This is a genomic window from Mesorhizobium sp. WSM4807 (genome assembly GCF_055811615.1).
This window is the reverse complement of record NZ_JBVVQY010000004.1, coordinates 274944-330069: the sequence shown is the minus strand read 5'-3', so window position 1 is coordinate 330069 and position 55126 is coordinate 274944. Positions and strand designations below refer to the sequence as shown.

The following is a 55126-nucleotide window of genomic DNA, read 5'->3' as shown; positions in this document are numbered from 1 at the left end:
GCGCGGCGCCTGCTGCGCCACCTCGTAGATGGCGTCGTCCTTGAGCACCCGGCCGCGCGGCACGTCGCGTTCGCGCGCCTCGCGCTCGCGCCATGCGGCCACCGCTTGCACGATCGCCAGCTCCTGCGGCTTGCGCAGCCGCATCTTCAGCCGCTTCCAGGCGTCCTCCGGATGCGGATCGTAGGTTTCACGCGCGGTCAGCACCTCCATCTCCTCGTTCAGCCAGTGAGCGCGGTTTTCCCGCACCAGCTCGGCGCTGAGGTGCTGGTAGACCTCGACCAGATGGGTGACGTCGGCAAGCGCGTAGTCGAGCTGTTTTTCGGAAAGCGGCCGGTGGCGCCAGTCGGTGAAACGTGAGGACTTGTCGAGCCGAGCGCCGGTGATCTTCTGGACGAGCTGGTCATAGGAGACGCTGTCGCCGAAGCCGCAGACCATCGCCGCCACCTGGGTGTCGAACACCGGATGCGGGACCAGGTCGCCGAGATGAACGATGATTTCGATATCCTGGCGCGCCGCATGGAAGACTTTGACGATGGCTTCGTTGGCCATCAGCCTGAAGAACGGCTTCAGGTCGATGTCGGGTGACAGCGGATCGATCAGCGCCGTCACCCCGGGCGCCGCCATCTGGATCAGGCACAGGATCGGCCAAAAGGTCGTCTCGCGAATGAATTCGGTGTCGACGGTGACGAAATCCGACTTTTCGAACGCGGCGAGAGCGGTCTCAAGTTCTTCTTGGGTGGTGATGACGTGCATCAAATCGCTTTTGGCAAAGGGTAAGGTCTCCTTCAATTTCAGCCGCGCGGGCTTTCGTCAAGCCGCAGCCCCGGGTCAAGACATTATCGGGCCGTCATCATTACTTCGCAGGCCCGTCGGTATCATCGTTGCGCTTGGCCAGCCGGGCGAACACCGTCGATGTGCGCAAAAGGCCGATGACACGACTGCGGTGGCCGGCCGGCACGCCGGATCGCACCTGCATCCGGTACAGGATGACCACGACGAAGACGGCGTAAACGGTGGCGGTGAACACGAACAGCGCGCTTGGCCCGAAATACTGCATCGCCGTCGAGGCGGCGAACGGCCCGCCAATGGCGCCGAAGGAATAGAACAGCATCAGCGCCGCGTTGATCAGCACAAACTCGCCCTTGTCGGCGCGGTCGTTGGAATGCGCCGCCGACAGCGAGTAGAGCGGCATGGCGAAGCAGCCGAAGATGAAGACGATCACGAAGTTGAGGGACGGGTCGCTGCGCGCCCAGAATACCAGCGCCAGCGATGCAAGCAGCGCGCAGCACGTCGTTATCAGCAGCACGGAACGCCGGTCCCAGCGGTCGGACAGGTAGCCGAGCGGATACTGGATGATGGCGCCGCCGAAGATGCCGACGCTGACGAAGGTGACGACGTCGGTAACCGACATGCCGATCTGTTCGGCATAGACCGGCGACAATGTGCGGAAGGCGCTGTTGGTGACACCGACGGCAATGCAGCCGAAGCAGCCGAGCGGCGAAATCCGCCAGACGCGGGCCAGGTCGAGCTTGACGTCTTCCGGCGGGGTCGGGTTGGAGCGGTCGCCGAGCGACACCGGCACCAGCGAGAGCGTGATCATGATCGACATGACGGCGAAGATGGCGAAACCGCCAGCGCCGACGATCGGGATCAGGAACTGTGCGCCTGTGACCGAACCGATGTCGACCATCCTGTAGATGGCCAGCACCCGCGCGCGGTCCTTGTTGGCGGCCCCGGAATTGAGCCAGGCTTCCATGATGGTGAACAGGCCGGCGAAGCAGAACCCGCCGGCGAGCCGCAACGCGCACCACATGACCGGGTCGACGATCAGCACCAAAAGCAATGTTCCCGCCGAAGCGATCGCCGCCAGCGCGGAAAAGGCGCGCACATGGCCGACGGCCTTCATGATGCGGGGGACGGCGAGGCAGCCGAGCAGGAAGCCGGCGAAATAGAACGTGCCCATCAGTCCAATGGTCGAGGCCGAAAACCCCTCCTGCGCGCCGCGCAGCGCGATCAGGGTGCTCTGCAGGCCGTTGCCGCCGAGCAGGATGCCGGCGGCGATAAGGAGCGGGATCAGCGGGCGCATGGAGGACATGAAGGAAGGCCTGTCGTTGACCCTTCTTGAACCATCGCCCGCGCCAATGCCAGCGGCAATTCCCGGCGGTTAGCAGGCCAGCACCGACAATCAGTTTCTCATTTTGATTTTTAGCTGAGGGGCGATCTTTCGCGCTGCCGATGGCGCGCTTGGATGGTGGGCGTCCTACCGCAGAATTCTGTTTGTCATCAGCCATTTCACGGAGCGGGGCCACGCGTAATTCGCACCCATGCGAAGATCGGTAAAGCCTTGGGAAACAGGTTTCCCGGTTTCAGCGTCGAGGATGCGAATGAACATGGTATGCTCTGTTCGGTCGACGCGCGTCACGACGCCCAGCAAGGCAAGAGAGGCGCCGTGTTCTTTGGCGATTTTGCCTTCACAGCCGCCGCAGTTGCGCAATCCGTGCGGCGCAACCGCCTGCTCATCCCCCGCCGGCACATCAACAACTGTGAAACGTCAGGACTGGGAGAGCATGTCCTTCGCCATTTGTGCCGACTCGGACAGATAGCGCCTATCGTGTTCATCCGGCGGAATTATTCCTGCGCCAGCGCTCTTGTCTTCCAATTCGAAAGGAAACACCTCGATTGACATCGGCTTTGTCTGAGCGTGTGCAAATGTGCAGGTGCCAACAAGCAGCGTCATCAGGACAGTCAATGTGCGAATGCGCATGGTAGTCCTCCCGTCAGTATGGCGGCCATTGTACACGGCTTGACCACCCTGACCACGATCAAGGCAGAAGGTAGCAGTCGGCTTCCGTCAGTCGAAGCGCCTTCCCTCGGTCAGGCCTTGAGCTCCGACACCCCGACTCGCGCGTCTCGTGAGGAGGATCGACCGAAGGCAAAAGCGGTCAGCGGCCCGACGAGCAACCACTGCACGACCGTGAATGCTGTCTCGATCGTGAGGTAGTCGGGAACCGATGCCATCACGTTTTTTGCAGCGACGGCCAGCGTGGTGAAGCTCCACGACAGAACGGCGCCGAAGGCTGCGTAGACCAGTCCGCGCGACAGAAATGTACCGCTCCGCCGCGCAAACGCCTGTTGGTAGACCCAGGCGAAAAGGACTGCCTGGATCAGCATCGACAGGAAACCAAACGGGATGATGATGTTGCTGCGATAGATCGCAAGCTCCGCGTAGGTGCGCTCGAAAAGGATCAGATGCCAGACGAATCCAAGCGCGAATGTCGGCACGACATAGGCAAGAACACCAAGGAAGAAGCGTGTCATCTCCTTTTTCCTTTCGTCCGAGCCGGCTTCTGGCCGGGCAGCTTTGGCGGCAGGGTCTGCACGAAGGCGATCGCCGGTTGGAGCCACTTGCCGACTGCTTCACCGGTCAGCGCCGGGGGATCGACGTAAATGTAGCCTTCCATTACCCGACCTCTCATCTCCATCGGACGCGCTCCGGGCTCGGCAAGCGCTTCGTGCTGGCGGTCCTTGCCGACGCGAACCAGCAGACCGCGCCGGGATGCAGCCGCGATCATGTTGCCGTTCAGCATGAAGCCTAGCCCGCCGAACATCTTGACTTCGCGGATATCACCGATGCCCGCGAGAGCGGCACGCACGCTTGCGGCAAGCTCGTCAGCGGTCATGCTGCAAATCCTGTGCTTCGAGCAACTCGGTCAACTGGTCCACAGCACCACGCCAGCCCCCGGCGTGACGGACGATCGCGTCGCTGCGCGTGAGCTTTTCATGGCGGATGACGAGTTCGCAGCCGGCGCCGTTCGGCGTGATCATCACCGTCACCTCTGACTCGATGCCTGCATGCTCGTCCGGCGGCTCGATAACCCACGAAAAGACGATCCTCGCAGGCGGCTCGATCGATAGAAAAGCGCCACCGACGATGACGATTTCTCCTTGCGGCGGCTGGTAGGCGAAGCGATAGGCACCATCGACGTGAAACTCGAACTGCAGGATGGTGAGCGTGATTTCCGGTGCCGGCTTCAGCCACCTTCCGACCAGGTCGGCCTCGGCAAAGGCGGCAAACACTTTCTCGGGCGCGGCGCTGAAACGTCTGCGCACTTCGGCGACGGTCTTATCGGCGGTCATCGTTTGCGCCCTCCGACAAAAGGCGATCGAGCTGCTCGACCGCACCCGTCCAGAATGCCTGATGGCGCGCGATCCACGCCTGCGCATCCTGCAGAGGCTCTCGGCGCAACCGGAACTGATGAACACGCCCCTCAATGGCGCGTTCAATAAGCCCGGCCTGCTCCAGCACCTTCAGGTGCTTGGAGATCGTCGGCTGGGTAGAGCGAAATTGGCGGCCGAGTTCGCCGGCGCTTCTGGCCTCGCCTCGAGCGAGCGCATGAATCATTGAGCGACGGGTCCCGTCCGCCAAAGCGTGAAACGTTCGATCGAGACTGGCCACCCTTTGCATAGCCATATGGCTATACGTCATTCGAGCGGCAAATGCAAGGACGTGCAAGGCCGAAAATCCCCTCTGCGCGCTGCGTCATACCCTGAAGGGGGCCCGGCTGGTTCCAGCAGGAAGCAGCCTGGCTGTATATTCCACCGTGCTTGCTATACTCCATCGGGCACGTCACGCGGGGGGCTTCCCATGTCAGGCTATTTCGGCACAGAGGTTCAGCAGCGTCTGCAAGCTCAAGCTGAGGCGAGTTTCGACTTCATCAACGCGACCCCCGGCGCGTGCCAGACCGGGCGCACTATGGGGTGCGACGATCCCGACCGGTTCGGGTGGGATCTGATCGACAAGATCCTTAAACGCGACGGCATCTGCGGCTTTCGTATGATACCTGCAAGCAAGGCGGATGAGCTCAAGTCGCGATTGGCCAAGGGGGCTTCCGTTTCGATTCCTGGGACGTATTCTCCGCCGACCGGGCAAGTGCCTTGGCGGCATCGGAGGCAATTATCGGCCGGGGATTGCCCGACGGACTTATCGATCAAGACATGCCGGCCGAGCCGGATGGTGAGTATACGATCCGCATCCAGGCCTTCATGGCGGCGTCGGGCGTGGTGCCGTTTTCGGGGTCGCTGCTTGCCGGAACCCTGGGGCCGGCGACGACAGTAGTGGTGGGCGACGAGACGGGGACCGTCGTGGCAACCGCGCATGGCTACCTGGCTCACAATTCCCATAGCGCCTATCACCGATATGCATGGGGCGGACTGGTTGCGGTCGCGCAATCGCAGAGGGGCCGAGGGCTTGGCAACTACATCAACGCTCGCATGATCGTCAGTGTGTTTCGCGATCTGCATGCGACGCACATTTATGAGCTCGTATCGGCCGCGAACCTACCGTCCCGACGAATGGTGGAATCATGTGGACTTCGTCGCGATCCGGCGGTTGTGTGCGGGGTTGCCACGACTGGCGATGGTGCGCGCTTCACCCGCTAACCACCATTGGCGGTTGATGTTGGATCACGGCTTATTCCGAGCGATGACCGCTTAGGCTCGAAGCCGAACTTCGAACCGAGATGCTGCCCGTGCGCCGCCTGCCTTGACAAAGCCGGCCTCTCATGTGCTTTTCGCGCAAATTTTCGGGCCGGGCCATCATGCCTTGGCCGCAATCAAACATCCGGACTTACCAATGACAATGCATCGTTACCGCAGCCATACCTGTGCCCAGTTGAGGAAGAGCGACGTCGGCTCTTCCGTTCGCCTGTCGGGCTGGGTGCATCGCGTACGCGACCATGGCGGCCTGCTGTTCATCGATTTGCGCGACCACTATGGCCTGACCCAGATCGTCGCCGATCCGGATTCGCCGGCCTTCAAGATTGCCGAGACCGTGCGCGGCGAATGGGTCATCCGCGTCGACGGCGAGGTCAAGGCGCGCCTGGCCGAGACCGCCAACGCCAACCTGCCGACCGGCGAGATCGAGGTTTTCGCGCGCGAGATCGAAGTGCTGTCGGCGGCCAAGGAATTGCCGCTGCCGGTCTTCGGCGAGCCGGACTATCCCGAGGATATCCGTCTCAAATACCGCTTCCTCGATCTGCGCCGCGACACGCTGCACAAGAACATCGTGGCGCGCACGAAAATCATCGCCGAGATGCGCAAGCGCATGGGCGAGGTCGGCTTCACCGAATTCTCGACACCGATCCTGACCGCTTCGTCGCCAGAAGGGGCGCGCGACTTCCTGGTGCCGTCGCGCATCCATCCCGGCACCTTCTACGCGCTGCCGCAGGCACCGCAGATATACAAGCAATTGATCATGGTTTCGGGCTTCGACCGTTACTTCCAGATCGCGCCCTGCTTCCGCGATGAGGACCCGCGCGCCGACCGATTGCCGGGCGAATTCTACCAGCTTGACGTGGAAATGAGCTTCGTCGAGCAGGACGACGTTCTGGCGACAATGGAGCCGGTGATGCGGGGCGTGTTCGAGACCTTTGCCGCCGGCAAGCCGGTGACGCAGGAGTTTCCGCGCATCCCCTATGACGTCGCCATGCGCAAATATGGCACCGACAAGCCGGACCTGCGCAACCCGATCGAGATGCAGGCGGTCTCCGATCATTTCCGCGATTCCGGCTTCAAGGTGTTCGCCAACATCCTTGCCAGCGACCCGAAGGCCGAAGTCTGGGCGATTCCGGCCAAGACCGGTGGTTCACGCGCCTTCTGCGACCGCATGAATTCGTGGGCGCAGGGCGAGGGCCAGCCGGGCCTCGGCTACATCTTCTGGCGCAAGGAAGGCGAAAAGCTCGAAGGCGCCGGTCCGCTCGCCAAGAACATCGGCGAGGAGCGCACCGAAGCGATTCGCCTCCAGCTTGGCCTTGCGGATGGCGACGCCGCCTTCTTCGTCGCCGGCGACCCGAAGAAATTCGTCTCGTTCGCGGGAGCGGCGCGCACCCGCGCCGGCGAGGAGCTGAACCTCGTCGACCGCGACCGTTTCGAATTGTGCTGGATCGTCGACTTCCCCTTCTACGAATGGAACGAGGACGAAAAGCTCGTTGATTTCGGCCACAACCCGTTCTCGATGCCGCAGGGTGGCATCGAGGCGCTCAACGGCGAGGATTTGCTTGGGATCAAGGCATTCCAGTACGACATGGTCTGCAATGGTTTCGAGATCGCGTCGGGCGGCATCCGCAACCATCTGCCCGAAACGATGGTTAAGGCATTCGAGATCGTCGGCCTGGATCGCGAGACAGTTGAGGCGCGCTACGGTGGCCTCTATCGCGCCTTCCAGTATGGCGCGCCGCCGCATGGCGGCATGGCGGCCGGCATCGACCGCGTCGTCATGCTGCTGGTCGGCGCCAGGAACCTGCGCGAAGTGACCATGTTCCCGATGAACCAGCAGGCCTATGATCTGTTGATGAGCGCGCCGTCGGAAGCAAGCCCGCAGCAGCTTCGCGAATTGTCGCTGCGCGTCGCGGTGACCAAGAAAGAGGGTTAAAAACCTCCCGCAACCGACTCTAAACGCTGTCGGTTTGCGCTGCCCCTCATTGCCCTGCCGGGAATTTCTCCCCGTATAATGACGGGGAGAAAGACACTGTCACGAATGATTTCGCCAGCTGCCAGCGTCGCAAAAATGGGCGCCAAGGTCGCGGCCATCTCCCTGCTCCCCGTCACTATACGGGGAGAAGGTGCCGGCAGGCGGATGAGGGGCGGCGCTGACACTTCCAATGCAAGCGCATTTTGCAAACCGGCCAGAGACGTGCCGATCAGTCTTCGTTCGCCTTGACCGTCACGCCAAGCGTCTTCGTCAGGTCCACCGGGTTGGACATGGCGCCCGCCATGATCAGCGCAAACGGCACCGCTGCCGGCGGCTCGGCCAAGATCTCGATGCTCTGCGGTTCGTCGAGAAATTTGCCGACCGCCGCCGACACCTGCGCCGTCAATTCGGGATTGTTGAGCTGCGCCATGCCGAAAGGCACGATCGCCTTGGCCTGGTTGGCGATGTCCTTGCCGGACATGCCTTGCTGCTTGCCGACATAGTCCAGCACCTTGTTGGTCAAGGAATCGTCGTCGAAGCGGATCGAAGCGCTGTTGAACGAAAGCTGCTGCAACACGCCGAGCATGGCCATGCCTTGCGCCGAATTGTCGGCGCCTTCTGGCTGCGCCGCCATCTTCTTCTGCATCTCCTGCAGCGACTTGATGACGTCCAGCGTGTAGCCGCCGAGACCGAAGGTCATGCCGAGCGTTCCGGCATTGTCGACGGAGATGTCGTATTTCGACAGCTCCATCTTGCCGTCCGCAGGCTGCCAGGTGCCCGCCATTTTAAGGTTCCCGGTGATGTTCTGGTAACCGAGCGCGTTGATCACGTCCTTGGACTTCGGGTCCTCGACCAGCGTCAGGTCGGCATTGAACTTTTCCGTGGTGCCGGAAAATTCCATCGCCTTGCCGTCGGCCGGTGGGGTGATTTCGATGGCGAGCCCGTCCATCGAGAATGCGGTCTTGTCGGCAACCTTGACCGTCATGTTGTCGAGTTCGGCCGATTCATACATCATCATTGAACCCAGCGGGCCTGTGGCGCCGTCGGCCGGAACCGTCATGTCGTGGATGATGAAAGGGCTGAGGTCGAGCGTGACGCCGTCCTCGCTGTGCTGGATTGCCGAAGTCGAGACGGTTTCGATTTCATAACCGCCATTGGCTTCGGTCACGCCTTCGAGTTTGATGTCGCCGATCTTGAACGCTTCCTTTTCGGCCGCCGGTTTGAACGCCACGCCTTGCAACACCATGCTGGAGGCATCGCCCGTCACCCCGGTCCAGGAGATGTCGACGCCCTGGGCGGCGAGAGCCGCCTTCAGCCGGTCGGCGACCGCCGCATCCTGCGCGAAGGCCGCGTTCAGCGGCAGCGTCAGCAAAAACGTCGAAAAAGCAAGTTTGTTGAGTGTCGAGCGTCTGATCGTCATCGCGGGTCCCCTGAGCGTGTCCTGAAGATTGTCTTTTCAATTCGTTGCGCCGTCACCCTTCCGTGACGAACTGGACGGGAAAAAGGCGTTCTCCCGCACAATGGTCGAAAACCACGGCGAAAGGCAAATCCGATCCATTTCCATAGAGCCGGGATGTAACTGATTGATGTTGGTCGGCGTCCAGTTCGTGTTGCGGAAGGGGCGGCGCATTCAGCGCCTCTTGCCGCGAATCACCCGCTCGGCTAGTCCCAGCCCATGGGAAAAAGGCTTTTACCGCCTGGCGATGGCGGTGGCGACAACATCGAGCCGGTCGATCTGAAGAAAGCGCTGGAAGAGCGCTATCTCGCCTATGCGCTGTCGACCATCATGCACCGGGCGCTGCCGGATGTGCGCGACGGGCTGAAGCCGGTCCATCGCCGCATCATGCATGCCATGCGGCTGCTCAGGCTCAACCCCGACCAGGGGTTCGCCAAATGCGCCCGCATCGTCGGCGAGGTGATGGGCAAGTTCCATCCGCATGGCGACCAGTCGATCTACGACGCGCTGGTGCGGCTGGCGCAGGATTTTTCGATGCGCTATCCCCTGGTCGACGGGCAGGGCAATTTCGGCAATATCGACGGCGATAACGCCGCCGCCATGCGCTACACCGAAGCGCGCATGACCGACGTGGCGACCGAGCTGCTGTCCGGTATCACCGAGGATGCGGTCGACTACCGGCCGACCTACAATGAGGAGGACGAGGAGCCGGTCGTGCTGCCTGGCGCCTTCCCAAACCTGCTCGCTAACGGCTCGTCCGGCATTGCCGTCGGCATGGCGACCTCGATCCCGCCGCACAATGCCGCCGAGCTCTGCGACGCCGCCCTGCATCTGATCGAGCATCCGGATGCACCGGTGACGACATTGATGGACTTCGTCCAAGGTCCGGATTTCCCGACCGGCGGCATCATCGTCGATAGCCGTGCCTCGATCCTCGAAGCCTATGAAACCGGTCGCGGTGGTTTCCGCGTCAGGGCGAAATGGAGCCAGGAGGACCAGGGCAGGGGCACCTGGAGCATCGTCGTCACCGAAATCCCCTACGGCGTCCAGAAGGCGCGGCTGATCGAAAAGATCGCCGAGCTTCTGATGGCGCGCAAATTGCCGCTACTCGAAGACATCCGCGACGAGAGCGCCGAAGACGTCCGCGTCGTGCTGGTGCCGAAGAGCCGTTCTGTCGATCCCGGAATCCTGATGGAATCGCTGTTCAAGCTGACCGAGCTCGAAAGCCGCTTTCCGCTCAACATGAACGTCCTGTCGCGCGGCAAGATACCCAACGTGCTGTCGCTGAAAGGCGTGCTCAAGGAATGGCTGGAGCACCGCCGCGAGGTGCTGATCCGCCGCTCCAGGCATCGCCTCGGCGAGATCGAAAGGCGGCTGGAGATCCTCGCCGGCTATCTAATCGCTTATCTCAACATCGACGAGGTGATCAGGATCATCCGCGATGAGGATGAGCCCAAGCAAGTCATGATGGCGCGCTGGTCGCTCACCGACAACCAGGCCGAAGCCATCCTCAACATGCGGCTCAGGGCCCTGCGCAAGCTCGAGGAATTCGAGATCCGCAAGGAATTCGACGGCCTCACTATCGAGAAGAAGCAGATCGAGGCGCTGCTTGCGTCCGACGCCAGGCAGTGGTCGACGATCAAGTGGGAAGTCTCCAGCATCCGCGAGAAATTCGGACCGGAGACCGAGCTCGGCAAGCGCCGGACCCAGTTCGCCGACGCGCCCGAACATGACCTGACCGACATCGCCCATGCCATGATCGAGCGCGAGCCGGTCACCGTGGTCGTTTCGGAAAAGGGCTGGCTCAGGGCGATGAAAGGTCACATGACCGACCATTCGTTGCTGACCTTCAAGGAGGGCGACAGCCTCAAGCTCGCCTTCCACGCCCAGACCACCGACAAGGTTCTGGTCTTCACCACCGGCGGCAAGTTCTACACGATCGGCGCCGACCGGCTGCCGGGTGGGCGCGGCCATGGCGAACCGATCCGCATCATCGTCGACATGGACAACGACCAGGACATCGTCACCGCCTTTGTCCATGATCCCAAGCGCAAGCTGCTGTTGGTGTCGCACGACGGCAATGGTTTTGTCGTGCCGGAAGAAGAGGTTGTCGCCAACACCCGCAAGGGCAAGCAGGTGATGAACGTCAAGGCGCCCGACGAGGCCCAGCGCTGTGTGCCGGTCGCCGGCGACCATCTCGCCATCGTCGGCGAGAACCGCAAGATGCTGGTCTTCCCGCTCGCTGAGATCCCTGAGATGGGTCGCGGCAAGGGCGTTCGCCTGCAGAAATACAAGGATGGCGGCGTCCTCGATCTCAAGACCTTCACGCTCGCCAGCAGTCTGTCCTGGCAGGATTCGGCTGACCGCACCTTCATCAAATCACGCGAAGAGCTGGTCGAATGGATCGGTGCCCGAGCCTCGGCCGGACGCATGGTGCCGAAGGGATTCCCGAGGACGGGGAAATTCGGGTAGTTGCTAATCTCCCCCCTCGAGGGGGAGATGGCCGTAGGCCAGAGGGGGTCGCCGCGCGTAAGACGCCAGCCTCCCCTGTTCGCAATAAGAGGTCGCGTCTGAACGTCCCGACCCCCTTTGTCGCCTTCGGCGACATCTCCCCCTCAAGGGGGGAGATTAGCGCCTCCATGCAAACATTTGGAATGTCGTCACGATTGCTGCACTATGTCGGTGCATAAGCATCGCTACATAAGGCGACGCGTTTGGGAGAAATAGGCATTTGAAAGAAACTAGAGTTCGGAAACCGGAAGGGCAGCAGCGCCTGTTCGGCCTGTCGACGCCGGTCAGATCCGCGGTGATTCCGCCGCTGTCGGCGGCGCGCTGGCTCCTGGTGCTGATCGTTGCCGCCGGGGTCTATTTCTTTCATGGTTTCCTGGTCCCGGTGCTGGCCGCTCTGGTCATCGCCTTTGCCAGCTGGCCGCTCTATCGGCGGCTGCTCGCTGCTGTCGGCGGCAACCGCACGATCGCCGCGACATTGGCGATCCTGTTCATTCTCACCTTCCTGGTGGTGCCGATCGCGCTCGCCGGCGCCTACGCCAGCAACGAAGTCCGCGAATGGGTCGGCTGGGCGATCGAGACCAACCGCGAAGGCGCGGTGACGCCGCACTGGATCGCCACGCTGCCCGTGGTCGGCGACTGGCTGAACGAGCAGTGGACGCGCAATCTCGGCCATCCCGGCGGCATCGGCGAACTGATCCAGCTGATCAGCGGCGCCAACATCGGCAGTATCTATCGCGGCGTGCTGGCCGCCGGCGGCAGCGCCTTCGGCCTTCTGCTGGCGCTGCTGTTCATGATGATCGCCCTGTTCTTTGCCTATCGCGACGGCGAGCATTTCGCCGGGCAGGTCGATCGTCTCGGCGAACGCATCCTGCCGACCAGGTGGGAACGGATTTCACGCGTCGTGCCGGCGACGATTTCCTCGACGGTAACCGGCATGACCATTATCGCCATCGGCGAGGGGGTGGTGCTGGGCGTGGCCTACTGGCTGGCCGGCGTGCCGTCGCCTGTGACGCTCGGCGCCCTGACCGGCATCATGGCGCTGATCCCTGGCGGCGCACCGCTGTCCTTCACGCTTGTTTCGATTTATCTCGCCGCCAGCGGCTCGCCGATGGCCGGGTTGGCGCTGTTCATCTGGGGGGCTGTCGAACTGTTCATCGTCGACAAGACATTGCGCCCGAAACTGGTCGGCGGCCCGATAAAGCTGCCGTTCCTGCCGACCTTTTTCGGCCTGATCGGCGGCGTCAAGACGATGGGCTTTCTCGGCCTGTTCATCGGCCCGGTGCTGATGGCATTGCTGGTCGCGATCTGGCGCGAATGGCTGCGCGAGGTGGAATTGGCCGACGAACTTGTCCCCGCAGCACCGGCGGAGCTGGAAGGGGCGCCGCCACAAATCGAAATCGTTGCCGAGAAGAAGTCTCAGGCCGGGTGACTGACCGCAAGGGTTGCGCGGCGCTTGCGCCCCTCATGCAGCTGCCATAGCGAATGGACGACCAGCGTGACGATCAGGATCGCACCGCCGACCAGGCTGTTGCGCGACGGCATCTCGGCAAAGATCATCCACATCCAGACGGGCGCCAGCACGGTTTCAAGCAGATAGAACATCGCCACTTCCGGTCCCGAGATATATTTCGGCCCGTTGGCGAGGCAGAAGAACGAGATCGGCATGATGACGGCGCCGTTGAAGATAATCCACCACGGCGCGTTCACCTGAACGCCTTCGCCTGAGACCATGAACACCGCGACGGCCAGCGGCAGGATCACGCCGATCAGCGATGTGAACCCCATGTCCTTGCCGCTGGCACGCGAGATGGTGATGGCCAGCGCGATGAAGAAAGCCGAGCACAGCGCCATAAGATCGCCGAACAGGTGCCCGGTGCCGATCGAATCGCCGACGATGATCGCGACGCCGACGATCATGGCCAGCATCGCGACCACGGTGACCAGTCGCGGCCGCTCCTTCAGGAACAGCCAGGACAGCAGCGCCGCGAACACGGTGTTGAAGGCCAGGATGAAGACCAGATTGGCGGTCGTGGTGTAATAGATGCTGGTGATGAAGGTGACCGAGGTCAGCCCGTAGCATACGGCGACAACGAGCCCCGACCAGCCGGGGATGAGCTGCGGCGCGTTCCTGCTCAGCGAGCGCCAGACGGCCCAGATGATCAGCGCCGCGACCAAGGTGGTGCCGGTGCGCAGCAGGAGGATCGTCCACGCGCCGCCGTCGGCGAGCCGGATCAGTGGAATGTCGATGGTCAGCGTCAGCCCGCCGATGGCGGTGATGAGAAGGCCCTTCTGGTGATCGTTGTGGGACGACATGCGGCAATTCTCGCAATGAATTTGAAGGCCGGCCGGCCGCGCTTTTGCACACTCTCCGCTAAGCGGAAAGGCCAGCATGCTCTTCCTGGAAATAGTTTAAGATTGGATTTTGGAAAAACTATTCAGCGCGAAACCGCTTCGTGGTCGTAGCGTTCCCAGCCTTTCGGGCCGAGATGCTCCTGCGGCATGAAGCGCATCTTATAGTTCATCTTGCGCGAGCCGTTGACCCAGTAGCCGAGATAGACATGGGGCAAGCCCATCGCCCTGGCGCGGGCGATGTGGTCGAGGATCATGAAGGTGCCGAGCGAGCGGTCCTCGAAGTCCGGATTGAAGTAGGAATAAACCATCGACAGGCCATCGGCCATCTTGTCGGTGAGGGCGACTGCGATCAGCTCGCCCTGGCCCTTGCCGGTGATGAAGCTGTCGGGGCCGCGGCGCCGGTACTCGATGACCTTGGTGTCGACATGCGTGTCCTCGACCATCATGGCGTAGTCGAGCACCGTCATGTCGGACATGCCGCCGCGGCGGTGGCGGGCATCGAGATAGCTGCGGAACAGCGAATACTGCTCGGTCGAAGGTTGCGCGTCGTGCATCGCGCCGATGAGGTCTGAATTGTGCTGTATCACCCGCCTCATGTTGCGGCTGGCGGTGAATTCCTGGGCCAGGATGCGCACCGAAACGCAGGCGCGGCAGGTCTCGCAGGCCGGCCGGTAGGCGATGTTCTGCGATCGCCGGAAGCCGCCTTGCGTCAACAGGTCGTTCATCTCCGGCGCCTTGTCGCCGACCAGATGCGTGAACACCTTGCGTTCGAACTGGCCCTCAAGATACGGGCACGGCGACGGCGCGGTCAGGAAGAACTGCGGCGACTGGGTAGGATGGTGCGTCATCGAACCTTGGAAACACTCCTGCGAATCATCATACCTTTGGCGCGCACGGCGAAAAATTCAACAGGATTGTGAAAGCGTGGGCATCGGAGCCTTCACTTTGCACACAAATGCTCGCGGGACTCGTGAAAAAGCTGTCTCAGCGGTCACTGCGGCTGACCACCGTGCCCAGCAGCAGGTCGTGCAGCGTGCGCTTGCGGTCGGCAAACAGCGACACCAGAAGCACCAGCGGCGTCAGGATGACGTTGCCCGCCCAAAACAGCACCGAGTGCACCACGGCCGTCAGCCCGTCGATACGGGTGCCGTCCAGACGGTCGAGCCGGATTCCCATCATCTTCATGCCCGTGGTGGCCTGGTCGGCGCTGCCGAGCGTGTTCCAGATGTAGAGGATGGCGACGGCCGGCACGAGAACGGAAAACAGCATCCAGCCGAGGCCGAGCGTCAAAATCCCGAGCAAGAACACCAGGATCGCGAACGGAATGGTAAGCAGCGCGACGATGCAGTAGTCGATGATGAAGGCGAGGACACGCCGCGTGCGCACGCCGTCATAGGCCCGGATATCAACGAGCCTGGAGGTGATGATTTCACCGTCGAGAACGCGCGCGTTCATGTCATTTCCTCGTCAATCAGGCCCGGGCCAAGGTGCGGGCCGCGTGACCTTGAAATGGTGAAGTCCTGCGGCGGAATCAAGATCGAGCCTTTTTTCGGCATGCGACTGGAGGCAGCGCCGAATGTCGCGCCTGGATCGGTTGAATTTGCAGCGCGGATGGCGTTAGCTTGCTGCAATGCAACAAAGCGCGCCTAGAGCGCCGCGCGTCCTTTTGGACGCGCAAAGGACGCTCTAGCACTTTGAATCGGCGCATGATCCTTTTCCGAAAACCGAAATCGGTTTTCGGGGTCATGCGCGAGGGACGGGGCGACATGGACTACGACATGCTGGTCATCGGCAGCGGCCCTTCCGGGCGCCGCGCCGCGGTGCAGTCGGCCAAGCTGGGCAAATCCGTGCTGGTGGTCGACAGGGGCCGGCGTCTTGGCGGCGTGTCCGTGCATACCGGCACCATCCCGTCGAAGACGCTGCGGGAAACTGTGCTCAACCTCTCCGGCTGGCGCGAGCGCGGCTTCTACGGGCGCGGCTACCGGGTCAAGCAGGACATTTCGGTCGGCGATCTGATCGAGCGCCTGCACAAGACGCTCGATCACGAGGTCGAGGTGCTGCAGCACCAGTTCATGCGTAACACGGTCAACCATTGACGGTGATCGGCGCCGGCGTCATCGGCGTCGAGTACGCGACGATCTTTTCGGCGCTCGACGTGCCGGTGACGCTGGTCGAGCCGCGCAATACCATCCTCGATTTCGTCGACCGCGAGATCGTCGACGATTTCATCCATCAGATGCGCGACCGGGGCATGACGATCCGGCTCGGCAGTGCGATCAAGGAGATCGCCTCGAAACCCGACTACGCCGAGGTGACGCTTGCCGACGGCCGCAGCATACGCTCGGAGATGGTGCTCTATGCCGCGGGGCGCACCGGCAATGTCGGCGCGCTCGGCCTCGACGCGGTCGGCATCGAGGCCGATTCCCGGGGCCGCATCAAGGTCGATCCGCAGACCTTCCGGACCCGCGCACCGAACATCTATGCCGCCGGTGACGTCATCGGCTTTCCGAGCCTCGCCTCCACCTCGATGGAACAGGGCAGGGTGGCCGCCTGCCATGCCTTCGGCGTGCCCTTGCCGCCGCCGCCGGAAACCTTTCCCTACGGCATCTACGCCGTGCCGGAAATCTCGACCGTCGGCCAGTCCGAGGAGCAGGTGCGCGAGAGCGGCGGCGCCTATGAGGTCGGCGTGGCGCGCTTCCGCGAAACCTCGCGCGGCCATATCATGGGCGTCAACACCGGTTTCCTGAAGCTTCTGTTCTCGATCGAAACGCGCCGGCTGCTCGGCGCGCATATCGTCGGCGAGGGCGCGACCGAACTGATCCATATCGGCCAGGCGGTGATCAATCTCGGTGGCACCGTCGATTTCTTCGTCAACAACACCTTCAACTATCCGACGCTGGCCGAAGCCTACAAGATCGCCGGGCTGGATGCCTGGAACCGGATGGGGCGGGCATAGGCGATGGGCTCATCAATTTGCCTGCGCGATGGCGGTTGCCGGGCCGGCCAGCCAGTGCCTGACGATTTCAGCATCCCGGTCGCCGATTTCATGGCCGGAGGCGATGGTGTGGGCGTCGACCGCGGCGCCATGTGATTCGAGCAATGTGACCAGCGCCGGTGCGAAGGGCGCGTAGGTCAGGTCGGCGGCGCCGGCGATGATCAGCACGCGTGCTTTGGACAGATCGGCCGGGGGCACATCGTCGAGCACCGGCATCGGGCGCAGCAATGCTGCCCGTTCGATGAGGCCGGAATGCAGCAGCATCACGGTCGAAACCAGATTGGCGCCGTTTGAATAGCCAAGAAAGATCATTCGGGAGAGATCGAAACCGTGGCGCTTCGCGGCCGCGGTGATGAAGCCCGCGAATGCGTCCGCCTCCGTGCAGATGCTCTCCTGTTCGAAGCGCGTCGGCGTGATCCGCGCGAACCAGCGGAAACCGTCCTCCTGGGCGATGCGGCCACGCACCGCCACCAACACCGCGTTCGGTGCGATTTGCTGCCCGAGAGCCACCAGAGTCGTCTCGTCGACACCGGATCCATGCAGCAGAAAAAGGCATTCGCCGCTCGCATCCACGGGGCGATAAAGTCGGTAGAAAAACGGCAGGTCGCACCGCAAAAAGCCGTCTTCCGGAGGTTTTTCGGCCATATCGCATCCTTTTGATTTCGTGTCGTTTTATTCATTTGCCGGCTTCAAAACGGAATATTTTCGGGCTCCTTCAAAGTTGATTGAACCGGGCGCATTTCAGCCCGTTTGTTTGCCGATATGCTCCTGCGGGAAGAATCGAAGCGGTGCGTCCGGCGGTCGCATCGATCGCGGCATGAACAACCAGCTTTGAGGCCTTTTATCGATGACCATGCCAATTTCACCGGATCGCGGCACGCGTGCCGCGGAACGCGATACGCGTATCCCGGAACGCGATACGCGCATCGATGTGTTCCGCGCTCTCGCTCTGCTGATCATATTTGTCGACCATGTCCCGGGCACGGTTTTCGAAACCCTGACCTACAAGAATTTCGGCTTTTCGGATGCCGCCGAGGCCTTCGTGCTGATCTCCGGCATGTCCGTCGCGCTCGCCTACGGCTCAAAATTCCAGTCCGGAAACCGGCTCGTGGCGACACTGAAATTGTGGCGCCGCGCCGGTGTGCTCTATGTCGCGCACATCGTGACGACGATGGCGGTGCTGGCCATCTTCTGCGCGGCGGCGGTGTTCGCGAAGCGGCCGGAGATGCTGACCCTGATCAACATCGAGCCATTGATCAGGAACCCGCAGCAAGCGCTGATCGGCATCGTCACGCTTGGCCATCAGCTCGGCTACAACAACATCCTGCCGGTCTATGCGGTGCTGCTGCTGATGGCGCCAACCTTCCTGCTGTTCATCAGCCACAGGCCTCTCACGGCGCTCGCCCTGTCCGGAGCTCTGTGGCTGGTTGCCGGGATCTACCAGATCGCCCCGCCGAATTATCCTGAGCCCGGCTTCTGGTTCCTCAATCCGCTGTCGTGGCAGTTCCTCTTCAACATCGGCCTGGCGAGCATGCTGCATATCAGGCGCGGCGGCACCATTCCGGTCAATCGCTGGCTGGTCGGCGCGTCGGCGGTCTATGTCGCGGCGGGGTTGGTCTGGGTGCATAGCCCGCTATGGGGGCACGTGTCGTGGCTGAACCTGCCCGTGGTGCTGACCGGCTTCGACAAGACGTTCCTGTCGCTGCCGAGGCTGCTGCACATTCTGGCGGTGAGCTACCTGATCGTGGCGTTTCCTTCTGTCTCGAACCTGTTCCGCACCAGCCGCGACCATCCGCTCGCCATATTGGGCAAACGATCGCTGCCGGTTTTCATCGCCGGCACGGTGATCGCCATGGCGGCGCAGGTGATGAAGCTGATCAACCCGGGCGGGTTTGCCTATGACAGCTTGCTGATCGCCGCCGGCATCGCCATGCAGTTCGCGCTCGCCTATTACCTCGAATGGCTGTCGGGTATTGGGCGGTCCAGCATGAGCAGGCCGGTCCGCAGCGAGCCGCCGCCGGTCCATGCATCCTTCGGCGTGGGCGGCATGGCGACAGGCTGAATCGATAGCGTCTGCCTCACGCTGTTTTGGGCGGCGGTCCGGAAGATGCCCTGACGACGAGTTCGACGCCAAGCGTCTCGCGTCGCACCGTGCCGTCGAAATCGAGGATCGTTCGCGCCGCCCGGCGGCCGATCTCGGCGATCGGCTGCGCGACCGTGGTTAGCGGAGGATCGCAAAGTGCGGCGTCAGGGACGCCGTCGAAGCCGACGACGGAGACGTCGCCGGGAACCGCAATACCACGCGCGGCCAACCATTCGATCGCGACCATGGCAATCCGGTCCGACATCGCCAGGATGGCGGTCGGCGGCTCTGCCGAGGCGAAGATCGTTTCGAGGCCGGCCGTTGTGCTGGCTTCGTCGTTTTCGGTCTCGTATACCGGTATCCCGGCGGTATCGACGCCGTACCGGGAAAACGCCTCGAAATAGCCGACGAGGCGATCGCGCGTGCCGGTGTAGACGGCCGCCCGAACTTGGCTCGGCGAGACAAGGCCGGTGCTGTCGTCGGCGAAAGGCAGCGCCAGAACGGCGAAGCGGCGATGGCCAAGCTCGGCGAGATGCTGCGCCGCCAGGCGGGCGCCGGCGACATTGTCGACGCCGATTGCCGAAACAGTGTCGTCGTCGAAACCGAGCTCAAGAGCGACGAAGGGGAGTTTGCGTTCGCGCGTCAGTTCGACAAGGCGTGAGCCGCCCTCAATGCAGAACAGAATGAAGCCGTCGACCAGCGCGCTCTGGATGTTCCAGGCAAGTTTTTCCTGATTGCCGGCCGACACCAGCGCTATCCCCGCGCCGGTGGCATCGCATGCCTCGGAAATCCCGGCCATCATCGCGCGGGCGAAGGGGTCTTCGAAGAAATAGGACAGCGGCTCGGTGGTGGCGACGCCGATCGCGTTGACCTTGCCGGCACGCAGCAGCCGACCCTTGGGATCCGGCCCCGCATAGCCCATCGCCTCGGCCGCTGCCTTGACCCGTTCGCGGACTTCCTCGCGTACGATCTCGGGACGGCTGAACACGTTGGAGGCAGTGCCGTGCGAAACTCCGGCGGCCTTGGCGATGTCTGCCAGCCGGATGGGTTTCGTATTGCCTTCGGTTGATGACGCCATTTTTTCTGCCTCCGGATTCCTATCTAGCACCTTTGTTGGATCGATTCAAATTTTGCTTGACAACCGTGCGGTCGAGTGTATTTTGAATCGATCCAAGTTTAGCGCCCAACTGTCGATTGGATCGATTCAGGAAGGAGAGAGCCATGCACCCCGTCAATTATCTGTTCGAAGACATCTATCGCAACGACTGGAGCATAACCTCGAACGCGGTGACCCGGACGCGTCGCGGCGGCGTCGGTCCGTGGATCCGCGATCTGGGTTTTCTCGTGGAGCGCAAGCGGAGCTGATCGGCACGGCATTTTCTGGCCTGTCGATTGGATCGATTCAAGTTTGAAAAAGGAGCCAAGCCATGCATCCGATCAATCATTTGTTCGAAGATATCTATCGTAACTATTGGGGCATCTCGCCGGCCATCGATAGGCCGGAGCGGCGCCGGCTGACCAAGCCGGCGGCACGCAATCGCGGCCTGCCGGTCCGGCCCGAACGCCGGCAAGACTGGCCATCGTCTGACTGATCGTCGTTTGGCGGGACCCGGCCGGCTGCCCGCAAGCGCGCCGTACTTGAGCTGGGGAGGGGCCCAGCTCTCCCGCTGAGCTGCGGGAATGCCATTTCAGGAGCGCGGGCGCATCAGTGCCGAGGCTGCAACCGCCAGCCAGCCGGCGATGAGCAAGGTGCCGCCGATCGGCGCCGACATCGGGAAAAACGGCGAGCCGAGGAAGTCACGAGCGAGGAGATCGCCGCAGAACAATACAAGCCCGACGAGAAGAATAAGGCTTGCGGTTCGCAGGATCCGGTTTGCGCCGACGAGGCCGACGGCAAGAAAGACCGGCGCATGCATGAGCAGGAACGACGCGACCGTACCGACGAAAGCGCCGCCCAGATGTGCCGCCGCGGCAGAGAGCGCCACGCCGGCCGCGCCGCACAGGCCGCCGACGAGAACGAGGATGCGGCCGCTGCCGCTTGTTGGTTGCTCGGCCGTGCTCATGTCTCTGGTCTCCGTGAAGCAGTGATAGCCCGCAAACCGTGTCAGGATTTGCCCGCCTGCACCAGCATGTCGCGCGCGCGACGCGACTGGACCAGCCAGTTATACGCCGCACCGCCCGCCATCAGCACGGATGTGCCGAGAAACACCGCGCGCATGCCGAAATGACCGCCGACGAAGCCGCCGAGCAACGGCCCGGCGACCTGTCCGACATATTGCGCCGAGATCGACAAGCCCAGCACATTGCCGCCGACGCCGTCCGGAACATTGTGACGGATGACGCTGGTGATGCAGGGCAAGAGACCGCCAAGTGCCAGCCCCATCAGGAAACGCAGACCGACAAGCTGCCAGCCCTGTGTCACAAAGGCCTGCGGGATCAACAGCAGCGCCGAGACGGCAAGCGCCGCAATGATGACGTTCCAGTGGCCGACGTGGTCGGCAAGCTTGCCGAGGCGCGACGCCGACAGGATGGCGCCAAGTGCTGCCGCCGACATGACGACGCCGGAGGTCAGTGTTAGCACGCTTTGGTCCTCGATGAGCTGCTGGACGTAGACCGTGATGATCGGCTCGATCGACATGGTGGCGAAGCTCAACAGCATGCCGGTCGCCAGCATGGCGACGACCGGGCGTTTGTCCGAGATTTGCGACCAGCCGCCTTTCGGCTTCTCAGTCGGTGCTGATTTGTCGGCTGCCGGGCGAGGATTCTCCTTGATGAGAAAAGTCGTTGCCAGGAACGCCAGGAAAATGACGCCGCCGGCGAGCAGGAAGGTGGCGCGGATGCCGATCAAGGGCGGCAGCGCGCCGCCGAGCAGGGGACCGACGAGGGCGCCTGCGGTGATGCCGGCCGACAGCACGCCGAGCGCCCAGCCCGACCGGTCCTTCGGCGTCTGCATGGCGACGAGAATGGTCGAACCCGAGGAATAGCCGCCGGCGAAACCGATCAGCAGGCGCAGCAGCACCAATTGCCAGACAGTCTCCACCATGCCGGTCAGCGACATGCAGACGGCCATGCCGAAACTAGCGCGCACCAGCATCAGCTTGCGGCCGTAGCGGTCGCCCAGCCGTCCCCACAGCGGCGCCACTAGCGCGGCGGCGAAGAACGTCGCGCCATAGGCGATGCCGGACCACTGCACGATCGCCGCGTGCCCCTCGGCACCCAACTGCTCGACGTAAAGCGGCAGGAAGGGTAACAGCAGCGTCATGGCGACAAGTGTGCTGAACGAGCCGGCAAAGCACACGGCGAGATTGCGGCGCCAGTGGATGTTGTGGGCGCTTTGCATGGCAGGGGTGGCTTCTTGCGGCATGTCCTGTCCTGTCCGGCAAGTCTCTCGACGACTTGTTCCGGATACCATTTTGGGATACCAAGCTGGTATCCGTCATGGACGCAAGCTCGACGGCTGTCAATGCGGCGCTCAAACGTGATCGGCAAACGATGGTAGTCGCCGATCGCCAGCAAAACGGCCGGAAATCGGAAACCACAATGTCGCAGATGCAGAATGTCGAAAAGCAGCTTCGGGAGATGATCCTCGGCCTCGAGATCGGTCCCGGCGAGCGGCTGACGGAACGCTGGATCGAAAGCCGCTTCGGGGCGTCGCGCACACCGGTCAGGGCAGCATTGCTGCGGCTCGAGACGGAAGGTCTGGTCTGCCGCGACGGGCGCGGCTGGACGGTATCGCCGATCAACCTCGCCGAGCTCGAGCAGATCGCCGTCTACCGCGAGGCGGTCGAGGTCGCGGCGGTCAAGCTGACTTGTGCCTTGGAGGACAGGAGCGCCGTCGACGTCGTCGAGGCGATGCTGGACTCCTGCGATGCCGGCACCCCGCGCGAGGAATGGCATCGCGTCGGCATGGACTTTCACATCGAGCTGGCACGCCTGTCCGGCAACGAGTTCCTGTTCAGGGCGGTTCGCGATGCCATGACGCGCCTGTCGCGGGCGCGTTGGCTGGAGGTGCGCGACGAGGCGGCACTCGGCCGTGCCTGGGCCGAACACCGTGCCATTCTGGCGGCGGTGCGCGCCGGCGATGCGGATGAGGCGGCACACCGGCTTTCGGCTCATATCGTCGGCAGCCGCGACCGGCTGGTGACATCATTGCACAATGACCGGCGCGGCCTGCGTGCCAGGGGATTTGCCGTCGTCGCGGCGTGATTGCGGAGGCAACCACTTTCGCCCTCGCTTCGCGAGCGCCGATGGCGTAAGAGCGGCGATGGAAAACAACCGATTTGAAACACCCGTGACCGTCAAGTCGGGCGCTGAGGGAACCACTCAGCTCTTGCGTACGGCCCGCGAGGCTTCCGACTACCTCCTCAACAACTGGCCCGGCAAGCGCAGTCCAAAGCATCGCGAAGCGCTGCAGGCCTGCCATGATGCGCTGGCCGGCGACAAACCGGCGATGACCGCAAGGCGCGCCTTCATCGCCGCCGCGCGCGAGGTGAACGTGTTCGTCAGCGACAAGGCGCCGGCCTGAAGACGCAGCGGGATTCCTAGGCCAAATCCGATCCGCCTCGCGGGCCGGATGCGTTTTACTCTGCCGTTTCCGTTTCGGTCTCGGACGTGGTCTCGTCTTCGGGCTTCGAACGTTCCTTGGCTGCCGCCTTGGCCGCCTGCTTTTCCGCCTTTTTGGCGGCCTTCTGCCGGTCGCGTTCCTTGCGTTCCTGGCCGTAATTCGGTGCTCGCGCCATATCTCTTCCTTTCACAATCCCAAAGGTTCTTAGCCCTGCCTAGGGGCATTGGGCTACAAACACAACACCGCAAAGGGCGATCGGCTCCATACACAGCCGGCAGGCCGGCTGAACACGGTTCCGTGGCTTGCAAGATAGCCGGCACAATGGTGTAGGAGGGGCCGGGAGGGCAAATCACAAGCCGACTTTTTCACCAAGTGACCGATGGCCACCCTTCAAAGAAACGCACAGAAGCTATTCTACTATGCGCGCAATGCCGCGCGCGATATCGCACCGCAGGCGCTGTTCCGCCGCAGGCTCGCCGGGCTGCTCGAGCAGGCCAGGCTTTCGGACGGATCGGTCCGCGCGCGTCTCAACTATTACAACAGATTGCAGAAGGCTTTCGCGCCGAGCGCCGGGGCCGTGCCGGTCAGCCGGCTGCCGACAGACCGGAGCATGTATTACTACGATCTGAAGGAATTTACCCGCTACTTCGATCCCGATTTGCGCATCGACCTCGAATTCGGCGACGTCGTCGAAGTGCCTGCGATGCCGTCGATCGTCAAGGATCGGCCGATCGCCGGCGATAACAGGAACGGGATCCTGTTCAAGCTCAACAAGTTCCGCCACTTCCACATGCCCGCCGACGATGTTGCCTTCGCGGACAAGCTTCCGGTTGCGGTGTGGCGCGGCGAGCTCAACAACCCGATAAGGACCTTGCTTCTGGAGGCCGCGCGCGATCTGCCCTTTTGCGACGTCGGCACGCCCAAACCGACGGCAGCGCCGGAATATCGCAAGCCTTACCTGAGCATCGATCAGCAGCGGCGCTGTCGCTACATCATTTCACTCGAAGGCAACGATGTGGCGACCAACCTAAAATGGATCATGAGTTCGAATTCACTGTGCCTGATGCCGCCGCCGACATATGAGACATGGTTCGCCGAAAGCGAACTCGTGGCTGACGTTCACTATGTCCCGCTCGAACCTGATTTCACGGATCTTGCCGAGCGGGTGCAGTATCTCGAACGTCATCCGACTGAGGCAGAGCGCATCGTTGCCGCCGCCAACGCCTATTGCCGCAAGTTCGCCGACGAACGGGCCGAGCAGGCGATCTGCTTGCTCGTGCTCTACAAATATTTCGTGCTCAGCGGTCAGATCGAGCCTGATCCCGAGGTCTGGCGTTTTATCTCCGGCTAAGCCCGCAGCGACCTTCGACCTGATCCGGATCCGTAGTCAGACACCTTCCCGGTCAAGAACCAGATCGGCCGGACCAAACCGGTCCTTTGCCGTGAACTGCTGGTGCCAGTAGGGGTAGAGAACGGGCGGGCGGCTGACTGCGTCGAGGCGTGCGCGCTCATCGCTGGTCAGCACCAGGCTTGCAGCGGCGATATTGTCCTTGAACTGCACTTCGGTGCGGCCGCCGATGACCAGAGAGCTGACGGCCGGCCGGCCGAGCAGCCAGGCAAGCGCCACCTGCGCTGCCGACACGCCATGGTTGTTGCCGATATAGGCGAGCACGTCGACGATCCGCCATAGCCGCTCCTCATCACGGATCGGCGGTTCGGACCAGCCGCTGAGCTGGCGGGCGGTGGCCTGGTCGCGGTTGTATTTGCCGGACAGCAGTCCACCGGCGAGCGGGCTCCACACCAGCACGCCAAGCCCCTGGTCGACCGAGATCGGCAGCAATTCATATTCGGCTTCGCGTGCTTCCAGCGTGTAGTGGATCTGCTGGGTGACGAAGCGCGGCTGGTGCTGGCGGTCGCTGATCCCCAGCGCCTTCATCACTTGCCAGCCGGAATAGTTGGAACAGCCGACATAGCGGACCTTGCCCTGGCTGACGAGCGTGTCGAGCGCGGCGATGGTCTCCTCCAGCGGCGTCGTGCCGTCCCATTCATGCAGGAAATAGATGTCGATGACGTCGGTCCTGAGGCGCTTCAGGCTCTTCTCGCACTCGCGGATCAGATGGTAGCGCGACAGCCCTTCGTCGTTGGGACCGTCGCCGATCCGCATGCGCGCCTTCGAGGCGATCAGTATATCGCCCTTGCGCTTGCCGCCGAGCGCTTCGCCGATGATCTCTTCCGAAAGCCCATTCGAATAGACATTGGCGGTGTCGATGAGATTGATGCCGGCGTCGATGCAGAGGTCGATCATCCGGCGCGCCTCGTCGAGATCGGTCTTGCCGACCGCCGAAAATGCGCCGGCGCCGCCGAAGGTCATGGTGCCCATGGTCAGCGTCGAAACCTTCAGCCCGGAACGGCCGAGTGTGCGGTATTCCATGTCAGATCCTCACAATTGCGTTGAGAAGGGCTGCTTCGAAGGCTGCCCGAAAGAGCCTGGCATTTGTAGGACAATTCGCGCTGCTTGTCGTGCATGCCATGGAGGCTGATCGATCACATCTCACGGAGTTGGGCGACCGGCGGGCGGGCCGGCTGCAATAAAACCGTCATTGCCGGCCTGTATGCAAGTCGGCTCAAGGTGTTCGATCTTGGCCGGCAGGCCGACGCCGACACGGGCGTGCACGCGGAGCAGCATAAATGACCGAAGCAAAACAGAATTCTCCTGCCAAGGATTGGCTGGAGGCGGAGCTCGCCGACACGCTCGATGAAGACTACGAGCTGGAAATGTCGGAACCGGCGCTGTCGCTGGAAATCGCCAAGATCTACAAGAACGCGCATCCGCCCTCGATGGATCGCCAGCAATATTTTCGCAACCTGATCACGCTGCAATCCGAATTGATCAAGCTGCAGTCCTGGGTGGCTTACACCAGGAAGAAGCTGGTTGTGGTTTTCGAGGGCCGCGACTCGGCCGGTAAGGGCGGCGTCATCAAGCGCATCACCCAGCGGCTCAATCCGCGCATCTGCCGCGTCGTCGCCTTGCCGGCGCCGACCGAGCGCGAGAAGTCGCAATGGTATTTCCAGCGCTACGTGCCGCATCTGCCGGCAGGCGGCGAGATCGTGCTGTTCGACCGCTCCTGGTACAACCGCTCCGGCGTCGAAAGGGTGATGGGATTTGCCGAACCGGATCAGGTCGAAGAGTTTTTTCGCGACGTGCCGGAGTTCGAGCGCATGCTGGTCCGCTCCGGCATCACGCTGGTCAAATACTGGTTCTCCATCACCGACGAGGAGCAGCAGATGCGTTTCCAGATGCGCATCCATGATCCGATGAAGCAGTGGAAGCTGTCGCCGATGGACCTGCAGTCGCGCGTGCGCTGGGAGCAGTACACCAAGGCCAAGGAAGAGACCTTCGCCCGCACCAACATTCCCGAAGCCCCCTGGTTCATCGTCGAGGGCAACGACAAGAAGCGGGCGCGGCTGAACTGCATCGATCATCTCCTCAAGCAGATGCCTTATGAGGAAGTGCCGCACGAGGAGATCACGCTGCCCGACCGCGTCTTCAATCCCGAATACGAGCGCCAGGTATTGCCGCGCGAGCTGTATGTGCCGGAGAAGTATTAAGGCAGAGCTCCCTTCTCCCCGTCACTATACGGGAGAAAGATGCCGGCAGGCGGATGAGGGACGGCGCCAACCTCGACAGTTGAACTTGCCAAAGTCACTGCATGGGACCAAACTTATTTTGATGTCATATTGCCATTGGGGGTATTGTCCGGCAGAGTAATCATTGATCGATTGCGCCGCCCCTCATTGCCCTGCCGGGCATTTCTCCCCGTATAGTGACGGGGAGAAAGGGGCCTGTACCGAGGTTTCGCCAACAGAGCAGACGAAACGTCCTAATCGCGCTTGATGATCACATGCGTGGCATTCGGCGTTGCGACCTGCTCGCTGCAGCGGTAGCCGAGGCGGGGCATGTCGATGCCGGCAAAAAGATTCTCGCCTGAGCCGAGCAGCATCGGCGATATCGCAAGATGCATGTCGTCGACGAGCTTTTCCTGGAGATATTGCCGGATCGTGGCGACGCCGCCGCCGAGCCGTACATCCTTGCCATCAGCCGCTGCCTTCGCCTTTTCCAGCGCTGAGTGGATACCATCGGTTACGAAATAGAAGGTCGTGCCGCCGTCCATGACAAGAGGATCCCGCGGAAAGTGGGTGAGCACGAAGACCGGCACATGGTAGGGCGGATTGTCTCCCCACCAGCCTTTCCAGGTGTCATCGGGCCAAGGTCCACGGATCGGCCCGAACATGTTTCGGCCCATGATCCACGCCCCGATATCTTCGAAGCTGCGCGTCACAAACGTGTCGTCGGTATCCGTGGTCCCGCCATCTTCACCAGACATGTTGCGGAAGGTTCGGGTGCCGAGCATCCATGTGAGCAAGGCTTCCCCGCCGATGCCCAGCGGCTCTTTCAGGTCCTGGTCGGGACCGGCGCCGAAGCCGTCGATAGACAGGGTGAATGCGTTGACACGAAGCTTGGACATGAGTACCTCCCTAAACCGGTTTTGAAATGCAATCAGTTGTTTTTAGCTGGACTGATTGCGTTTTGCAAGCGGTACATCGCCGCCGAGCGGTGGGCGGCTCGTTGGGCCAGCCGCACCAGGACCACCGCCAAAAAAGGCGGTTGCAGCTGCAGTTACTTGCGCCGGGATGCCTCGAGGATGCGCTCGACAGCTAGGCGTAGCGGCGACAGACTATCTGTCACTACGGTCCAGACGATAGCGTCGGAAGTCTTGTGGTATTCGTGACGCAAAACATTGCCAATTCCACGGATCTGTTTCCAGGGAATTTTCTGGAGCAAGAGCGAGCAAATCGTCCGGGATGTGCCGGGTGGCTTCAGAAATGATCTCGATGCCGCGCTCCACGCCATGACGAAGCAGCCAGTCGTCACGAAAGTCATCCAGGGTCTTGCCGGCGGTGGCAGTGCTGATGCCATCCAATGCCGCTATGATCTCGGCTAGGATAGGCTCGATCCGGCGGACTGCCATCAGAATACGCGCACGGCCGATTGTTCGATCTCGGCCTTCAACATAGGATGAAGGCTGTCACGCGTGGTGATGTCGATTTCCGTTGACATCTTCTCTTCCAGAAATTGCTTGATCTCGACCAGGTCGATCAGAGAAAAGCGCCGCGCCGGATCATAGTCGATGAACAGATCAAGATCGCTGTCCGGCTGCGCATCGTCCCGCGCCGTCGACCCGAACAGATACAGCGAAGTCGCGCCCATGCCTTTGATGGCATCTGCGTTTCTCCGCAACCGTTCGATGACCTCATTCCTGCTCATAAATCCATTCTAGCGGATTGCAGCAAAATCCCAAAGCGATGCGGGTGCCTACCCCTTAAGCATCGCCGCCACCTCGGGCGCAAAGTAGGTGAGGATGCCGTCGCAGCCGGCGCGCTTGAAGGCGAGCAGCGATTCCAGCATCGCCTTGTCGCCGTCGATCCAGCCATTGGCGGCGGCCGCCTTGATCATCGAATATTCGCCCGACACCTGATAGGCGAAGGTCGGCATGCGGAATTCGTCCTTCAGCCTGCGGATGATGTCGAGATAGGGCAGGCCGGGCTTGACCATCAGCATGTCGGCGCCCTCGGCGAGGTCCTGCTCGGCCTCTCGCACCGCCTCGTCGAAATTGGCATGGTCGAGATAGTAGGTCTTCTTGTCGCCCTTGAGCAGGCCGGCGGTGCCGACCGCCTCGCGATAGGGTCCGTAGAAGGCGGAGGCGAATTTCGTCGCGTAGGACATGATCGCCACATCCTGAAAACCATTGGCGTCGAGCGCATCGCGGATGGCGCCGATGCGGCCATCCATCATATCGGACGGGGCAATGATGTCGGCGCCGGCCGAAGCCTGGATGACGGCAGCCGCGGCGACCTGCTCCACGGTCTGGTCGTTGACGATGATGCCGTCGCGCAAGATGCCGTCATGGCCGTGCGAGGTGAAGGGATCAAGTGCTGCGTCGGTGATGATGCCGATCTCGGGCACCGCGTGCTTGATGGCGCGCGTGGCGCGGTTGATGACGTTTTCCGGATCGAGGATGTGCGAGCCGGTCTGGTCGCGCAGGCCGAGCTCGACATTGGGGAAGGTGGCGATCGCCGGAATGCCGAGCTTTGCCGCGCGCTCGGCCTCCTTGACGGCAAGGTCAAGCGACAGGCGGAAGACGCCGGGCATGGCGGCGATCGGCTCGCGGATGTTTTTCCCGTCGACGACGAAGATCGGCCAGATCAGGTCGTCGACGGAGAGCCGGTTCTCCTGGACGAGGCGGCGCGACCAATCGGCCTTGCGCATGCGGCGCAAACGGCGGCTGCCGGTGATCTCGTCGACGCTGCGCGCGCCGGCAGGCTTTGCTGGGGTAAATTTGTTCATCGCCAAAACTCCGGATCGGGCGGCTTTTACCACGAGCCTCCGCCGCTGACCAATGCGACACGATTGTGCCAGCGTCGTAAGGGAGGGGTATGCCGAGTTTCAGGTCAGGCCGAGCCGGAGTCGAAGACGGGCGCGAAGCGACCAAACAGGTGTGTTCCGAACCTGAAACTCGGCATACCTATGGCTGACCGTTGCCGGACAGGACCTGCGCCGCGCCCCGCATGGCGACGCGGAACGCCTCGTCGAAGCTGACGCCGCGCACCTGCCAGCTGTAGGTCCTGCCGCCCGTGGCCAGCCGCCAGTCGGCGATCCAGCCCAATTCCTTGTGGCTCCAGACGATCCTGCCGGCAAGTGCCTGGTCGGCGCCGGCCTGTTTGGCGGCCTTGTCCAGAGCCGCGATATCCACCTCGTGCAGCGCCTTGTCGTCCAGCCCGGATTCGGAGAGCAGCGACGCCTTGGGGAATGCGATCCGCATCGCCAGGGGGTCGGCAGCATTCACGAACGATTCGCGCATCGGTTCGCCGCGCTTATCGTCGGCGGCCAGCGCGAAATGCCTGGCGCCTCGCTCCGTTGCCAGAAAGATCGCCAGCCGCGGCCGCTCGGCGAGCCACGGCTTGCTGCCGAGCGAGGCCAGTACCGGGTCGATCACACCAGGCCTGTAGAGACAGGTCAGATCGTGCGGCCGGTCGTGCGTGCCTTGCTCGTCGTGGATCGGAATGCCTTCCATCCGGTCGCGATAGCGGAATTCGGCAACGAAGCTGCCAGCCTTGTCGCGCAGCGCCGCCATTTCAGGCTTTTTCGGCAGCCGCTGATCGCCGGAGACCCTGACCAGAACCGCATCCAGACAGGACTTGAAGCCGATCCGGCGGTTTTCTTCGCCCTGGCCGGTGACGATGGTCTTCGCGCGATAGAGGTCGTCCCCGGCCAATGCGGGACGAGCGGCCGCGCATACAATCAGGCCGATCGCCACCAGGGCAAGCCGCGAAAATCCAAGCATGGCTCGACGTCCGGTTTGAAAGCCCGTCATCAAGATGGTCCGTTTTAGCATCGGCTGCCGGCGGTGGCCAAGGCGGCAGGATTGCGCCCCGCCATTGACGCGCCCATGCGCCACGCTTTAGCACTTCAGTCCCGGCGGCGCGGGGGAGGGATTCTTAGGCGATGGATTTTGGCGGCGGCAACGAGATCCGCTTCGAACGATCGGGCAGGGCCGGCGTTGTCACGCTGACGCGGCCGCAGGCGCTCAATGCCGTCACCCACCGCATGGTCAACGCGCTCGACAAGGCGCTGCGCGCCTGGGAGCGGGACGACGGCATCGATGTTGTCGTCGTCAAGGCCGAGGGCAGGGCGTTTTCGGCCGGCGGCGACATCCTCCACATCTACGAGGCTGGCCGGGCCGGAAAGCCGCCGGTCGATTTCTTCGCCGACGAATACCGGCTGAACGCCCGCATCGCGCGGTTCGGGAAACCCTATGTCGCGCTGATCGACGGTATCGTCATGGGCGGCGGCGTCGGCATCTCGTTCCACGGCTCGCATCGGGTACTGACCGAGAACGCCCAGTTCGCGATGCCGGAAGTCGGCATCGGCTTCTTCCCGGATGTCGGCGCCAGCCATCTCCTGCCGAACCTTGGCGGCAGCTTCGGCATGTATCTGGCCCTGACCGGAAACCGCATCCGCTATGGCGATGCTTTGTGGTCTGGCCTGGCGACGCATACGATCAAGGCGCAGGACCAGGCCGGTTTTCTCGATAGGCTGGTCGCGACCGGCGACCCGGAACCGGCGCTGCGCGGCTTTTCCGTCCCGGCCCGGCGCGAGACGGACAGTCCGACGCTGGAAGCGATCGCCCGCCATTTCGCGCAACTGTCGCTGGGTGACGTCATCGGCAGCCTGGAGCGCGCCGCACCCGCCGATGCGTTCGCGGCAAAGACGCTGGCGACGATCCGCACCCGCTCGCCGACCAGCCTGCACGTCGCCTGGCGCGAGATCAGCGCCGGACTGACGCTGTCGATGGACGAGTGCATGCGGATGGAGTTCCGCATCCTCAACCGCATGCTTGCCGGCCACGATTTCTACGAAGGCATCCGCGCCGCCATCATCGACAAGGGCTCGACGCCGCAATGGCGGCCGGCAGGCATCGACGACGTCAGCGCTGCCGACGTCGATGCCTATTTCGCTCCGCTCGGCGAACGGGAACTCGAACTGTGAGCGACGTCACGTCGAGACGCGTCGTGCTCCAGCCCTCGACGGCCGAGGTCATCTTCGCCTGGTTCCAGCGCGTCATATCGGGCTACTGCCTGTTGTTCGGGATTTTGTACTGGATCCGGCTGATCGGCTTCTATCCCGGTTCGTTGTGGCGCTTCGACCTGATGCCGGTGCATTGGCAGGTGGCGGCGGTGACGCTCGCCGTCTTCTTCCCCTTCGCCGCCGCCGGCCTGTGGATGCTGGCCTCCTGGGGGCCGGTGATCTGGTTCATCTGCGCGGCGACCGAGACCGTCATGTATGCCGGCTTTCCCGAGCTCTTCGGCCACCGGCCGCTTATCCTCGCCTCGCATGCGGCGGTGGCGCTGCTCTACATCGTCTTTCGCGTGGTGATCTGGATGCAGAAGCGCCAGAGCCGACAATAGAGCATCGGACCGATGCTCAACAAGAATGGCGCCCGCGCGTCCTGTCGTACGCGCAAAGGACGCTCTAACTTCTATCGGCTTCCGCCCGGAATCATTGGCTAAATCTTTAGGTTAATCATCCTTGTTCGGGTGACCCTTCGTTAAGCCTCTTTCGAAACCTATTACCGGTAAGCTCTTGTTAGCCCTAGCGTTTAAGTCGAATTTTATGAGTATTCGATAGTGTCGCGATCAAGGTGAAAAACAAAAAATCACCAGGCGACAAACGAGAGGCAAAGACAATGATCAATTCCCGTCCGGCGGCGAAGACCGCCAACGTATCCGATGACCGTCGCGAGGCGATCCGTTCGCTGTACATGGAGTCACTGCAACTGGTGGAGCGCCTGCACCGCCGCCTGCTTGACGTGATCAAGGACGAATTCGACCGCAACGGCCGTTCCGACATCAACGCCATCCAGGCGCTGCTGCTCTTCAACATCGGCAATTCGGAGCTGACCGCCGGCGAGCTGCGCTCGCGCGGCTACTATCTCGGCTCGAACGTCTCCTACAATCTGAAGAAGCTGGTCGATCTCGGCTTCATCAACCACCAGCGCTCGCGCATCGACCGCCGCTCGGTGCGGATCTCGCTGACGCCAAAGGGCAGTGAGGTGGCGGAAGTCGTCGCCGGCCTATACGAGCGCCATGTCGGCTCGATCGAGCAGGTCGGCGGCATCAACACGGAAGAATTCAAGCAGATGAATCGCGCCCTGCAGCGCCTCGACCGCTTCTGGAACGACACCATCGCTTACCGGATGTAACGCATCCGCAGCATGTAGGGGAAACCGCGCCGAAGAAGCGCGGTCGGGAGCGACCTAAAGACCGGTGCCGAAAAGCACCGGTCTTTCCGTTTCGTCACGCCAGACGATCCAAATCGCGGTCAGGGTCACGTTGCCGCCATATTCCCGGTGAAAGCGAGAATGCGGGTGATGTTGCGGCGAGAGCCAACCGTCTCCCTGCCAACCGTCTCTCTGAACGCGCATGGCGCCCGGCGCGTTCTCACACAGCAGCAACAGGGGGCCATGGTTGGCTAATTGTTAACGACGCCAACCCTAGAGTACGGGCGGGATCGCCCGGTGAAAAAACTGTTACAGGAATGTCTGGAGCGTAAATGAGAACCAGTCGCCGTTTCTTCCTTTCTGGAGCCTCCGCGTTGGCCGCGACGATGATTGCCGGCGGCGCCAGCGCGCAGGACGTGATCGCGGATATCCTGAAATCCTCCGGCCGCGGCAACTGGGACGACCAGTTCGACGCCCGGGCCAGCCAGGGCGGCAAGGTGGCCTCGACGCTGCCGATCGTCAGCCTGCAGACCGTTGCGTTCACCGAGCAGGCGATCGCGCAGTATCAGAATATTGTCGCGCAGGGCGGCTGGCAGCCGGTCCCGGACACCAAGAAATTGCAGCTCGGCGTCATCGATCCCGATGTGGTGCCATTGCGCAGGCGCTTGATGATTTCGGGCGACCTGGCGCAGAGCGCCGGCCTGTCAGAGGCCTTCGATTCCTACGTCGATGCGGCGGTCAAGCGCTTCCAGGCGCGCCATGGCCTGCCTTCCGACGGGACACTGGGCCAATATTCGTATGCGGCGATGAATGTTTCGGCGCAGGTCCGGCTTGGCCAGCTGCAGACCAATCTGCAGCGGCTGCACGAGCGCGCCGGCACGCTGGGCAACCGTTATGTATTGGTCGACATTCCGGGTGCCCAGATCGAAGCGGTCGAGAACGACCGCGTCGTGCTGCGCCACACCGCCGTTGTCGGCAAAATCGACCGCCAGACTCCGATCGTCGATTCCAAGATCAACGAGATCATCGTCAATCCCTACTGGAACGCGCCGGTCTCGATCGTGCGCAAGGACATCATTCCGCTGATGCGGAAGGACCCCAACTATCTCAAGGACAGCAACATCCGTCTGTTCGCACCGGACGGCAGCGAGGTCGATCCGCTGACCGTCGACTGGTCGACCGACGACGCGGAGAAATACCGGTTTCGCCAGGATCCGGGCGCCGGCAATGCGATGGCCTCGGTCAAGATCAATTTCCCGAGCCCGGACGGCGTCTACATGCACGACACGCCGCAGCAGAGCCTGTTCGGCAAGATGATGCGCTTCGATTCCTCGGGCTGCGTGCGCGTCCAGAACGTACGCGACCTCGTCACCTGGATCCTGCGCGACACGCCGGGCTGGAGCCGCCAGTATTTCGAGGCAGCGATCAAGAGCGGCGAGAACATCCCGGTGCAGGTCACCAACCCGGTGCCGGTCTTTTTCCTCTACATCTCGGCCTGGTCGACGGGGCCTGGCGTCGTGCAGTTCCGCGACGACATCTACGGGCTCGACGGAGCCAACGAGCTGCAGATCACCTCCGCGCTCTAAGCGACTGATTTTTTTACTGAAAGGGCCGCCGGTGAGGGCGGCCTTTTTGCATCCGGCTGGGGGGCGCGCTTTGCGCCGGGTCCGGAAAGCGCCGTTCGGTACAGGCCCATGCAAGTCGCCATCTTCATCCTGATCGTGCTCGTCTTCGTCGCCGTTTCCGGCGCGCTGGTCCGGCTGGTGCGGGTGCCGTTGCCGGTGCTGCAGATTGCCATAGGTGCCGCACTCGCCTGGCCGATGCGCGGCATCCATGTCGAGATCGACCCCGAGCTTTTCCTGCTGGTGTTCATTCCGCCGCTGCTGTTCAGCGATGCCTATGGCGCGCCGAAGCGCGAACTGGTGGCGCTGCGCGGGCCGATACTGGACCTTGCCATCGGGCTGGTCTTCTTCACCATCGTCGGCTTCGGCTACGCCTTGCACTGGCTGGTGCCGAGCGTTCCGCTCGTCGTCGCTTTCGCGCTCGCCGCGGTGCTGTCGCCGACCGACGCAGTGGCCGTGTCCTCGATCGTCGACAAGAATGTGGTTCCGGCACGGCTGATGCACATTCTGGAAGGCGAGTCGCTGCTCAACGATGCGTCGGGACTGGTCATGTTCCGTTTCGCGGTGGCGGCGGTGTTGACCGGCAGTTTTTCCTTCGCCGCGGTATCTCTGACTTTCCTCTACGCCGTGGCAGTCGGCATCCTGGCCGGCGTGGTGGCATTGTTCGTTGCCGCCAAGGCGCTGCAATTGCTGAACCGCATCGGCGGCGTGCCAGCCGAGGCGCAGGTGCTGATCATGATCCTGCTGCCCTTCGACGCCGAGCATGTCGGGGCTTCGGGTATCCTGGCTGCGGTCACTGCCGGCGTGCTGACCGGCGGTTCCGGAATATTCCGCTTCCTCGGCGTTTCGGCGCGTATCCAGACGATGTCGCTGTGGACGACGCTGTCTTTCGTTTTCAACGGCGCGCTCTTCATCCTGCTCGGCCTGCAGTTCCCCGACATCATTGGCAACGTGCCGCCCGAGCTCAGCGGCCGCTATCCGGTCATCCAGCCGATCCTGACGGTGTTGGCGCTGACGCTGTGCCTGATCGCGCTGCGCTTTGTCTGGATCTGGATTGGCGACACTACGGCCCGCGTCGTGGCGCGATTGCGCAAGCGCAAGGCCGAGCCGTTCGGACTGCGTATTCTCCTCGCCGGCTCGGTGGCCGGCGTGCGTGGCGCGATAACGCTGGCCGGCATCCTGTCGCTGCCGCTCGCCATGCCGGACGGCTCGCCCTTTCCGGCGCGAGACGTGGCGATCTTCCTGGCCGCCGGCGTCATCATCTGCTCACTGGCCATCGCCAGCCTCACGCTGCCCTGGATTGCGCGCGGGCTGGTTGACCCGGGCGAGGATGCCGGCGCTGCCGAGGAACGCCTGGCGCGTGTCGGCGCGGCCAAGGCCGCCATCGACCGCATCGAGAGCATCGCCGGTGCGGAAGACGGGGACGAAGGTGAGGTGCCCGGCGCCCGGCTCGCCGCGGCCGACAGCATTGTCGCCGGTTACCGCCGCCGCATCGCCGCCTCCGACGAGGCTGATTAAGCGCGCACTGAAGCCCGTGAAGCCGGACGGCTGGAGCTCGAAATGAGGCTCGCCGGCATCGAGGCCGAGCGCAAGGCGGTGCGCGCCATGTTTCGCAGCCGTGAGATCAACGATCACACCATGCAGGCGCTGCTTACTGAGATTACGCTTACGGAAGCTTTGCTGAAGGGCCGTCAGGCGAGGAAATAGCCAGCTCTTCGCCTTGCTGCCGCAATCCGGCCAGCAAATTTCGCGCTGCAAACGTGGCGGGGCGAAAGCAACTGTGTTAATGGCGCGGCAGGCCCCCCGGACGACAAGGATCTCAAGCATGGCAACAGCAGCGGCAGTGTCGAACAAATTCGAATCCTTCTTCGAAACCACGCTTGCCGATGCGGATCCGGAGATTTTCGGCGCGATCCGCAACGAACTCGGCCGCCAGCGCCACGAGATCGAGCTTATCGCATCGGAAAACATCGTCTCCCGCGCCGTTCTGGAAGCGCAAGGGTCGATCATGACCAACAAATATGCCGAGGGCTATCCAGGCAAGCGCTACTATGGCGGCTGCCAGTTCGTCGACGTGGCCGAGGACCTGGCCATCGAGCGTGCGAAAAAGCTGTTCAGCTGTAACTTCGCCAACGTTCAGCCGAATTCCGGCAGCCAGATGAACCAGGCGGTGTTCCTGGCGCTGCTGCAGCCCGGCGACACCTTCATGGGTCTCGACCTCAATTCCGGTGGCCACCTGACGCACGGTTCGCCGGTCAATATGAGCGGCAAATGGTTCAAGGTCGTTTCCTACGGCGTGCGCAGGGACGATCATCTGCTCGACATGGATGCGATCGAGAAGACCGCCCAAGAGACCAGGCCGAAGCTGATCCTGGCCGGCGGCACCGCCTATTCGCGCGTCTGGGACTGGAAGCGTTTTCGCGAGATCGCCGACTCGATCGGCGCCTATTTGATGGTCGACATGGCCCATATCGCCGGCCTGGTCGCCGGTGGCGTGCATCCGTCGCCGCTGCCATATGCCCATGTGGTTACCACCACCACGCACAAGTCGCTGCGCGGCCCGCGTGGCGGCATGATCCTGTGCAACGACGAGGAGATCGCCAAGAAGATGAACTCGGCGGTGTTTCCGGGCCTGCAGGGCGGGCCGCTGATGCATGTCATCGCCGCCAAGGCGGTGGCCTTCGGCGAAGCGCTGAAGCCGAGCTTCAAGGTCTATGCCGAGGGCGTTGCCGCCAATGCCAAGGCGCTGGCCTCCAGCCTGCAGGAAACCGGTCTCGACATCGTCTCCGGCGGCACCGACAACCATCTGATGCTGGTCGACCTGCGCCCCAAGAACGCCACCGGCAAGCGCGCCGAGGCAGCGCTTGGCCGCGCCAACATCACCTGCAACAAGAACGGCATTCCTTTCGATCCCGAAAAGCCGTTCGTCACCTCGGGTGTGCGGCTCGGCACGCCGGCCGGCACCACGCGCGGCTTCGGCCAGGCCGAGTTCCGCGAGATCGGCAAGCTGATCGCCGAGGTGCTGGACGGGCTCAAGGCCGCGAATTCCGACGAAGGCAATGCAGCCGTCGAGGCCGCGGTGAAGGCGAAGGTGGCGGCGTTGACGGATCGTTTTCCGCTCTATCCCTATCTCGGTTGAGCTTACGCAAAGTGTCATCCGTTATCGGCCGCACGAGAAGCACTGTTGCAGTGGGGACCGAGTCCGGACAGGAGGCTTGACGATGATGCAGATTTTCCGTGTCGCTGGGTTTTGCGCGCTTGGCGTAGTGGCGACATTGACCGCCTTGCCGTTGTCCGCCGCCTTGGCACAGTCTGCGCCCACCCCAGCCGCACCGAAGACCGAAACCTTCGGCATGTGGTCCACCACTGTGGACGAGATCGATACCGGCGAGGATCTGCGCAAGACCTGCGTCGCCTCGACCGCCTTTCTCGACGCGAGCGGTACCAGCGGCACTCTCACGCTCGCCATCTCGAACGGCGATGCACTGCCGCCCAGTGGCTATCCGACGCTTGTCATCGCCATGAAGAACAAGGACTTGCCGACTGGCGAGAATATTTCGGCGGTGTTCGGCGACAGCAACGGCAAGGTCAAGGCGACGGTCAATGCCATGGCCGGTGCCGGCGGAAAATGGATGTTGAACAACAAGCCCGAGATCAGCCTGGCGCTGCTGCGTGCCATGCGCCGCGCCAGCGCACTCGATGTCACGTTCGCCGACACAGCGGTCGCGACCGTATCGATGGACGGCTTCACCAAGGCCTATCGCAGCCTCGGCGTGTCATGTGGGTTCCCGACTGGTGACGTCGCTCCGTAATCGGCCGGTGTTGCCGTCTCGTATGATGCTGGCAATTTTTCTCGCGCCTCGCTATCTCTGAGGCGCGAGAGACCACCCCGGTGCTTTGCCATCCCGGCAAAAACCTCTAAGCCTTTCGCTCCACGAGAATCGCGAACATAAGGCTGTCCATGCGCTGTCCCTACTGCCAGTCCGAAGATACGCAGGTGAAGGATTCGCGCCCCGCCGAAGATGGCGCGGCGATCCGCAGGCGGCGCGTCTGCCCCGATTGCGGCGGCCGCTTCACCACCTTCGAACGCGTGCAGTTGCGCGACCTCGTGGTGGTGAAGAAGTCCGGGCGCAAGGTGCCGTTCGACCGCGACAAGCTGCTGCGCTCGGTCGAGATCGCCGTGCGCAAGCGCAATGTCGATCCCGAGCGTATCGACCGCGCGGTGACCGGCATCGTGCGCCAGCTCGAAAGCTCGGGCGAGACCGAAGTCGCCTCGGGCGAGGTCGGCCGCCTGGTGATGGAGGCGCTGAAATCGCTCGACGACGTCGCTTATGTCCGCTTCGCCTCGGTCTATCGCAATTTCCGCGAGGCCAAGGATTTCCACGACGTGCTGGGCGAACTGAAGGGTGACGAGCTCAAGGAAGAGGACGCCGGCTGAGCATGGCAAGGCGCAGCCAAGCCGAACAAGAAGTTCTTGATCGCCGCTTCATGGCGGCAGCACTCAGGCTGTCGCGGAAAAATGCCGGGCGGACCTCGACCAACCCGTCCGTCGGCACACTGATCGTGCGCGACGACGGCACCGGGCCGATGATCGTCGGCACCGGTGTCACCGCTGTCGGCGGCCGGCCGCATGCCGAGACCGAGGCGCTGGCCGAGGCCGGCGAGCTCGCACGCGGCGCCACCGCCTATGTCACACTGGAGCCCTGCGCCCACCATGGCCGCACGCCACCTTGCGCCACTGCACTGCTCAATGCCGGCGTCGCGCGGGTAGTTGGGGCTGCGAGCGACCCCGATCCACGCGTGTCCGGCAACGGCTATGCGATCCTGCATGCCGCCGGTGTCGAAGTGGTCGAAAAGGTGCTGCTGGCAGAAGCCGCCGAGCAGATGGCCGGCTATCTCATTCGATCTCTGAAAAAGCGTCCGGAAGTGATCCTGAAACTTGCACTTTCCAGCGATGGCAAGATCGGCATGGAAGGCGAGGGGCAGGTCTCGATCACCGGCGACGTCGCCCGGCGCGAAGTCTATATGATGCGGGCCGAAGCCGACGGCATATTGATCGGCATCGGCACGGCGCTGGAGGACGATCCGGCGCTGACGGTGCGGTTGCCGGGGCTGGAAAACCGTTCGCCGGCGCGCATCGTGCTCGACCGCCAGATCAGGCTGCCGGAAACGTCGAAACTGGTCGCCGGCGTCGAGCGGGTTCCGCTCTATGTCGCCGCCTGCGCCGAAGCCGACCCGTACCGGCGGGCCGCGCTCGAACGCGCCGGCGTGCGCTTCATCGGCACCGAGACGTATGAGGGCGATATTGCGCTGCCGGAACTGCTCGAGGATCTGGCGGCGCTCGGCATGGCCAGCGTGCTGGTCGAGGGTGGCGCCAAGGTGGCCAAAGCCTTCCTCGCCGAAGGGCTGGTCGACCGCATCGTGCTATTCCAGGGGCAGAAGCCGATCGGCAAGAGCGGCATTGCATCGCCCATCGACGCCGACCATATCCCGGCAGGATTTCGCAAATTGCGCGACATGCGTTTCGGCGAAGACAGCTACGCCGAGTGGATAAGGGACATCTGATGTTTACCGGGATTGTCACCGATGTCGGCACCGTCGCTGCCGTGAAGCCGCTGAGAGAGGGCGTCGGCCTGCGCATCGACACCGCCTATGACCCGCAGACCATCGCCATCGGTGCTTCGATTTCTTGTGGCGGCGTCTGCCTGACGGTCACGGCGCTGCCGGAAAGCGGCGCCAATGCGCGCTGGTTCGAAGTCGAGGCCTGGGAAGAAGCGCTTAGGCTGACCACAGCGATGGGCTGGAAATCCGGCACGAGGATCAATCTGGAGCGGGCGCTGAAGATCGGCGACGAACTCGGTGGGCACATCGTTTCAGGCCATGTCGACGGCATGGCCGAGATCGTGTGGCGCAAGGAGGAAGGCGACGCTGTGCGCTTCACGCTGGATGCGCCGCGTGATCTGGCCAAATTCATCGCACCCAAGGGCTCGGTCGCGCTCGACGGCACTTCGCTCACCGTCAACAAGGTCGAAGGCACCCGCTTCGACGTGCTGCTGATCCATCACTCGCTGACGGTGACCACCTGGGGCGAACGCCAGGTCGGCGACCGGGTCAATCTCGAGATCGACACCATGGCTCGCTATGCGGCGCGCTTGGCCGAGGCCGCGAAAGAGGGGCTTTGAGGCAACAGCCTTGAAGTTTCCGGCCATTGGCCGTACATTGTCGGCTGGAGAATGACGATGACAGCACATGCACACCCACCTCGCGGCCGTGTCCGTGGCGAGCGTTTGGAGACGCGCGTTACGGCCGACCAGAAAAGCCTAATTGAACATGCTGCGGCCCTGCAGGGCCGGACGGTGACGGATTTCGTGCTGACCAGTGTGCAAGAAGCCGCCCGCAGGACCATCGAGGAGCATCAGCGTCTCGATTTGTCTGTCCGCGACAGCCGGGCCTTCGTCGATGCCCTAATCAATCCGCAGCCGGTAAACGATCGTTTGCGCGATACCGTGCGTCGGTATCGTCAGGCCACCGGCACCTGACGAGTGAGCGCCTCCAACGAGGATTCTCTTCGGGTTGAGGTGCTTGGCCCACATCACGAAAGGACTTCGTTCGAGAGCGACGTAGAGCCGCTCGATCGATATTTCCGAATGCAGGCTGGACAGGACGCGCGCAAGAACATCGCGGCACCGTTTGTTCTTGTCCTGCCGGACGGAGCCATCGCCGGCTACTACACGTTGTCGGCGACTGCCGTGGATATTGGCGAGTGGCCCGCCCAGACCATCCGCAAGCTTCCTCGCTACCCCCTCATTCCAGCGACGCTGCTTGGTCGTCTCGCCGTTGATCGGCGATATCGGGGGCAAGGCCATGGTCGCTATCTCTTGGCCGATGCACTGTCCCGGTGCGTCAGAAGCGAGATTGCCTCGTTCGCTGTTATAGTCGACGCCAAAGGCGAAGACGCACGCCGCTTCTATCAACGCGAGAGCTTTCTGCCGTTCCCAGATCAGCCAATGAAGCTGTTCCGGCCGATGGCTGATATCGCTGAGCTGTTCAAATGAGGAAGGGACTTTGATGGAAAGCAGGGATTCCAAAGAGGAAGAGCGGCTGACGCGCGAAGCCTTGGCCGACGTGGATGACGGCCGTGTGGTGGATCACGAGGCCGTTCTTGTGTGGGCTGAAAGCATCGGTGCTGGCTGCCCCCACTCCGCACCTCGCCCAAAGATGCGATAAGCCTGGCTCGTCTCCACCAATCTTCTGCTTGCGATCAAACCGGCTTCGGCCTAAGTCACCGGCGATCCCGGAGACATCTATGGCTGGCACATCCCAACACGGCAAAGCGTTCATTCGCCCGAAGAAGAAGGCCCACCTTCTTGTCATCGAGGCACGCTTCCATGACGACCTTGCCGACGCGCTGCTCGAAGGTGCGACAAGCGCGCTCGACGAAGCGGGCGCGACATACGATGTCGTCACCGTTCCGGGCTCACTCGAAATTCCCGCGGTGATTTCCTTCGCGCTCGACGGCGCCGCCGAAGGCGGGCCGAGCTATGATGGTTTTGTCGCCCTCGGCACCGTCGTGCGCGGTGACACCTATCATTTCGACATCGTCGCCAATGAATCCAGCCGTGCCCTGATGGACCTGTCCGTGCAGGAAGCGGTTTGCATCGGCAACGGCATCCTGACCACCGAAAATGACGAGCAGGCCTGGACGCGGGCCAGGCGTTCGGAAGGCGACAAGGGCGGCTTTGCCGCGCGTGCGGCGCTGACCATGATTGCCCTCAAGCAACAGTTGGGGGAGCGATCGTGAGCGAACCCGCATCACCCGGCCAGCCCGCGGTACGCCACGCCAACAAGCGCGGTGCTGCCCGTCTGGCCGCCGTGCAGGCGCTCTACCAGATGGATGTGGCCGGCAGCGGCGTCTTCGAGATCACCGCCGAATACGAGGCGTTCAGGCTCGGCAAGGAAGTCGACGGCGCGCTCTATCGCGAGGCCGACGCGCAATGGTTCCGCGCCATCCTGGCCGGCGTCGTCGAGAACCAGAAAACCATTGATCCGATCATCCGCCAGGCGCTGACCGAGGACTGGCCGCTGTCCAGGCTCGATTCGACGCTGCGCGCCATATTGCGCGCCGGCGTCTACGAACTGATGAAGCGAGAGGACGTGCCGGTGGCTGTCATCGTTTCGGAATATATCGACATCGCCAAGGCGTTTTACGAAGAAGACGAGCCGAAGCTGGTCAACGCGGTGCTCGATCGCGTGTCGCGCCGGGTGCGCGGCGAGGGGCGTGGCAAGGACGCTTCATGACGGCCGTCGCTATCGCCGACGCTAGCAGGGAAGCGCGCCGCACGGCGCTCATCCTTGCCGCTTCGCAGGCCATCATCGGCTCGGCCGCACCCATCGCCATTTCCGTGGGTGGGTTGGCCGGGCACTATCTGCTCGACTCCGACAAGTCGCTGGCGACGGCGCCGATCACCGGCTTCAACGTCGGCGTGGCGCTCGGCGCCCTGCCGGCCGCAGCCATCATCCGCCGGCTCGGCCAGCGCGACGGCTTCATGACCGGCACGATCGTCACCGCGCTCGGTGGTCTGGTCGCCACGCTGGCGCTGTTTTACGCCAGCTTCTGGCTGTTTGCCTTCGGCCTGCTGGTGATCGGCATCGGCGGTGCCTTCGTCCAGCAATTCCGCTTCGCGGCCGCCGACAACGCGCCGTCTGAATTCAAGGCCCGCGCCATCTCCTTTGTGCTGGCCGGCGGCATCGTCACCGCCATCCTTGGGCCGCAGATCGTCATCTTCACCCGCGAATTGTTTGCGCCGGTGATGTTTGCCGGCTCGTTCGCGTCAATCCTGGTGCTGGCGGCGGTCGGCGCCGCCATCCTGTCGTTGCTGCGCATCCCTGCCAAGGCGACGGGCAAAGCGGAAATCGCCGACAGCGACGCGCGGCCGCTCTCCGAGATCGTCACCAGGCCGCGTTTTGTGGCGGCGCTGTTTTGTGCCGTCGGTAGCTACGCGCTGATGAGCTTCGTCATGACCGGCGCACCGCTCGCCATGGTCGGCTGCGGCCTTTCGACGGACGACGCCACGCTTGGTATTTCCTGGCATGTCATGGCGATGTTCGCGCCGAGTTTCTTCACCGGCTCGCTGATCTATCGCTTCGGCGCCGAACGGATCGTCGCAACGGGACTTGTGCTGCTCATCGGCTGCGCCGTGGTGGCGCTGTCGGGCCTGGCACTGTGGCAGTTCTGGACGGCGCTGATCCTGCTCGGCCTCGGCTGGAATTTCGGTTTCATCGGCGCCACCGCCATGGTCGCCGACAGCTACCGGCCATCCGAAAAGGGCAAGGTCCAGGGTTTTCACGATTTCGTCCTGTTCGGCTCCGTCGCCTTCGCCTCGCTGATGTCGGGCGCGGTCTACAACGCCTGGGGCTGGGAGATGCTGAACTGGATCATCTTCCCGGTGACGGTGCTGTGCTTCGTGGCGCTGGGCGTGCTGAAGATGACGGGCGCCCGGCCGACCAGCGCATGACCCCGAACCGAAGGTTCGGAAAGGATCATGCGCAAAATCAAAGTGCTACAGCGTCCTTTGCGCGTCCAAACGGACGCGCGGCGCTGTAATGCATGTCGCGCAAAAGTGTGCAGCGGTTTTGTGATAACGACATGCGTAAAAACAACAACCTAAAGCGCGTCGCATGAGGCCGGCCAAACGCGACGCGCGATTGCACGCTCCTTGCCGGAAATGGACTTCAAACAGCGATTTCCATGACCCGGCCGGGTTCTGAAGTGAAAGATAGCGGCTCTACCGAGAGACAGCCTTCGATCGCTTCACGCAAGTTCTCGACAAGTTCGTCCAAGGTTTCACCCTGGGTCGCGCAGCCGGGAATTGCCGGCACTTCGGCCCAGTAGCCACCTTCTTCGGCTTCGTGAATGATCGCCTTGAACTTCATGAGTCATCTCCAATTCCACCCTGAGGATAGGCTGCCCGCCGGTATTTGCAAAGCTGCATGAGCGCTGATCTGCAAGTTCTTCCTGTCTGATCAGGCTCGCGACGGGTGTGGCAGTCCAACATCTGGAACGGCCAGCAGAAGGCTTTCATGTTCTGCATGACCATGCTGGCTGTGCTGATCTTCGTCGTCAAGCTGACTGCGACCTGCGCAAAGGCTGACGACCGCCAGCCGATTTCAATCGATCTAATTGGGTGGCGGCGCTGGCGAGCGTGTTGCCGCCCATTGCTTTTGGGCGAAAGGCGGGGCTTTTGGGCGAAAGCCGGGCAAAAACCGAACAATATCTTGACGTTCGCAACCCTGTTTCGCATAAGCCGGTGCGAAGGGAGCGGATTCCGCGCGCGGAATCCGCTCCCCTGTCTCAACGGCCCAGGGAGGGGTTCTTTTGGGTCATCAAGCGAGGAAAATCCGGCAATGACCATAATTTCAGCTGTCATCGCCTGCGGTCTGCTTTCAGTCCTTTACGCCATCTGGGCGACACGTTCGGTCCTCGCGGCCGATCAGGGCAATGCACGCATGCAGGAAATTTCCGCGGCCATCCGCGAAGGCGCGCAGGCCTATCTGGCACGCCAGTACACCACCATCGCCATCGTCGGTGTCGTGGTCCTGCTGCTCGCCTGGTGGCTGCTTTCGATCACCGCCGCCATCGGCTTCCTGATCGGCGCCGTTCTGTCGGGCGCTGCCGGCTTCATCGGCATGCACGTCTCGGTGCGCGCCAATGTCCGCACCGCGCAGGCGGCTTCCAACAGCCTCGCTGCCGGCCTCGAGATCGCCTTCAAGTCGGGCGCCATCACCGGCATGCTGGTGGCTGGCTTGGCCCTGCTCGGCGTCTCGATCTACTACCTGATCCTCACCCAATTCATGGGCCTTCAGCCCAACGACCGTGTCGTCGTCGACTCGCTGGTTTCGCTCGGTTTCGGCGCCTCGCTGATCTCGATCTTCGCCCGTCTCGGCGGCGGCATCTTCACCAAGGGCGCCGACGTCGGCGGCGATCTCGTCGGCAAGGTCGAAGCCGGCATTCCCGAAGACGATCCGCGCAATCCGGCCACCATCGCCGACAATGTCGGCGACAATGTCGGCGACTGCGCCGGCATGGCCGCCGACCTGTTCGAGACCTATGCGGTGACCGTGGTCGCCACCATGGTTCTGGCCGCCATCTTCTTCGGCGGCACTGCCGTTCTCGGCGCCACGATGCTCTATCCGCTGGCCATCTGCGGTGCCTGCATCCTGACGTCCATCGTCGGCACTTTCTTCGTCAAGCTCGGCGCCAACGGCTCGATCATGGGCGCGCTCTACAAGGGCCTGATCGTCACCGGCCTGCTGTCGATCGTCGGCCTCGGCGTCGCCACCTCGGCAACACTGGGCTGGGGCGAAATCGGTACGGTCGACGGCATGGCCATCACCGGCGCGAACCTGTTCATCTGCGGCCTGATCGGTCTCGTGGTGACCGGCCTCATCGTGGTGATTACCGAATATTATACCGGCACCGACAAGCGCCCGGTGAACTCCATCGCCCAGGCTTCGGTCACCGGTCACGGCACCAACGTCATCCAGGGTCTTGCGGTCTCGCTGGAATCGACGGCACTTCCGGCGATCGTCATCATCGGCGGCATCATATCGACCTACCAGCTCGCCGGCCTCTACGGCACGGCGATCGCAGTCACCACGATGCTCGGCCTTGCCGGCATGATCGTTGCGCTCGATGCCTTCGGCCCGGTCACCGACAATGCCGGCGGCATTGCCGAAATGGCCGGCTTGCCCAAGGAGGTGCGCCAATCCACCGATGCGCTCGACGCCGTCGGCAACACCACCAAGGCGGTGACCAAGGGCTACGCCATCGGTTCGGCCGGTCTCGGCGCGCTGGTGCTGTTCGCGGCCTACTCCAACGACCTGAAGTTCTTTGCCGCCAATAGCGACAAATATCCTTACTTCCAGGGTATGGGCGAAGTCTCTTTCGACCTCTCCAACCCTTACGTCGTCGCCGGCCTGATCTTCGGCGGTCTGATTCCGTATCTGTTCGGCGGCATCGCCATGACCGCCGTCGGCCGTGCGGCGGGTGCCATCGTCGAGGAGGTGCGCAAGCAGTTCCGCGAGGATCCGGGCATCATGGCCGGCACGTCGAAGCCGAACTATGCGCGTGCGGTCGACCTTCTGACCAAGGCGGCGATCCGGGAAATGATCATTCCGTCGCTGCTGCCGGTGCTGGCGCCGCTGGTCGTCTATTTCGGCGTGCTGCTGATCTCGGGCTCGAAGGCATCAGCCTTTGCGGCGCTCGGCGCCTCGCTGCTCGGCGTCATCGTCAACGGCCTGTTCGTCGCGATCTCGATGACCTCTGGCGGCGGCGCGTGGGACAACGCGAAAAAATCGTTTGAGGACGGCTTCACCGGCAAGGACGGCGTCAAGCATCTCAAAGGTTCCGAGGCACACAAGGCCTCGGTGACCGGCGACACCGTTGGCGATCCCTACAAGGACACCGCCGGTCCGGCAGTCAACCCGGCGATCAAGATCACCAACATCGTCGCCCTGCTGCTGCTGGCCGTGCTCGCGCACGGCTGAGGCCGCTCGGCCCTTCCGGGGCCGAAATCCAGAAGCGAACCCGCGGGAGCGATCCCGCGGGTTCTTCTATTTTGGACGTCCAGCATCAGGGCATTGACGCCCGTGACGGCTCCAAAGCTCGTGTTCAAGTTGTCTGCGGCCCGCAGCCTGCGACGCTGGCTTGCTGTCTCAAAACAAAAACCCGCAGGATCGCTCCCGCGGGTTTTCGGTCGCCTGAGATGTTGCTGCTTCCAGGGAAGCAAAAGAAAAGGATGAGAAGCTGATTCTGCCGGAATGGATCAGGTGCCGGGCGAGCCGCCGCCGCCGCCGGGGAGGCCGGGCACCAGCTTGCTGGCGCCGCCGATGATCTGGCTGAGGAAGTTCTGGTCCTTGCCGCCGGTCGGCGTGGTCCGCGAGATGAAGTCGAACACCTTGCCGTCCCTCAGGCCGTAATTGGCGATCTGGGTAACGCGCCCGTCCTCGCCGAAATAGACGGCCAGCACCTTCTGATCGACCAGCCTCGGCTTGTCGAAGGCGACGTAACGCTTGCGCGTCTGCGAGATGTAGTAGAAGGCCTCGTTGTCGAAAGTCGCCTTCGTCGACGGGGTGCCGAGCGCCAGAAGCACCTGTTCGCGGCTCGAGCCGACCGGCACCAGGTCGATCGCCTGCTGGTCGATCACGTAGCCCTGCGTCAGCGTCTCGCTCGGATTGAGATCGCCGATCATTTTCGACGAGTTGCAGGCGGACAGCGCCGATGCAACCACCAGCAGCGAGACCGCGCCGGTGGACCTGGACAAAGCGGACCTGGACAGAAAAGTCGACTTGAATTTCAGCGCGCGCAACTACAACTCCATTAGCTGGCCGCAACTTGCGCTGGGCCGCAAAACCGGTAAACCAGCTTGCTCGCCGATGCAACAAGGCCAATTCAAACAAACGGTCCCCGGGAGACCACCCTCAATGTTCCAGCGCCTTTTTGGTCGCGAACGTCACGCCAACCGCGCTATCACCGAGGCGCTTTACGCACAAATCGTGGCAGCGGCGCGGCAAACCGTGTTTTATTCCGACTGGAATATACCGGACACGCCGCTTGGCCGCTTCGAGATGCTGTCGCTGCACATGTTCCTGTTTCAGCACCGGCTGCGCGGCGAGGGCGGTGTTGCCGGGGAGGTCGCGCAGGTGCTGATCGACGAGTTCTTCATGGACGTCGAGCATTCGCTGCGGGAACTGGGCATCGGCGACGTCGGTGTGCCGAAGCGCATGAAGAAACTGGCGAAGATGTTTTATGGCCGCACCGCCGCCTATGACGATGCGCTGGAACGAAACGACCATGATGCACTTGTCGCTGCCCTTGCCCGCAATGTCAGGCCGGATGCCGCCACCTGGCCGCAAGCAACGCAACTGGCCGGCTACGTCGCCGATGTCTCCAGGCGACTCGCGGAACAGCCGACCGAATCGATTGTTTCCGGCACTGTGGCATTCCCCGTGGCCAAGACTATCTAAGAAAAATAAGACTATCTAAGGAAAAGATGAAACACGCCGATTCCCAGAGCCCCGTGTCCTTCGTGGCCAATGTCGCCCGGCTGCCGCAAAAGGGACTGCCGGTGGTGATCGAGGCCGACGCCGCGCAGCGCGCCGCGCTGGCGGGCGAGCACGAGTTGCTCTCGGTCGAGAACTACCGCGCCGAACTGCTGGTGGCGCCATGGAAACGCAACGGCGTCAAGGTCAGCGGCCGCGTCGAGGCCGATATCACCCAGGCCTGCATCGTCACCCTCGACCCAGTCGAGGCGCATATCGACGAGGCGGTCGACGCACTGTTCCTGCCGGAGCAGTCAAAGCTCGGGCGGCAGGGTTTCGAGGGCGGCGGCGAGATAATGCTCGATGCCGAAGGGCCGGACAGCCCGGAAACATTTTCCGGCAATACGATCGATGTCGGGGCGCTCGCCGAACAGTTCTTTGGGTTGGCGATCGATCCCTATCCGCGCAAGCAAGGCGTTTCAATGGAGGCTGCCGACGATGCCGGGGCTGCGGAAAGCGAATTCCAGCAAAAGCTGCGTTCCCTGCTGGGAAAATCCTGAAAACCCGACCCAATCGGAGAAAGCCGGTTGTGCGGCAGCCCAAAAACGCTATTTTCGCCGAACCTTCGCGAGCCCCAAAACCGTTGCCAGCGCCAGGCGCTCGCTCAAGCAAACTGTGAGATGAACACCGCGTGATCAGGATTTCCATCGATGCCATGGGTGGCGATCACGGACCAAGCGTGGTCATCCCGGCGCTCATGACGGTCGCGACGCGGCGTCCCGACATCCGCTTCGTCATCTATGGTCGCGAGGAGGCAGTGCGCCCCGAACTCGCAAAACTCCCCAAGCTGGCGGAAGTGTGCGAGTTCATTCACTGCGAGATAGCAGTCAGGATGGACGACAAGCCGAGCCAGGCGCTGCGCCATGGCCGCTGGAAGTCGTCGATGTGGAAAGCGGTCGAGGCGGTCAAGGCAGGCACTGCCGACGCCTGCATCTCGGCCGGCAACACCGGCGCGCTGATGGCGATGTCGAGGTTCTGCCTTCGCACCATGGCGACCATCGACCGTCCGGCGATTGCGGCGCTCTGGCCGACATTGCGCGGCGAAAGCGTGGTGCTGGACGTCGGCGCCACCATCGGCGCGGATGCGCATCAACTGGTTGATTTTGCCATTCTGGGCACAGGCATGGCGCGCTCGGTTTTCGGCATCGAACGGCCGAGCGTCGGCCTGCTCAATGTCGGCGTCGAGGAGATCAAGGGCCAGGAAGAGGTCAAGGAGGCGGGCCGCATGTTGCGCGAGGCCAACATGGCCTCGATGAACTACCATGGTTTCGTCGAGGGCGACGACATCGGCAAGGGCACGGTCGACGTGGTCGTCACCGAAGGATTTGCCGGCAACATCGCGCTGAAGACGGCGGAAGGCACCGTAAGACAGATCGCCGGTTATCTGCGTGCCGCGATGGACCGGACGCTGATGGCCAGGATCGGCTATATATTCGCCAAAGGCGCCTTCGATCGCCTGCGCGAAAAGATGGATGTCGGCCGCTCCAACGGCGGTGTTTTCCTGGGTCTGAACGGCATCGTGGTGAAAAGCCATGGCGGGGCTGATTCGGACGGCTTCGCGGCGGCGATCGAGCTTGGCTACGACATGGTACGCAACAATCTGCTCGACCGCATCGAAGCCGATCTCGACCTGTTCCATGCGCGCAATCCGCATGCCCAGACATCCAGGAAATCCGACGTCGTTGCCGACGCAGAGGAATAGGAAAGAGCCTTGATCAGATCAGTCGTGCGCGGCACAGGCGCCGCGCTGCCCCGCCGCATCATGAAGAATGCCGATTTCGAAGGCATGGTCGAGACGTCAGACGAATGGATCGCCCAGCGCACCGGCATCCGCCAGCGCCATATCGCGGCCGACGACGAGACGACGGCTTCGCTCGGCGAGGCTGCGGCGCGCGCAGCCCTCGACAATGCCGGCCTGACGCCGGCCGATATCGACCTGATCGTGCTGGCGACCTCGACGCCCAACAACACCTTTCCGGCGACCGCCGTCGACATCCAGAACCGGCTCGGCATGCATCACGGCTTCGCCTTCGACATGCAGGCAGTGTGCTCGGGCTTTGTCTACGCGGTGACGACAGCCGACCTCTATATCCGCGGCGGCCTGGCCAAACGCGTGCTGGTGATCGGCTCGGAAACCTTCTCGCGCATCCTCGACTGGAGCGACCGCTCGACCTGCGTCCTGTTCGGCGACGGCGCCGGCGCGATGGTGCTGGAAGAGGGAGAGGGGGCGGGCAGCATTGCCGACCACGGCGTGCTGGCGGCCAGCCTGCGCTCCGACGGGGCCCACAAGGACAAGCTGTTCGTCGATGGTGGACCGTCGACCACTGGAACGGTGGGCCATCTCAGGATGGAAGGCCGCGAAGTGTTCAAGCACGCGGTCGGCATGATCACCGACGTCATCGAGGCGACGTTCTCAGCTGCCGGCATCACCGCTGAGGATCTCGACTGGTTCGTGCCGCATCAGGCCAATAAACGGATTATCGACGCTTCCGCCAAAAAGCTCGGGATAGCAGAGCAAAAGGTGGTGGTTACGGTCGATTTGCACGGCAATACCTCGGCGGCTTCCGTGCCGCTGGCTCTGTCGGTGGCCGTCGCCGACGGCCGCATCAAGAAGGGTGACCTGGTGCTGATCGAGGCGATGGGCGGGGGCTTCACCTGGGGCGCGGTTTTGGTTCGCTGGTAAGTGCCGAACTGACAGGTTCGGTCCTTGACCTTGCCGGATCAATTACTTAGGCTCTATCTCTGCTTGTATAGAGTTATGTTTTTGAGCTGATGGGGACGGTTCGCATGGGGGGAAAGACACTTACGCGCGCCGATCTTGCTGAAGCCGTTTATCGCAAGGTTGGCTTGTCGCGCACTGAATCGGCCGAGCTCGTCGAAGCGGTTCTGGACGAGATTTGCGAAGCGATCGTTCGCGGCGAGACGGTGAAATTGTCGTCGTTCGCGACGTTCCATGTCCGCTCCAAGAACGAGCGCATCGGGCGCAATCCGAAAACCGGCGAAGAAGTGCCGATCCTGCCGCGCCGGGTGATGACCTTCAAATCGTCGAATGTGCTGAAGAACCGCATCCTGCGCGCCCACCAGAACAGCAAGGCCAAGGGCAGCAAATAGCGGCTGCGCGTCAAAGCCCGGTTGAAAACGGTCGCCTCCTTTGACGCCGGGCTTGAATATTGTTTCATAAACCGCTGAAATAAGGCCCGATTCGGCAGAACCAGCCGGATCGGAATGACTCTTTGTTGAGCATGATCTTGGCCGAAAACCGATTCCCACTTTTCGGGATCATGCTCCAGCGTGAGGATTTCGCCCATGGACAAGAGCCCCGATGCTTTCCGCACCATCAGTGAGGTCGCAGAAGATCTCGACCTGCCGCAGCATGTGCTGCGTTTTTGGGAAACGCGTTTCAACCAGATCAAACCGATGAAGCGCGGCGGCGGCCGCCGCTACTACCGGCCGCAGGATGTCGAACTGATCAAGGGCATCCGCCACATGCTCTACGACCAGGGCTATACGATCAAGGGCGTGCAGAAGCTGCTGCGCGAGAACGGCAATCACTTCCTCGTCGCCATCGGCAGTGGCGACATGGCGGCCGTCGAGGCGATCTCGCAGCGCCGGCAGGCCGATGCGGTGCCGCTGACGCCGGCGGCCCAGCCGCGCGGCGCCGATGACGAGATGCTGGTCGGCGAGCCCAAGGTGAAACCCAGCCGGCGTTTTTTCGGCCTGGGCAAGACCGACGACGACGGGCCGGTGCAGCCGGGCACGTCGAAACTCTCGCGCGACAATCGCGCCTTGCTGCAGGAGGCGCTGTTCGATCTGCTGGAATGCAAGCGCCTGCTCGATCAGGTGCGCTAGCGCATGACCCCGAAAATCGGAATCGATTTTCGAAAAAGGATCATGCACAAAATTAAAGTGCTACAGCGTCCCTTGCGCGTCCAATAGGACGCGCGGCACTGTAGTGCATGTCGCCCAAAAGCCTGCCCTCGGGCCTGAGCCGAGGGTGTGCAGCGGTTTTGGAATAACGACATGCATAAAAGGAACTTAAAGCGGGTCGCATGAATTCCTTCAGACGCAACGCGCTTTAAAGCCCGATCGATCGGCGGCAAAAACCGGAACTGCTTCCGAAATCATGCGTTCTTTTTCGCAAAGGAAGGAAGCATATCATGGTATCTTTTTCGACCCTCTCCGACATCGACCTTGAAAAGCAGGTCGCATCCCTCTCCAGGGAGCTGGCGGCGCTGAGAAAAGCCGTGTCCAGGCGCGGCAGCGCCTATTACGAGGACGGGCGTGACACCGCGTCGGACTATTACTCCGACCTTGCCGAGCGCATCAGTGACGCTCTGCCTGCGATCAGGAGGCATAGCAGGGTGATAGAGAAGACAGCCCGCGATCATCCCGCGACAGCGGCCGCTGTCGGGCTGGTTGTGGTCGGGCTCGTCGCCAGCCTGTTGCTCAGCCGACAGCAGAAGACGTCGCGACCGACATCCAGATCGGCACGTTGAGACAAAGAAAATGGCGGCGCGGACAGGCCGCCATTTTCGTTGAAAACAAGTCGATCAGCGCGCGAGCTTGAGCTTGTTCTTCGGGCTGACCTGCGCGGTCTGGCTGCATTTGCCATAGACGGTGCCGTTGGAGTCGGTGGCATCCGTGTATGTACCCTTGCAGTCGAGCTGCAGCACCAGACAGTGACCCGCGCCCTTACAAACCGCGCCGCCGTCGCCGGTGGGATGCGTGCCGTTGGCGAAGGCCGAACTCGGAACTGAAATCGAGCCGAAGGCGGAGACGACGATCGCAGCGGCGAGCGACAGGCGCTTGAAGTTCGAGATATTGGTCATTTGGGCATTTCCTTCTCTGGATCGAGGATCGCCGTCAGGGCGTCCTTCTGGTTGGGGACCGCCTTGTGGCGTCCATATCGTCTTGGTGCGGCCCGGAGAGGAAAGGTTCACGCGTCGGTTCAAAAATATTCGCAGCCCCCTGACGCGTTCTGCCTGCATCAGGCTTCTGCCGCTGATTCGATCCGTTCAAAACGGCTGACGGGCCAGCGACAGCCGCTTAACAAGGGAGCGGTTCAGAACCGTCGAACAATTCGGCGATCGGCCAGTCAAAGAACCCGATCGGGATGACGGTCCCGTGCCGGTGCCGCCGAGGCCTGTGCCGGGCTGCGCCGATCGGAATCACGATGCCGTGACGGCATTTTTGGCGCTTGGCAAATCACCATTGAGAGGGCATTCTCTGCGCCGTCTCAGGCAACTTCTTGATTTGATCAAACTCTTTAAATCCACGGAGTTGCCAAATGCCCCAAATAGCAACAAGCGAAGCTTTTTCCGAACTGTCGGCGACCGAAGCTGCCCCCGACCACAGCGCCCTCAAGGCCATCCGAGAAACCAGGGGATACAGCATGGAAGAGCTGTCTCTGACGTGCGGCCTGGCGGTCGATGAAATCGCGGACATCGAGAACGGCAAGAATGCAGATTTATCGAAGCTTCGGCGAATAGCCTCCGCGCTCCGGCTTCCGGAAGACGCGCTGATCAATACAGCCGTGCTAACACAATCCGTGGAAAATCGACGGCCCGTCTCATAGCAGCGACGCCAGAGCATCAAGCCAGACAAACGAGTGTGATTCTGGATTTGAAGTTCCTGAATGCTGACGACGTCCAACAGAGCAGGAACTTCAAATCCACCATGCCGGGCATCGGCGTGACGGCCGCCGAATTCGGTTGACCCGGACCGGGTTATCACGATACATCGCGACCGGTCCGGAGTGTAGCGCAGCCCGGTAGCGCACTTGACTGGGGGTCAAGGGGTCGTCGGTTCGAATCCGGCCACTCCGACCATTAAATCCTTGAGATCCCTAGTTTTTATTGAAGGCGCCTTCTGGCGCCTTTTCCATTTTCGGAACGAAAGGCGCTCAAATCGCCCGTTTTCGGAACCCGGAGTCCCGAAAAAGTCCCGAAGTGAAAGCCCGAATGTTCTGCATTCGTGCGCCTCGGCTACTCCGAATCTAGCCTGCGTAACTCTCCAGGAACCCGAAATGCGTATCCTTTCTATTGAGCCTGCCGCCCATGCGGGTGACGGGCGATTTCCATGCGTCGATAGGTTCGACGCGGAGCTGACGCCAGACATCCGAATCTATGGGCTGCGA

The 55126-nt window shown here is 62.5% G+C and carries 59 protein-coding genes, 1 tRNA gene and 4 pseudogenes (1 of these 64 running past the window's edge); 37 read left to right on the top strand and 27 right to left on the bottom strand.

All coding sequences use genetic code 11. From position 1 onward, the window contains the following. From rnd to AC0L3N_RS07710, 8 genes and pseudogenes are all read right to left on the bottom strand, one after another. Window positions 1-753, bottom strand: partial view of a ribonuclease D gene (gene rnd, locus AC0L3N_RS07745; protein ID WP_473546792.1) — the 5' portion only. It extends 399 nt beyond the left edge of the window; 753 of the gene's 1152 nt are visible here — the first part of the coding sequence; it begins with the start codon at window positions 751-753; its stop codon lies off the left edge, out of view. Window positions 754-853: 100 nt separating this feature from the next. After that, complete coding sequence (locus AC0L3N_RS07740) at window positions 854-2095, bottom strand: MFS transporter (RefSeq protein ID WP_473546790.1); 1242 nt, start codon at window positions 2093-2095, stop codon at window positions 854-856. A gap of 165 nt (window positions 2096-2260) precedes the next feature. Beyond that, a pseudogene (locus AC0L3N_RS07735) lies at window positions 2261-2539 on the bottom strand (DUF2380 domain-containing protein); the annotation flags it as partial. 12 nt (window positions 2540-2551) lie between these two features. Continuing rightward, window positions 2552-2764, bottom strand: coding sequence for a hypothetical protein (locus tag AC0L3N_RS07730; RefSeq protein WP_473546788.1), 213 nt, complete (start codon window positions 2762-2764; stop codon window positions 2552-2554). 110 nt (window positions 2765-2874) lie between these two features. Continuing rightward, window positions 2875-3318, bottom strand: coding sequence for a hypothetical protein (locus AC0L3N_RS07725; RefSeq protein ID WP_473546786.1), 444 nt, complete (start codon window positions 3316-3318; stop codon window positions 2875-2877). Continuing rightward, window positions 3315-3680: a TfoX/Sxy family protein gene (locus tag AC0L3N_RS07720; RefSeq protein WP_473546784.1), complete on the bottom strand. Its 366-nt coding sequence runs from the start codon at window positions 3678-3680 to the stop codon at window positions 3315-3317. Before AC0L3N_RS07720 ends, AC0L3N_RS07725 begins: the two co-directional genes overlap by 4 nt. Continuing rightward, window positions 3670-4137 (bottom strand): SRPBCC family protein, encoded by a 468-nt coding sequence (locus tag AC0L3N_RS07715; RefSeq protein ID WP_473546782.1) that lies wholly within the window; start codon window positions 4135-4137, stop codon window positions 3670-3672. Before AC0L3N_RS07715 ends, AC0L3N_RS07720 begins: the two co-directional genes overlap by 11 nt. Then, window positions 4124-4465 (bottom strand): ArsR/SmtB family transcription factor, encoded by a 342-nt coding sequence (locus AC0L3N_RS07710; protein ID WP_473546819.1) that lies wholly within the window; start codon window positions 4463-4465, stop codon window positions 4124-4126. The genes AC0L3N_RS07715 and AC0L3N_RS07710 overlap by 14 nt, the downstream gene beginning before the upstream one ends. A 470-nt stretch (window positions 4466-4935) precedes the next feature. Here AC0L3N_RS07710 and AC0L3N_RS07705 point away from each other — a divergent pair, with 470 nt between their 5' ends. Further along, a complete protein-coding gene (locus AC0L3N_RS07705) occupies window positions 4936-5439 on the top strand; it encodes a GNAT family N-acetyltransferase (protein ID WP_473546780.1) in 504 nt (167 codons plus the stop codon). A 199-nt stretch (window positions 5440-5638) separates the two neighbouring features. After that, entirely contained in the window at window positions 5639-7429 is a 1791-nt protein-coding gene (gene aspS / locus AC0L3N_RS07700; protein WP_473546817.1) for an aspartate--tRNA ligase, read from the top strand. 268 nt (window positions 7430-7697) lie between these two features. On the opposite strand, the gene AC0L3N_RS07695 is transcribed toward aspS, so the two are convergent. Then, window positions 7698-8888 carry a hypothetical protein gene (locus AC0L3N_RS07695; protein ID WP_473546778.1) on the bottom strand — a complete coding sequence of 397 codons (1191 nt, stop codon included), beginning with the start codon at window positions 8886-8888 and terminating at the stop codon, window positions 7698-7700. A gap of 255 nt (window positions 8889-9143) precedes the next feature. Between AC0L3N_RS07695 and parC the strand changes: the two genes are divergently transcribed. Both parC and AC0L3N_RS07685 read left to right on the top strand, forming a co-directional pair. Next, window positions 9144-11396 (top strand): DNA topoisomerase IV subunit A, encoded by a 2253-nt coding sequence (parC, locus tag AC0L3N_RS07690; RefSeq protein ID WP_473546776.1) that lies wholly within the window; start codon window positions 9144-9146, stop codon window positions 11394-11396. A gap of 259 nt (window positions 11397-11655) precedes the next feature. After that, the gene (locus AC0L3N_RS07685) at window positions 11656-12864 is read left to right on the top strand and encodes an AI-2E family transporter (RefSeq protein ID WP_473546774.1); all 1209 of its coding nucleotides are present in this window, start codon (window positions 11656-11658) and stop codon (window positions 12862-12864) included. Here AC0L3N_RS07685 and AC0L3N_RS07680 read toward each other — a convergent pair. From AC0L3N_RS07680 to AC0L3N_RS07670, 3 genes are all read right to left on the bottom strand, one after another. After that, window positions 12852-13748, bottom strand: coding sequence for a DMT family transporter (locus tag AC0L3N_RS07680; protein WP_473546772.1), 897 nt, complete (start codon window positions 13746-13748; stop codon window positions 12852-12854). The two genes, AC0L3N_RS07685 and AC0L3N_RS07680, sit on opposite strands and share 13 nt — an antisense overlap. 122 nt (window positions 13749-13870) lie before the next feature. After that, window positions 13871-14635, bottom strand: a complete 765-nt coding sequence (locus tag AC0L3N_RS07675; protein ID WP_095491336.1) for an arginyltransferase — start codon at window positions 14633-14635, stop codon at window positions 13871-13873. Window positions 14636-14771: 136 nt separating this feature from the next. After that, entirely contained in the window at window positions 14772-15242 is a 471-nt protein-coding gene (locus AC0L3N_RS07670; RefSeq protein ID WP_473546770.1) for an RDD family protein, read from the bottom strand. Window positions 15243-15553: 311 nt separating this feature from the next. Here AC0L3N_RS07670 and AC0L3N_RS07665 point away from each other — a divergent pair. Beyond that, window positions 15554-16743: pseudogene (locus tag AC0L3N_RS07665) on the top strand (FAD-dependent oxidoreductase). Window positions 16744-16755: 12 nt separating this feature from the next. On the opposite strand, the gene AC0L3N_RS07660 reads toward AC0L3N_RS07665, so the two are convergent. Continuing rightward, on the bottom strand, window positions 16756-17427 hold the full coding sequence (locus tag AC0L3N_RS07660; RefSeq protein ID WP_473546768.1) for an alpha/beta hydrolase: 672 nt from the start codon (window positions 17425-17427) through the stop codon (window positions 16756-16758). 202 nt (window positions 17428-17629) lie between these two features. Here AC0L3N_RS07660 and AC0L3N_RS07655 point away from each other — a divergent pair, with 202 nt between their 5' ends. Beyond that, complete coding sequence (locus tag AC0L3N_RS07655) at window positions 17630-18844, top strand: OpgC family protein (protein ID WP_473546766.1); 1215 nt, start codon at window positions 17630-17632, stop codon at window positions 18842-18844. A 16-nt stretch (window positions 18845-18860) separates the two neighbouring features. Here AC0L3N_RS07655 and AC0L3N_RS07650 read toward each other — a convergent pair whose 3' ends face one another. Continuing rightward, on the bottom strand, window positions 18861-19943 hold the full coding sequence (locus tag AC0L3N_RS07650) for a LacI family DNA-binding transcriptional regulator (protein ID WP_473546764.1): 1083 nt from the start codon (window positions 19941-19943) through the stop codon (window positions 18861-18863). Window positions 19944-20086: 143 nt separating this feature from the next. On the opposite strand from AC0L3N_RS07650, the gene AC0L3N_RS07645 reads away from it, so the two are divergent. Both AC0L3N_RS07645 and AC0L3N_RS07640 read left to right on the top strand, forming a co-directional pair. Then, window positions 20087-20230: a hypothetical protein gene (locus AC0L3N_RS07645; RefSeq protein WP_473546762.1), complete on the top strand. Its 144-nt coding sequence runs from the start codon at window positions 20087-20089 to the stop codon at window positions 20228-20230. A gap of 62 nt (window positions 20231-20292) precedes the next feature. After that, window positions 20293-20457, top strand: coding sequence for a hypothetical protein (locus tag AC0L3N_RS07640; RefSeq protein ID WP_473546760.1), 165 nt, complete (start codon window positions 20293-20295; stop codon window positions 20455-20457). Between the two features lie 96 nt (window positions 20458-20553). Here the strand turns inward: AC0L3N_RS07640 and AC0L3N_RS07635 are convergent, their stop codons facing one another. Beyond that, on the bottom strand, window positions 20554-20928 hold the full coding sequence (locus tag AC0L3N_RS07635) for a DUF423 domain-containing protein (protein ID WP_473546758.1): 375 nt from the start codon (window positions 20926-20928) through the stop codon (window positions 20554-20556). Window positions 20929-20969: 41 nt separating this feature from the next. After that, window positions 20970-22229: a multidrug efflux MFS transporter gene (locus tag AC0L3N_RS07630; protein WP_473546756.1), complete on the bottom strand. Its 1260-nt coding sequence runs from the start codon at window positions 22227-22229 to the stop codon at window positions 20970-20972. Between the two features lie 176 nt (window positions 22230-22405). On the opposite strand from AC0L3N_RS07630, the gene AC0L3N_RS07625 reads away from it, so the two are divergent. Together AC0L3N_RS07625 and AC0L3N_RS07620 are read left to right on the top strand one after the other, a co-directional pair. Continuing rightward, a complete protein-coding gene (locus AC0L3N_RS07625; protein ID WP_473546754.1) occupies window positions 22406-23071 on the top strand; it encodes a GntR family transcriptional regulator in 666 nt (221 codons plus the stop codon). Window positions 23072-23156: 85 nt separating this feature from the next. Continuing rightward, entirely contained in the window at window positions 23157-23390 is a 234-nt protein-coding gene (locus AC0L3N_RS07620) for a DUF982 domain-containing protein (RefSeq protein WP_473546752.1), read from the top strand. A gap of 55 nt (window positions 23391-23445) precedes the next feature. Here the strand turns inward: AC0L3N_RS07620 and AC0L3N_RS07615 are convergent, their stop codons facing one another. Further along, a complete protein-coding gene (locus tag AC0L3N_RS07615; protein ID WP_123147561.1) occupies window positions 23446-23604 on the bottom strand; it encodes a hypothetical protein in 159 nt (52 codons plus the stop codon). A 204-nt stretch (window positions 23605-23808) separates the two neighbouring features. Here AC0L3N_RS07615 and AC0L3N_RS07610 point away from each other — a divergent pair, with 204 nt between their 5' ends. After that, window positions 23809-24780, top strand: a complete 972-nt coding sequence (locus AC0L3N_RS07610; protein ID WP_473546751.1) for a glycosyl transferase family 90 — start codon at window positions 23809-23811, stop codon at window positions 24778-24780. Window positions 24781-24816: 36 nt separating this feature from the next. Here AC0L3N_RS07610 and AC0L3N_RS07605 read toward each other — a convergent pair whose 3' ends face one another. Then, the gene (locus tag AC0L3N_RS07605) at window positions 24817-25860 is read right to left on the bottom strand and encodes an aldo/keto reductase (protein WP_473546749.1); all 1044 of its coding nucleotides are present in this window, start codon (window positions 25858-25860) and stop codon (window positions 24817-24819) included. 257 nt (window positions 25861-26117) lie between these two features. Here AC0L3N_RS07605 and ppk2 point away from each other — a divergent pair, with 257 nt between their 5' ends. Continuing rightward, window positions 26118-27038, top strand: coding sequence for a polyphosphate kinase 2 (gene ppk2, locus AC0L3N_RS07600; protein ID WP_473546747.1), 921 nt, complete (start codon window positions 26118-26120; stop codon window positions 27036-27038). A gap of 272 nt (window positions 27039-27310) precedes the next feature. Here ppk2 and AC0L3N_RS07595 read toward each other — a convergent pair whose 3' ends face one another. The 6 genes and pseudogenes from AC0L3N_RS07595 to AC0L3N_RS07570 form a co-directional block, all read right to left on the bottom strand. Next, window positions 27311-27955, bottom strand: coding sequence for a dihydrofolate reductase family protein (locus tag AC0L3N_RS07595; protein ID WP_473546745.1), 645 nt, complete (start codon window positions 27953-27955; stop codon window positions 27311-27313). Window positions 27956-28107: 152 nt separating this feature from the next. Continuing rightward, window positions 28108-28341 (bottom strand): HepT-like ribonuclease domain-containing protein, encoded by a 234-nt coding sequence (locus tag AC0L3N_RS07590; RefSeq protein WP_473546815.1) that lies wholly within the window; start codon window positions 28339-28341, stop codon window positions 28108-28110. Continuing rightward, window positions 28334-28459: pseudogene (locus AC0L3N_RS07585) on the bottom strand (HepT-like ribonuclease domain-containing protein); the annotation flags it as partial. The pseudogene AC0L3N_RS07585 and the gene AC0L3N_RS07590, both read right to left, overlap by 8 nt. Beyond that, a complete protein-coding gene (locus AC0L3N_RS07580) occupies window positions 28459-28755 on the bottom strand; it encodes a nucleotidyltransferase family protein (protein WP_473546743.1) in 297 nt (98 codons plus the stop codon). The gene AC0L3N_RS07580 and the pseudogene AC0L3N_RS07585, both read right to left, overlap by 1 nt. A 48-nt stretch (window positions 28756-28803) precedes the next feature. After that, entirely contained in the window at window positions 28804-29835 is a 1032-nt protein-coding gene (gene hemB / locus AC0L3N_RS07575) for a porphobilinogen synthase (protein ID WP_473487720.1), read from the bottom strand. A gap of 178 nt (window positions 29836-30013) precedes the next feature. Then, window positions 30014-30805 carry a DUF2066 domain-containing protein gene (locus AC0L3N_RS07570; RefSeq protein ID WP_473546741.1) on the bottom strand — a complete coding sequence of 264 codons (792 nt, stop codon included), beginning with the start codon at window positions 30803-30805 and terminating at the stop codon, window positions 30014-30016. A 188-nt stretch (window positions 30806-30993) separates the two neighbouring features. Here AC0L3N_RS07570 and AC0L3N_RS07565 point away from each other — a divergent pair, with 188 nt between their 5' ends. The 15 genes and pseudogenes from AC0L3N_RS07565 to AC0L3N_RS07495 all read left to right on the top strand — a co-directional run bounded on the left by AC0L3N_RS07565 (window position 30994) and on the right by AC0L3N_RS07495 (window position 44405). After that, window positions 30994-32037, top strand: a complete 1044-nt coding sequence (locus tag AC0L3N_RS07565; RefSeq protein WP_473546739.1) for an enoyl-CoA hydratase/isomerase family protein — start codon at window positions 30994-30996, stop codon at window positions 32035-32037. Beyond that, complete coding sequence (locus AC0L3N_RS07560) at window positions 32034-32456, top strand: DUF6163 family protein (RefSeq protein ID WP_473487717.1); 423 nt, start codon at window positions 32034-32036, stop codon at window positions 32454-32456. The genes AC0L3N_RS07565 and AC0L3N_RS07560 overlap by 4 nt, the downstream gene beginning before the upstream one ends. Before the next feature lie 278 nt (window positions 32457-32734). Then, window positions 32735-33250, top strand: a complete 516-nt coding sequence (gene ldtR / locus AC0L3N_RS07555) for a transcriptional regulator LdtR (protein ID WP_473487716.1) — start codon at window positions 32735-32737, stop codon at window positions 33248-33250. 350 nt (window positions 33251-33600) lie between these two features. Continuing rightward, window positions 33601-34854, top strand: a complete 1254-nt coding sequence (locus tag AC0L3N_RS07550; RefSeq protein WP_473487715.1) for a L,D-transpeptidase family protein — start codon at window positions 33601-33603, stop codon at window positions 34852-34854. A 108-nt stretch (window positions 34855-34962) separates the two neighbouring features. Next, window positions 34963-36597, top strand: a pseudogene (locus tag AC0L3N_RS07545) (Na+/H+ antiporter). A gap of 118 nt (window positions 36598-36715) precedes the next feature. Beyond that, entirely contained in the window at window positions 36716-38029 is a 1314-nt protein-coding gene (gene glyA / locus AC0L3N_RS07540) for a serine hydroxymethyltransferase (RefSeq protein ID WP_123147547.1), read from the top strand. Window positions 38030-38114: 85 nt separating this feature from the next. Next, a complete protein-coding gene (locus AC0L3N_RS07535) occupies window positions 38115-38702 on the top strand; it encodes a hypothetical protein (RefSeq protein ID WP_425294090.1) in 588 nt (195 codons plus the stop codon). Window positions 38703-38851: 149 nt separating this feature from the next. After that, window positions 38852-39328: a transcriptional regulator NrdR gene (nrdR, locus tag AC0L3N_RS07530; RefSeq protein WP_023798407.1), complete on the top strand. Its 477-nt coding sequence runs from the start codon at window positions 38852-38854 to the stop codon at window positions 39326-39328. A gap of 2 nt (window positions 39329-39330) precedes the next feature. Further along, on the top strand, window positions 39331-40455 hold the full coding sequence (gene ribD, locus AC0L3N_RS07525) for a bifunctional diaminohydroxyphosphoribosylaminopyrimidine deaminase/5-amino-6-(5-phosphoribosylamino)uracil reductase RibD (protein ID WP_123147545.1): 1125 nt from the start codon (window positions 39331-39333) through the stop codon (window positions 40453-40455). Further along, window positions 40455-41072: a riboflavin synthase gene (locus AC0L3N_RS07520; protein WP_123147544.1), complete on the top strand. Its 618-nt coding sequence runs from the start codon at window positions 40455-40457 to the stop codon at window positions 41070-41072. Before ribD ends, AC0L3N_RS07520 begins: the two co-directional genes overlap by 1 nt. A 51-nt stretch (window positions 41073-41123) precedes the next feature. Then, the gene (locus AC0L3N_RS07515; protein ID WP_374120279.1) at window positions 41124-41429 is read left to right on the top strand and encodes a type II toxin-antitoxin system TacA family antitoxin; all 306 of its coding nucleotides are present in this window, start codon (window positions 41124-41126) and stop codon (window positions 41427-41429) included. 3 nt (window positions 41430-41432) lie between these two features. Further along, window positions 41433-41945 (top strand): GNAT family N-acetyltransferase, encoded by a 513-nt coding sequence (locus AC0L3N_RS07510; protein ID WP_123147543.1) that lies wholly within the window; start codon window positions 41433-41435, stop codon window positions 41943-41945. Between the two features lie 251 nt (window positions 41946-42196). Further along, a complete protein-coding gene (ribH, locus tag AC0L3N_RS07505) occupies window positions 42197-42691 on the top strand; it encodes a 6,7-dimethyl-8-ribityllumazine synthase (RefSeq protein WP_123147542.1) in 495 nt (164 codons plus the stop codon). Continuing rightward, window positions 42688-43188, top strand: a complete 501-nt coding sequence (gene nusB / locus AC0L3N_RS07500; RefSeq protein WP_123147541.1) for a transcription antitermination factor NusB — start codon at window positions 42688-42690, stop codon at window positions 43186-43188. The genes ribH and nusB overlap by 4 nt, the downstream gene beginning before the upstream one ends. Then, window positions 43185-44405, top strand: coding sequence for an MFS transporter (locus tag AC0L3N_RS07495; protein ID WP_473546736.1), 1221 nt, complete (start codon window positions 43185-43187; stop codon window positions 44403-44405). The genes nusB and AC0L3N_RS07495 overlap by 4 nt, the downstream gene beginning before the upstream one ends. Before the next feature lie 217 nt (window positions 44406-44622). On the opposite strand, the gene AC0L3N_RS07490 is transcribed toward AC0L3N_RS07495, so the two are convergent. Then, window positions 44623-44823 carry a type II toxin-antitoxin system HicB family antitoxin gene (locus tag AC0L3N_RS07490; protein WP_023798395.1) on the bottom strand — a complete coding sequence of 67 codons (201 nt, stop codon included), beginning with the start codon at window positions 44821-44823 and terminating at the stop codon, window positions 44623-44625. Window positions 44824-45294: 471 nt separating this feature from the next. Between AC0L3N_RS07490 and AC0L3N_RS07485 the strand changes: the two genes are divergently transcribed. Next, on the top strand, window positions 45295-47436 hold the full coding sequence (locus tag AC0L3N_RS07485) for a sodium-translocating pyrophosphatase (RefSeq protein WP_473546734.1): 2142 nt from the start codon (window positions 45295-45297) through the stop codon (window positions 47434-47436). A gap of 278 nt (window positions 47437-47714) precedes the next feature. Here AC0L3N_RS07485 and AC0L3N_RS07480 read toward each other — a convergent pair whose 3' ends face one another. Next, a complete protein-coding gene (locus AC0L3N_RS07480) occupies window positions 47715-48257 on the bottom strand; it encodes an outer membrane protein assembly factor BamE (protein ID WP_473546732.1) in 543 nt (180 codons plus the stop codon). 115 nt (window positions 48258-48372) lie between these two features. On the opposite strand from AC0L3N_RS07480, the gene AC0L3N_RS07475 reads away from it, so the two are divergent. From AC0L3N_RS07475 to AC0L3N_RS07445, 7 genes are all read left to right on the top strand, one after another. Next, window positions 48373-48915: a ubiquinol-cytochrome C chaperone family protein gene (locus AC0L3N_RS07475; RefSeq protein WP_473546730.1), complete on the top strand. Its 543-nt coding sequence runs from the start codon at window positions 48373-48375 to the stop codon at window positions 48913-48915. A gap of 26 nt (window positions 48916-48941) precedes the next feature. Further along, window positions 48942-49490, top strand: coding sequence for a YceD family protein (locus tag AC0L3N_RS07470; RefSeq protein ID WP_473546728.1), 549 nt, complete (start codon window positions 48942-48944; stop codon window positions 49488-49490). A 131-nt stretch (window positions 49491-49621) separates the two neighbouring features. After that, window positions 49622-50692 (top strand): phosphate acyltransferase PlsX, encoded by a 1071-nt coding sequence (plsX, locus tag AC0L3N_RS07465; RefSeq protein WP_095491041.1) that lies wholly within the window; start codon window positions 49622-49624, stop codon window positions 50690-50692. Between the two features lie 9 nt (window positions 50693-50701). Beyond that, a complete protein-coding gene (locus AC0L3N_RS07460) occupies window positions 50702-51673 on the top strand; it encodes a beta-ketoacyl-ACP synthase III (RefSeq protein WP_473546726.1) in 972 nt (323 codons plus the stop codon). A 104-nt stretch (window positions 51674-51777) separates the two neighbouring features. Next, window positions 51778-52101: an integration host factor subunit alpha gene (locus tag AC0L3N_RS07455; protein ID WP_095485783.1), complete on the top strand. Its 324-nt coding sequence runs from the start codon at window positions 51778-51780 to the stop codon at window positions 52099-52101. A gap of 195 nt (window positions 52102-52296) precedes the next feature. Beyond that, the gene (locus AC0L3N_RS07450) at window positions 52297-52839 is read left to right on the top strand and encodes a MerR family transcriptional regulator (RefSeq protein ID WP_123147533.1); all 543 of its coding nucleotides are present in this window, start codon (window positions 52297-52299) and stop codon (window positions 52837-52839) included. 308 nt (window positions 52840-53147) lie between these two features. After that, window positions 53148-53486, top strand: a complete 339-nt coding sequence (locus AC0L3N_RS07445; protein ID WP_123147532.1) for a hypothetical protein — start codon at window positions 53148-53150, stop codon at window positions 53484-53486. A gap of 54 nt (window positions 53487-53540) precedes the next feature. On the opposite strand, the gene AC0L3N_RS07440 is transcribed toward AC0L3N_RS07445, so the two are convergent. Then, window positions 53541-53819 carry a hypothetical protein gene (locus tag AC0L3N_RS07440; protein WP_473546724.1) on the bottom strand — a complete coding sequence of 93 codons (279 nt, stop codon included), beginning with the start codon at window positions 53817-53819 and terminating at the stop codon, window positions 53541-53543. Window positions 53820-54277: 458 nt separating this feature from the next. Here AC0L3N_RS07440 and AC0L3N_RS07435 point away from each other — a divergent pair, with 458 nt between their 5' ends. Both AC0L3N_RS07435 and AC0L3N_RS07430 read left to right on the top strand, forming a co-directional pair. Then, a complete protein-coding gene (locus tag AC0L3N_RS07435; protein WP_095491037.1) occupies window positions 54278-54565 on the top strand; it encodes a helix-turn-helix domain-containing protein in 288 nt (95 codons plus the stop codon). A 176-nt stretch (window positions 54566-54741) separates the two neighbouring features. Continuing rightward, window positions 54742-54818 (top strand) — tRNA-Pro (locus AC0L3N_RS07430). Window positions 54819-55126 lie beyond the last annotated feature (308 nt).

Coding starts and splice junctions, on each gene's coding strand:
- AC0L3N_RS07740 (WP_473546790.1), bottom strand. CDS start 2,095: ATGTCCTCCATGCGCCCGCTGATCCCGCTCCTTATCGCCGCCGGCATC.
- AC0L3N_RS07730 (WP_473546788.1), bottom strand. CDS start 2,764: ATGCGCATTCGCACATTGACTGTCCTGATGACGCTGCTTGTTGGCACC.
- AC0L3N_RS07725 (WP_473546786.1), bottom strand. CDS start 3,318: ATGACACGCTTCTTCCTTGGTGTTCTTGCCTATGTCGTGCCGACATTC.
- AC0L3N_RS07720 (WP_473546784.1), bottom strand. CDS start 3,680: ATGACCGCTGACGAGCTTGCCGCAAGCGTGCGTGCCGCTCTCGCGGGC.
- AC0L3N_RS07715 (WP_473546782.1), bottom strand. CDS start 4,137: ATGACCGCCGATAAGACCGTCGCCGAAGTGCGCAGACGTTTCAGCGCC.
- AC0L3N_RS07710 (WP_473546819.1), bottom strand. CDS start 4,465: ATGCAAAGGGTGGCCAGTCTCGATCGAACGTTTCACGCTTTGGCGGAC.
- aspS (WP_473546817.1), top strand. CDS start 5,639: ATGCATCGTTACCGCAGCCATACCTGTGCCCAGTTGAGGAAGAGCGAC.
- AC0L3N_RS07695 (WP_473546778.1), bottom strand. CDS start 8,888: ATGACGATCAGACGCTCGACACTCAACAAACTTGCTTTTTCGACGTTT.
- parC (WP_473546776.1), top strand. CDS start 9,144: ATGGGAAAAAGGCTTTTACCGCCTGGCGATGGCGGTGGCGACAACATC.
- AC0L3N_RS07680 (WP_473546772.1), bottom strand. CDS start 13,748: ATGTCGTCCCACAACGATCACCAGAAGGGCCTTCTCATCACCGCCATC.
- AC0L3N_RS07675 (WP_095491336.1), bottom strand. CDS start 14,635: ATGACGCACCATCCTACCCAGTCGCCGCAGTTCTTCCTGACCGCGCCG.
- AC0L3N_RS07670 (WP_473546770.1), bottom strand. CDS start 15,242: ATGAACGCGCGCGTTCTCGACGGTGAAATCATCACCTCCAGGCTCGTT.
- AC0L3N_RS07660 (WP_473546768.1), bottom strand. CDS start 17,427: ATGGCCGAAAAACCTCCGGAAGACGGCTTTTTGCGGTGCGACCTGCCG.
- AC0L3N_RS07655 (WP_473546766.1), top strand. CDS start 17,630: ATGACCATGCCAATTTCACCGGATCGCGGCACGCGTGCCGCGGAACGC.
- AC0L3N_RS07650 (WP_473546764.1), bottom strand. CDS start 19,943: ATGGCGTCATCAACCGAAGGCAATACGAAACCCATCCGGCTGGCAGAC.
- AC0L3N_RS07645 (WP_473546762.1), top strand. CDS start 20,087: ATGCACCCCGTCAATTATCTGTTCGAAGACATCTATCGCAACGACTGG.
- AC0L3N_RS07640 (WP_473546760.1), top strand. CDS start 20,293: ATGCATCCGATCAATCATTTGTTCGAAGATATCTATCGTAACTATTGG.
- AC0L3N_RS07635 (WP_473546758.1), bottom strand. CDS start 20,928: ATGAGCACGGCCGAGCAACCAACAAGCGGCAGCGGCCGCATCCTCGTT.
- AC0L3N_RS07630 (WP_473546756.1), bottom strand. CDS start 22,229: ATGCCGCAAGAAGCCACCCCTGCCATGCAAAGCGCCCACAACATCCAC.
- AC0L3N_RS07625 (WP_473546754.1), top strand. CDS start 22,406: ATGTCGCAGATGCAGAATGTCGAAAAGCAGCTTCGGGAGATGATCCTC.
- AC0L3N_RS07615 (WP_123147561.1), bottom strand. CDS start 23,604: ATGGCGCGAGCACCGAATTACGGCCAGGAACGCAAGGAACGCGACCGG.
- AC0L3N_RS07610 (WP_473546751.1), top strand. CDS start 23,809: ATGGCCACCCTTCAAAGAAACGCACAGAAGCTATTCTACTATGCGCGC.
- AC0L3N_RS07605 (WP_473546749.1), bottom strand. CDS start 25,860: ATGGAATACCGCACACTCGGCCGTTCCGGGCTGAAGGTTTCGACGCTG.
- ppk2 (WP_473546747.1), top strand. CDS start 26,118: ATGACCGAAGCAAAACAGAATTCTCCTGCCAAGGATTGGCTGGAGGCG.
- AC0L3N_RS07595 (WP_473546745.1), bottom strand. CDS start 27,955: ATGTCCAAGCTTCGTGTCAACGCATTCACCCTGTCTATCGACGGCTTC.
- AC0L3N_RS07590 (WP_473546815.1), bottom strand. CDS start 28,341: ATGGCGTGGAGCGCGGCATCGAGATCATTTCTGAAGCCACCCGGCACA.
- AC0L3N_RS07580 (WP_473546743.1), bottom strand. CDS start 28,755: ATGAGCAGGAATGAGGTCATCGAACGGTTGCGGAGAAACGCAGATGCC.
- hemB (WP_473487720.1), bottom strand. CDS start 29,835: ATGAACAAATTTACCCCAGCAAAGCCTGCCGGCGCGCGCAGCGTCGAC.
- AC0L3N_RS07565 (WP_473546739.1), top strand. CDS start 30,994: ATGGATTTTGGCGGCGGCAACGAGATCCGCTTCGAACGATCGGGCAGG.
- ldtR (WP_473487716.1), top strand. CDS start 32,735: ATGATCAATTCCCGTCCGGCGGCGAAGACCGCCAACGTATCCGATGAC.
- AC0L3N_RS07550 (WP_473487715.1), top strand. CDS start 33,601: ATGAGAACCAGTCGCCGTTTCTTCCTTTCTGGAGCCTCCGCGTTGGCC.
- glyA (WP_123147547.1), top strand. CDS start 36,716: ATGGCAACAGCAGCGGCAGTGTCGAACAAATTCGAATCCTTCTTCGAA.
- AC0L3N_RS07535 (WP_425294090.1), top strand. CDS start 38,115: ATGCAGATTTTCCGTGTCGCTGGGTTTTGCGCGCTTGGCGTAGTGGCG.
- nrdR (WP_023798407.1), top strand. CDS start 38,852: ATGCGCTGTCCCTACTGCCAGTCCGAAGATACGCAGGTGAAGGATTCG.
- ribD (WP_123147545.1), top strand. CDS start 39,331: ATGGCAAGGCGCAGCCAAGCCGAACAAGAAGTTCTTGATCGCCGCTTC.
- AC0L3N_RS07520 (WP_123147544.1), top strand. CDS start 40,455: ATGTTTACCGGGATTGTCACCGATGTCGGCACCGTCGCTGCCGTGAAG.
- AC0L3N_RS07515 (WP_374120279.1), top strand. CDS start 41,124: ATGACGATGACAGCACATGCACACCCACCTCGCGGCCGTGTCCGTGGC.
- ribH (WP_123147542.1), top strand. CDS start 42,197: ATGGCTGGCACATCCCAACACGGCAAAGCGTTCATTCGCCCGAAGAAG.
- AC0L3N_RS07495 (WP_473546736.1), top strand. CDS start 43,185: ATGACGGCCGTCGCTATCGCCGACGCTAGCAGGGAAGCGCGCCGCACG.
- AC0L3N_RS07490 (WP_023798395.1), bottom strand. CDS start 44,823: ATGAAGTTCAAGGCGATCATTCACGAAGCCGAAGAAGGTGGCTACTGG.
- AC0L3N_RS07485 (WP_473546734.1), top strand. CDS start 45,295: ATGACCATAATTTCAGCTGTCATCGCCTGCGGTCTGCTTTCAGTCCTT.
- AC0L3N_RS07475 (WP_473546730.1), top strand. CDS start 48,373: ATGTTCCAGCGCCTTTTTGGTCGCGAACGTCACGCCAACCGCGCTATC.
- AC0L3N_RS07470 (WP_473546728.1), top strand. CDS start 48,942: ATGAAACACGCCGATTCCCAGAGCCCCGTGTCCTTCGTGGCCAATGTC.
- AC0L3N_RS07455 (WP_095485783.1), top strand. CDS start 51,778: ATGGGGGGAAAGACACTTACGCGCGCCGATCTTGCTGAAGCCGTTTAT.
- AC0L3N_RS07450 (WP_123147533.1), top strand. CDS start 52,297: ATGGACAAGAGCCCCGATGCTTTCCGCACCATCAGTGAGGTCGCAGAA.
- AC0L3N_RS07445 (WP_123147532.1), top strand. CDS start 53,148: ATGGTATCTTTTTCGACCCTCTCCGACATCGACCTTGAAAAGCAGGTC.
- AC0L3N_RS07440 (WP_473546724.1), bottom strand. CDS start 53,819: ATGACCAATATCTCGAACTTCAAGCGCCTGTCGCTCGCCGCTGCGATC.
- AC0L3N_RS07435 (WP_095491037.1), top strand. CDS start 54,278: ATGCCCCAAATAGCAACAAGCGAAGCTTTTTCCGAACTGTCGGCGACC.